Source organism: Povalibacter sp., from assembly GCF_036735925.1.
Lineage (GTDB): Bacteria > Pseudomonadota > Gammaproteobacteria > Steroidobacterales > Steroidobacteraceae > Steroidobacter.
In genome coordinates, this window is the sequence record NZ_DAINNK010000023.1 from 10,676 (window position 1) to 54,097 (window position 43,422).

Below are 43,422 nucleotides of genomic sequence, written 5' to 3' on the forward strand. Positions count from 1 at the left end.
CCCTGCTGATGATCCAGCAGGTACGCCACACGTCGCAGGATCGCGATATCCACGTGCGGCTTCTCGATGAAATCGACTGCACCTTCGCGCATCGCCGTCACCGCGGCGCGCACATCGGATTCTTCACCGAGCAGGATGATGGGCGGCGTCGTGCCGTTGGCGCGCAGCACGCGCAACAGATCGAGACCCGACATGCCGGGCAATGCGACTTCGGTAATCAGACAGCCCAGCGCGCCGTTGCGACCGGCGAGATAGCTCTCGGCGCTGTCGAAATCACGGATCTCGGCATCGAGCGGGCTGAGCAGCGAGCAAAGCGTTCGGCGGTCCCTTGCGTCGGCTTCGATTACTGCAACGATGGGGCGTGTGACCACGGAGGCTCTGAAACAAAAAAAGCGGCCACGGCCACTATCCAAGAGACATCCGAGCCGCAGGGAGGATTGGGGGCGGTGGAATCGCTTGAGGGCCGTGGTCGCATGGGCGCTATGTTTCTGCTTGCGACCCCTCGCGAGAAATTCGCACTTGTACTTAAAAAGAATATGCAAAGCGCGTCATGCAACGCACGCACCGCAAGTGCAATGCCGCAAGAGTAAGTGATGCGATGAAACGGCGTTGATGGAATGAGGTAGGCGAGTCGTGCGTGTGCTCGCAACGCATCAATCAATAGAGAAGAAAACGAGAGGCCGCAAAGACCGCATAAAAGAAATCATGGTTCGAAAAAATCGCTTTCTTTTTTGCGGTCTTTTGCGGCAATTCTCTCGCTCCTTACGCCTGCCCGACTTCGAGCACCATGCGCACGAGGTGTGCGAGCGACGATGCCTGCATCTTCTCCATCACGCGTGCACGATGGATTTCCACCGTGCGCTGGCTCAGCTTCAGATCGCCGGCGATGACCTTGTTCGCCTTGCCGTGCACGACCAGATCGAGCACTTCGCGTTCGCGCGGCGTCAGCGTCTCGAGTCGATGGCGGATGTCGTTGCGCTCGCCGAGCGCGGCACGATTGTTGCCGTCCTTCTCCAGCGCCTGGTTGATGCGATCGATCAGGTCCTGATCGCGAAACGGCTTCTGGATGAAGTCGACGGCGCCCGCCTGCATTGCTTCGACCGCCATCGGCACGTCGCCGTGACCAGTGATGAAAATGATCGGCAGGATCGAATGGCGTTCGTTGAGTTTCTGCTGCAGTTCCAGGCCCGACATGCCTGGCATGCGGATGTCAAGCACCAGGCAGCCGGGACGATCTTCGCTGTAGGCCTCCAGGAATTCCTGTCCCGAGCCGAAGGTCTCGACCGCCTGGCCGACCGAGCGCAGCAGCAGTTTCAGTGCATCGCGCACTGCTGAGTCGTCATCGACCACGAAAATGGTCGGACGTGCGTTATTTGAATTTGGCCTCATCGCTCAACTCCCTGCTGGCGCCGGCGCTGCCGGCAACGTGAAAAAGAAACGTGCTCCGCCGCCCGGATTGGCGCTGCACCACAGCTTGCCGCCGTGGGCACGCACGATCGAACGGCTGATGGACAGCCCCAGCCCGGTGCCGCCGGGCTTGGTGGTGAAGAAAGGATTGAACAGCTCTGCGCTCGCCGCGGCCACGACGCCCGCCCCCCGATCGGCGACCATGAATTCGACATCGCCTTCGGCATCGATCTGCGTACGCAGCAGGATCTCGCGCTGCGGCTCGGCGATCTCCTGCATGGCATCGATGCTGTTGCGTACCAGGTTGAGAATGACCTGCTGGATCTGCACGGCATCGGCCTTCACGAACGGCGGATCGCTGCACGGCTCCAGTCGCAGGCGCACGCCGTGATGATGGGCGTCGGTCTGCGCCAGCATCATCACGTCCTCGATCAGGCGATTGGCCTCGATCGGCTCGCGGCGCACCTCGCGATTCTTGACGAAGCTGCGCAGGCGGCGAATGACTTCACCCGCGCGCAGCGCCTGCGTACTGATCTGATCCAGCGCATAGTTGATCTCGCTCATCTCCACATCGCCCGTCGCCATCAGACGCTGACACGCCTGCGCGAAGGTCGCGATGGCGGTCAGCGGCTGGTTCACTTCGTGCGCGATGCCCGCGGCCATTTCGCCCATGGTCGAGATGCGGCCGAAGTGGGCGATGCGATCCTGCATCTGGCGCGCTTCGTCTTCGGCGCGGCGGCGATCGGTGATGTCGTGCAGCGTGCCGACCTGCCGCAATGCACGCCCTTCGGGTCCGAACGTCGTCTGTGCGATGTGATGGACGTAGCGCAGCGACCCGTCGGGATGAATGATGCGGTACTCGATGTCGGCCGTGCGCGCACCGGCGGCGAGTTCGGCGCGCATCTGCTGCCAGCGCGTGCGGTCGGCCGCGTGCACCATCGGTTCGAGGTATTCGTACACGCCGATATAGCGCTCGCCGTAGCGACGGCCGAGCACGCGGTACAGATGCGGCGACCAGTAGTCCTCGAAGCGGCCATCGAAGTGCACCACGTAGTTGCCGAGGTTGGCGATCTCCTGCGCGATGGTCAGCTGGGCTTCGCTGCGCCGCAGGGCCTCTTCGGCATTGCGCCGTACCGTGATGTCGCGAATGAAACCGGCAAAGCGCGGCGGGTCGGTGCCCTGCACGCGACCGATGGCGAGTTCCGCCGAGAACTCGCTGCCGTCGCGCCGTTTCGCCAGCAGCTCGCGGCCGATGCCGACGATGCGCGGCTCGCCGGCTTCGATGTATTGCCGCAGATAGTCGTCGTGCTGCGAACGATAGGGTTCGGGCAGCAGGATGTTCACCTTGAGCCCGACGACGTCCTCTTCCTTGTAGCCGAACATGCGTTCGCCCGCATGGTTCAGCAGTTCGATGCGCCCTTCGTGATCGAACAGCACCACCGCGTCGACTGCCGCATCGAGCACGGCCTGGAACTCACGTTCCAGACGCTGGGCCCGCTCCTCCTGCGGCTCGGCGACTCGAAGTAACGTCATGAAAGGATTCTAACCAATGATCGCCGCCACAAGACTAGGGGTCGCGGGCAACCGTGCCCGCACCTGTCGCCTGTTGTCGTTCGGCGCTGTAATCTTCGCCCCACATGGACTCCACGACTGTCCTGTTGATCGACGCTCACCCGGAAGACGAGCAACTCATTCGTGAGGAACTCGCCGAACTGCGTTCCGGCCCGTACCAGCTCGACGTCGCGCGCACCTTCGCCGAGGGCCTTGCCCGCATCCGGCAGGGACATCTCGATGTCATCCTGGTCGACCTGAATCTCCCCGACAGCCTCGGCATCACCACGTTCCTGCGATTGCAGCCGAAGGCGAATACTTATCCCGTCATCGTGCTCGTCGGCCAGGCCGATGAGGACCTGGGCATCGAAGCCGTCGAACGGGGCGCGCTCGACTACCTCATCAAGCAGCAGGTGGTCAGCAATCTGCTCGGCAAGGCGCTGCGCTATGCGACTGAGCGTACCCATACCCTGCTCGCGTTGAAGGCATCGGAAACACGCTATCGCGAGCTGTATGAGAATGTGGTAGCCGGCGTCTTCCAGACGACGCCCGACGGCCACTTCATGGCCGCCAACCCGGCGCTGGTCAGACTGCTCGGCTATGCCGCCGAGGACGAACTGCTCGAACTCAACATCGCCCGCGACCTCTACATGTATGCCGAGGATCGCGACAACTGGATGCGCGCCATGGCGGCGGCCGGCGAGATCCGCAATGCCGAGCTGGTGCTGCGGCGCAAGGACGGCAAGCGCATCGTGGTGCTGGAGAACTCGCGCGCGGTACGCAACGAACAGGGACGCACCATCTATTACGAAGGCACCCTGACCGACATCACCGAGGCGCACGAACTTTCGCGCCAGCTTTCCTACGAGGCCAGCCACGATGCGCTGACCGGCCTGATCAATCGCCGCGAGTTCGAGTCGCGCCTGCAAAGCGCGCTGGACACCGCGCAGTCGAACAACGCCGCGCATGCGCTGTGTTACGTGGATCTCGATCAGTTCAAGGTCATCAACGACAGCTGCGGCCACGTCGCCGGCGACGAACTGCTGCGGCAGCTCGCGCAGACGCTGCAGGAGCGCGTGCGCAGCAACGACACGCTCGCGCGCCTCGGCGGCGACGAATTCGGATTGCTGCTGCACAACTGTTCGCTGGAGGACGCGACCGCCGTTGCCACGGGCCTGCTGCGCGCCGTCGAGCAGCACCAGTTCGTCTGGGGCAACAGCACCTTCTCGGTCGGCGCCAGCATCGGCGTCGTACCGGTGACCGGCGCATTCCGCCGCATCACCCAGCTGCTGCAGGCGGCCGATGCGGCGTGCTACGCGGCGAAGGATCAGGGACGCAATCGCATCCATGTCTATCGCGAAGACGACAGCGTCGCGGCGCAGCGCCACGGCGAGATGCAGTGGGTCGCACGCGTGAAGCAGGCGCTGGCGGAAAACCGCTTCTTCCTCGAAGCGCAGGCGATCGTTCCCGTCGCCAGCAACATCGGCGGCGTGCGCAACTACGAGCTGCTGCTGCGCATGCGCGACGAATCGGGACGCATCGTGCCGCCGGGCGCGTTCCTGCCATCCGTCGAACGCTACAACCTGTCGCAACGACTGGATCGCTGGGTCATCACTGCGGCACTGCAGTGGCTGGCATCGAACCGCCAGCGCGCCGAACGCGTCGCACGGTTGTTCGTGAACCTGTCGGGCGATTCGCTCGGCGATCCGCAACTGCTCGAATTCATCCGCGGCCTGTTGCGCGAATCGCATGTATCGCCGCACAAGATCGGCTTCGAGATCACCGAGACGGCGGCCATCGGCAATCTCTCGCGCGCCAACCAGCTCATCTCGGGACTGCGCGCACTCGGCTGCGCCTTCAGTCTCGACGACTTCGGCAGCGGCGTTTCATCGTTCGCCTATCTCAAGGCATTGAGCGTCGACTTCCTCAAGATCGACGGCCTGTTCGTCGGCAACATCATCACCGACCCGGTCGATCTGGAGATGGTGCGCTCCATCACCGACATCGGCCACGCGATGGGCAAGAAGGTCGTCGCCGAATCCGTGGAGAGCGTGGCCGTGATGGACAAGCTGCGCGACATCGGCGTCGACTATGCGCAGGGTTTCGCGGTGGGGATGCCGGGGGCGTTGGAAGAGATCGGAAAGTAGGAAAGAACGAAGGAGTGACGAAAGTCACGAGGGTCACGAAAGTCACGAGGGTGATGAGCTTCAGAAGTCAGCCGACGCATTGCGCACCTTCGTGACTTCCGTGACCCTCGTGACTTTCGTCACTCCCTCATGAACTCCGCACAGGCGACTCCGCGAGTTCGCCGACGACCGTGGTCCAGCGCCGTACGTACCAGCGCTTGACGAGCCCGTTCTTCACGTAGGGATCTTCGGCGGCGAAGCGTTCGGGCACGGCAGCGGAATCGCAGTTGAAGAACAGCACGCCGCCATCGGCGGGCTCGGCGAGCGCGCCGCCGGCCAGCAGTTCGCCGCGGGTCGCCGATTGCCAGGCGCGGTTCAGGTGCTCGGTGCGGAACTGGGCGCGTCGTTCGAGATAGTCGGGCACGAATTCGTAGAACAGCAGGTAGTGCATCGTTTCTCCTTCAGAGGAGCTGGCGCGCCTGCTCCTGCAGGCTCCGGATGGTCTGGCGGATCTCGTCGCTCGAGGTGCCGCTGGCAAGAATCGCGCGCGAAACGTTCGGCAGTACGCGACCCTTCGCCGCCGGCATGCGTTTCAGCACGTCCTGCATCGTGGCCCCTTGCGCGCCGACACCCGGGGCAAGGATGAAGGCGGACGGCAGGGCCGCAACGGTCTCCGCCGCATCGTCGCAGGTCGCGCCCACGACGGCGCCGATCGGACCGAGTCCTTCGCCCCAGGCGCGATTGCGTTCGGTGATGAGCCGCGACAGGTTGCCGGCGACGGTTTCGCCATTGGGCAGCTTCGCGAGCTGCAGATCGCGACCTTCGGGATTCGATGAGCGCACGACCACGAACACGCCGCCCTCGTTGCGAAGGGCGATCGCCAGAAATTTCTCCAGCGCCGCGAAACCCAGGTAGGCATGCGTGGTGACGGCATCGACGCGCAGCGGCGTCGCTGCCGAGAAATAACCCTCTGCATACGCCTCGGCCGTCGTGTCGATGTCGCCGCGCTTGCCATCGATCAGCACCATCACCTCGCGCGCGCGCGCCAGCTTCGTCAGCTCCTCCAGGGCACGAAAGCCTGCGCTGCCGAAGCGCTCGAAGAACGCCGACTGCGGCTTGATGATCGACAACTCGAACTGCGCCGCTGCGAGCACGCGCTTGCCGAACTCGAATGCGCCTTCGGCGGAATCCGGCAATCCGCAGCTTTTCAGCAGCGATGCGGAGGGATCGATGCCGACACACAGCGGGCTGTGGGCGGCGATGGCGGCTTGCAGGCGTGCGGCGAATGACATGGCGGTTGCGGTAGATGGCGGATGGCGGGCGGTATTGTGAACGGTTTCTGCTGCGGGTACCGGGGTTCCTTTTGCAGACAGATGAGGCCTGTAGGTCAGGCTTTCCCGCGGGATTCCTTCGGTCACAGCCTGACTCCTCAGAAGCCGGCTGAAGCCGGCCCCACAGCCAGGGGCGGGCTCTGGAACCCGCCCGCCCGATACGTCAGGACCAGGGTATCGCGCACGCCGCCCGCGCCTTCCGGCTGGATCGGCGTGGTTTCATGAATCACGCGTGCGTCATCGAGCAGCAGCGTCGTCCAGGGTTCGACCATCGTAAACCGCACGCCGGCGGTTCCCCGCGCTTCGAACACGCGCGTTTCGCCGCCGCGGACCTGGTGTCGCTGCACGAGCGTCACGGCAACGTAGTCCACGCCGTCGCGATGCGCGCCTTCGGGCGTCGGTCGACCGATGCCCTCGGCCGTGTCGATCCGGAACTGATGCGCTTCGATGTACCAGCGATCGACGGGACGGGTTCGCGTGAACGCGGCACCGAGCCCGGCGAGGAATTTCTGCCAGACCGGGTTGTTCACGACCTCCGGTTCGATGGGCTCGAACCAGCGCTCCATGCCGCCGTGCAGGGCGTTGTAGTCGGTTGGCTGCCAATGCGCGCGATGCGGCGCCTGTTCGAGCCGGCCGCTCGACGTCTCGTAGACGAAGCAGCTGTGGCGACGGTAACGATAGCGTCCGCCGTCGCGCAGATACGTGTCGCGCGGCAGGCGTTCCCAGAAGCGGCCGAGTTCGTCCAGGGCACGAGCCGGCGAGTGCAGTTGATGCTCGACCTGCACGGGGGTCAGCAACGCACAACCGAACTCCTGCAATGCCCCGACGGCATCCTCACCGCGCAATAACACGTTGCACTCCACGACGATTCCCGGCGCGAATTCTCGCACGCCGACAACGGATCGTTGCCACACAGTTGCGCGCGAAATCGGTGATCGCCGCATACGCGCCCGGGCATCACTGGCGTTTTTCCCGGAGCCCGACAAATCCTGACGGGGCGATACGCCAGGCTTGCGACCTTCCAATTCGCCGGAGACATCGATGATCCTCTCCAGGAACATTTTCGCTGCGGCCATCGCGCTCGGGAAGTGCTGCGGTAACCTTTTTGTGGGGCCGGCTTCAGCCGGCCTCTTTGTCAGAGTCAGGCTGTGACCGAAGGAAATCCCGCGGGAAAGCCTGACCTACAGCAAGAAAAAGCAGCGGCCCTCCTCGCTTATCTTCGCAACTCGACCATCGCCGGCTCATATCCCTTGCTGCGCAACCAGTCGCGCAGCGCGAATCCCGTTCCGGCCGGCCAGTAGAAACATTCGTCGAACGGCACGTGCCGGTGATCATCGAGTTCTTCGTTGAGCGCGACCGTGCCTGACGCGAGCACGTGGTAGGCGATGATGACCTGGTTCATGCGCTCGAAGGGATAGACGCCGATGAGCGTCGGTTCCGCGGCGGCGTCGAGGTTCAGTTCTTCCTTGACCTCGCGGATCGCGCATTGCGCCGGGCTTTCGCGCTGTTCCAGAAACCCGGTGATCAGGCCGAAGAAGCTCCGGCTCGGCCAGGCACGATTGTGGGCAAGAACGATCCTGCCCTCGTGCTCGACGACGGCGGCCACCACCGGCGTGGGATTGTCGTAATAAATGAACCCGCAGGGGCGCGAACAGACGCGGCGCGGCTCGCGATCGACGGTCGAATCCACCAGCGGCGCCGCGCATTTCGGACAATAGACGAAGGTCATCGGATTGGCAGTGCTCTTTACTTGTCCAGCTCGTCAGCCTTCGCCTCATCGGCCCTGGCTTCGGCTTCCTTGCCCATCTCGTTGTAGATGTCCGCGCGACGGTAGTAGCCGTCCGGATCCTGCGGCGCGAGCGCGATGGCCTTGTTGGCATCCTCGAGCGCCTTGTCCTTCTTCTCGAGCGACAGGTAGACGCGCGCGCGGTTGAGATAGCCCAGCGAATCGTTCGGCGCCAGCTCGACGTATTTGCTCGCGTCCTCGAGCGCGGCGTCGAACTTGCCCGACGAATCGCGCGCCCGGGAGCGCAGCAGGTACAGGTCGGCACGGTTCGGCTCCGCATCGATGGCCTTGCGCAGGATCGACACGGCTTCCTCGGGCTTGCCCTTGGACAACGCGGCCTGCGCCTGCGCCAGCAGTTCGTCGCCGGTCTTGCTGCCCTGCGCGTAAACGCCGATCGGCACCGTGACAGCAAGCATCAGCAAGGAAAGGATTCGTACCGCCATCCTTGACGCGCACTCGATACGCATGGCTGCATCCCCCGAAGACTGGTGTTGTTGAAAGTATGTGGGGCCCGGCGCTCGCCGGAGCTGCGGCGATTATGCGCTCAGGGAACGGGCGGAGGGGAGATGCGCCGCCCATTGACCAGTCACCGGAATCAGCAGCGTCGCGCCCGGCGCTGCGTTTCCAGGTCGCGCTTGCGTTCCTTGAGCCGCTCGCCCTGCCTGGCCGAGTAGCCGGCCCGCATCGTCGAGGCGATCTTGCGCAGTGACTGGTCGATGCGGGCGCAGGCTTCCGCCCGGGTGTCCTTCGCCTCGATGGCTGTCCGCCGCGGCGAGGACGCAGCCCTGGTCGTGACCGGCTGCGCGGGCACGGTGGTCATTACGCTGACCGAATCGAGATCGGGCGAATAGGGTTCGCTGTCCGGTCCGCAGGGCCGGTCCGCAAACACGACACCCGCGGCGGTTTCGCAACGATAGATGGGACGCTCGGCCGCCAGCACCGAACCCGTCAACGAAAAGCCACCGACCACGACGATCCACGCAAGCCTGCACACGATCCTTCTCCTGCGGCTGGTACCGGGCAGATCGTGCGTGTCCCGCCAGTGCGCGGGCAGCGAATTTCTGGTGGATTCCGGGAGAAACTGGCGGCAGCGATTCCTTCGGGACGGGGTCCGTACCTGATCACGCCACCAGGCTTTGCTCGACTCGCGCGATCAGTGCCCGGTCGTCGTGATCCCAGGGATGGAAGCCGGGCCGGTAGAAGCTGAGATAGGGGCGGAATATCTTGCGCACGATGCCGGGCCGGCCCAGCAGGTACTTCGCGACGCGCCACCAGGTGCCGGCCGAATTCATCCCATCCTGGCGGCAGAAGTCGGCCATGTGGCGAAAGTTCGCTTTCCAGAACAGCAGGCTCACGAGGAGCATCACCTTGCAGCGGATGAAATAGCATCGCGCCGCGGACAGGTTCTTGGTGGCCGCCACGTAGGTGTCATAGGCGACGCTCTTGTGTTCGATCTCTTCGATGGCGTGCCATTGCCACAGCTTGAGCACGTCCGGCGGCGCTCCGGGAAGCGGATCGGCATCGGTCAGCAGCGCATGCGCCAGGATCGCCGTGAAATGCTCCAGCGCGACCGTCATGGCCAGCTGGCCGATCGGATGACGGGAGCGCGCGATATCCAGCCGCTTGCGCGTGTGTTCGTCCATGCGTGCGGTGCTGTAGCCCGCCTGCCTGATCAATTTATTGAAGGCGACATGCTCGCGCGTGTGCATGGCCTCCTGCTGGACGAAGGCGTTGATCTGTTCCCCGAGCCCGGACCCGACCTCATCGCGATAACGCCGCACCGACTCGATGAAGAACGTCTCCCCTTGCGGAAACGTCACGGACAGGGCGTTGAACCACGCCGTCGCGACCGGATCGCCGCCGTGCCACCAGCGCGCGGTGTTCGCGTGCTCGCGAACAGGCAGTGCGCGCGAGGTGATTCGAAGATCGGCAGGGGTGGCTGCAGGTGACCCGCTCATGCCGCAGATATAACGGTCTCGTCGAAAGCGTTGTCAATACTCCGGCTGTGGGTCAGGCTTCAGCCTGACTCTGAAAGAGGCCGGCTGAAGCCGGCCCCACAGCAAGGCTCCTACTGCAGCGCAGCGATGCGCTCGGCCTGGTTGCGCAGCAGCCGGCCGAAACCGACGGAATCGTACAGGCGATGCAGCGCGTCGAGATTCGGACGACGCCGGCGCAGGTCGTGCAGCGTCACCTGCAATGGAATGTCGCAGGCGATGCCGGTGAGCTTGCGCGCGAGAAAGACCGAATCGCGGTGATCGCGCAGCTGGCCGCAGACGAAGCCGGCGTTACGCAGCTTGAGTCGCAGCACGCTGTCGAGATTGTCGTAGAGCTGGGACACCGATTCGTAGTGACGGAACAGCATCGACGCCGTCTTGCGGCCGATGCCGGGCACGCCGGGAATGTTGTCGACCGCATCGCCCATCAATGCCAGGAAGCAGGCCATGCGCTCGGGCACGACGCCGAAACGTTCGGCAATGTCGGCGTAGCGATAGCGGCGATCGTCGAGGTAGTCCCAGTACTCGTCGCCGTGGCGTACGAGCTGCGTCAGATCCTTGTCGCGCGAGACGATCACCACGGGCTTGGCACTCGCACGCGCCTGGGTCGCGAGCGTGCCGATGATGTCGTCGGCCTCGTAGTCGCCGCCGCAGAAGCTAGCGATGCCCATGGCGCGGCACACCTGCCGGCACAGCAGGAATTGGCGCTTCAGTTCGAGAGGCGCCGGTTCGCGATTCGCCTTGTAGGGCGGATACAGCAGGCTGCGGAAGGAGTTCGCCGTACGCTCGTCGAAGGCCACGGCGATGTGGCCGGGGCGCACCTGTTCGAGCAGATCGCCGAGGAAGCGCGCGAAGCCGTGCATGGCATTGACGGGATTGCCGTCGAAGTCGACGACGTTGTTCGGCACCGAATGCCAGGCGCGGAAGACGAAGATCGACGCGTCGATCAGGAACAGCGAGTCGCTGGAGGGATAGCGGCCCGGCGACGACAGGGGTGCAACTGAAACCAACGCGACGCTACTCGAAGAAACCTGGCGCGGACGTTACACCATTCCGCACCCGCCGTGACCCGCGATCCGCTACTGCAGGATGCCGTGCTGCTTCAGACGCGCGTGCAGCGGGCTCGAACGCGGGAAGTGCGCGAGCAGGTATTCCATCTGGTCGGCCAGCACGCGCCGGCTCTTCAGGTAGATGTATTCGGCATAGGTCGGCGTGAACGGCACGGCGATGAGCTGCAGGCCCGCCTGCTCCGGCGTCTTCGACGCCTTGAGGTTGTTGCAGCGCCGGCAGGCCGTGACGACATTGGTCCACTTGTCGCGTCCACCCTGACTCAAGGGGCGGACGTGATCGCGAGAGAGCTGGTTCGCCGGAAAACGCTGGCCGCAATACAGGCACAGATGCGCGTCGCGCTTGAACAGGGTCTGGTTGTTCAGCGGCGGGGTGTAGTCCTGGCGCAGGTTGCCGGGGTTATGCGTGTGACCGATCGTCGCGATGATCGAGTTCACTTCGACGGTGGTCTGCAATCCCGTGCGGGCGTTGGTGCCGCCGTACAGCGTGTAGAGCTGCGTGCCGCAGGTGTAGGCCACCTGTTCCGTGTGATACAGCCGTACCGCGTCCCTGTAATCGATCCATTCCAGGGGCATACCTGACACATCTGTGCGCAGGATCTCTTGATTCAAGTTGTACGGGTGTTGCACGACTTAAGAATCAGTACGGCCCGGCCCTACTTTGACCCGGCCTTCAGTAGCGACTCGCGGCCAAAGATACGCGACCAATATGGAAATATTCAACGGGGCAAGTGGTTCTGGAGGAAGGGGAAAGGCGGCAGGTGTGGGGTCGGGACAACGGGGTCTTTGGCAACGCCCTCCACCCGTCCCTTCCGCAGACTGGCGGAGGGGCAGTGCGCCGATTGTTGGCGCCGGTCATTCTTCCGTTCCTCCGTCTTCTTCGCTGCCGCTCAGTTCCCGCTCGATCTGCTCGATGCTGGGCAGGCTGGACTGCAATTCCGCCGGCAGCGACTCCACGAGTTGGTATTCCGAAACGCCGAGCGGTTTGTTCACGTCGCGCAGCGCGTATTCGGCGACTACCTTGTTCTTGGCCCGGCACGACACCATGCCGATGGTGGGATTGTCTTGCGTGCGCGACCAGTTGTGCTCGATGGCCTTGGCCGCATACCACTTGCGGGTTTCCGGGCCCGGCAGTTTGCCCAGCAGCGCCAACTGGTGATACCACGGCAATTGTGCAAGCACCTCTTGCACGAATTGTCCGTCCGGCCATGCCTCCGCAAAAGCGCGCATGTACTTGAGGTTGCGCTGGGAAAAACCCTTCATTTCCGGAAAGGCCGTGCGCAGATCCTGCGAAAGTCGTTCGATGACCTTCGCACCCCAGCCCTGCTCGGCCTGTCGCATCAGGATGTCGCGCCCGATCTGCCAGTTTGACGGGCTTCTCGCTCATGGCTTCTTCCTTGAAGCATTCTTCGCCTGCGACTTCGAGGCTCGCGCCTCTCCCTCAGTGTCCGCCCTCCAGCGACTTCACCGCCTGGATCATCTCCACCATCACCTTCTGGGCGTCGCCGTACACCATGTTGGTGTTGTCGGCGAAAAAGAGCTCGTTCTCGACGCCGGAGTAGCCCTTGCCCTGGCCGCGCTTGATGACGTAGACCTGCCTGGCCTGGTCGACGTTGAGGATCGGCATGCCGTAGATCGGCGAGGACTTGTTGGTCCGGGCGGCCGGATTCACGGTGTCGTTGGCGCCGATGACGATGGCGACGTCGGCGTCCTTGAACTCGCCGTTGATGTCTTCCAGGTCGTAGATCATGTCGTAGGGCACGCCGGCTTCGGCCAGCAGCACGTTCATGTGGCCGGGCATGCGACCGGCAACCGGATGAATCGCGAACTTCACTTCGACGCCGGCATCGGTCAGCAGCTTCACGAACTCGTACAGCTTGTGCTGCGCCTGCGCCACCGCGAGGCCATAGCCCGGCGCAATGATCACCTTCGACGCATAGCGCATGTTCACGGCGGCATCGCCGGCTTCGGCAGGCTTCATCGATCCCTTGATCTCGCCCTGCTGTTCGTCGCCCGTCGCGCCGAAGTTGCTGAAGATCACGTTCGAGACGCTGCGGTTCATGGCCTTCGCCATCAAAAGCGTCAGCAGCGTGCCGGCCGAACCGACCACCATGCCGGCGATCATCAGCGCCGGGTTCTGCAGCACATAGCCTTCGAAGCCCACAGCGAGTCCGGTGAAGGCGTTGTAGAGCGAGATCACGACCGGCATGTCGGCGCCGCCGATCGGCATGGTCATGAGCACGCCGAAGACGAGCGCGAGACCGAAGAACACGGCGACGACCTGCGGCGAGGCATGGCCGTGTTCGGCGAAGACGATGAAGAGTCCCAGACCCAGCGTGATCAGGAACAGCGCACCGTTCAGCACCTGCTGGCCCTTGATGCGCCACGTGCCGTTGATCTTGCCGTCGAGCTTGGCCCACGCGATCAGCGAGCCCGACAGCGAGATCGAACCGATCAGCGCGCCGATGATGGTGACGACCAGCGGCACCGTCTGATGCTCGGCGCCCGGACGCAGCAGTTCGACTGCCGCGATCGCCGCCGCCGCACCGCCGCCCATGCCGTTGTACAGCGCGACCATCTGCGGCATCGCCGTCATGGCGACGCGCTTGCCGCTCCACCAGGCCCACAGCGTGCCGACGCCGAGTGCAGTCGCAGCGAGCGCAATGTTGGTCGTCAGGTGCGGCTGCGCAGCTTCATTGATGCCGAACACGTACAGGAAGCTGGCCAGCGTTGCGACCAGCATGCCGACGCCGGCGACGACGATGCCCGACCGCGCCGTCACCGGCGAGGACATGCGCTTCAGCCCGTAGATGAACAGGAACGCCGCAGCGATGTAGCTGGTATCGATGATGAGTTGGGGATTCACTTCTTCGCTTCCTCGCCCGGCTTCTTCTTGTCGCTCGGCTTGAACATTTCCAGCATGCGCTCGGTCACGACGTAGCCGCCGGCGGCGTTGCCCGCGCCGAGCAGCACGCCGAGAAAGCCGATGACCTGCTCCGTCGTCGTCGTTGCGTTCAGCAGCGCATACATCGCGCCGACCACGACGATGCCGTGCACGAAGTTCGATCCCGACATCAGCGGCGTGTGCAGGATCGCCGGCACGCGGCCGATGATCTCGTAGCCGGTGAAGGCTGCGAGCATGAAGATGTAGAGGGCCACGAAGCCCGTGAGTGTCGTCGTCAGGTCCATGTTTTCATCTCGTCAGATCGGAGAATTGCCGCAAAAAGGCGCAAAAGAACTCAAATAGAAAAGCTGTCGATTTCCTGTTTTGCGTGCCTTTGCGCCTTTTTGCGGCCCTTAATCTTCTTCAGCCCTCGACCGCCTTCTTCGCGGCCTCGTTCTTGATCTCGCCCGCGTGCGTCAGCGCGGTCTTCGCCAGCACTTCGTCGTTCCAGTCGAGGTTGATCGCCTTGTCCCTGAGGAACAGCTCGATCAGGTTGAACTGGTTCTTCGCATACAGTTCGCTGGCGTGTTCGCCGAGCATGCTCGGTACGTTGAGCGGGCCGACGATCGTCACCTGGCCGACCTGCACGGTTTCGCCCGGCTTCGTGTACTCACAGTTGCCGCCGCCTTCGGCGGCGAGATCGACGATCACGGCGCCGGCCTTCATGCCATCGACCTGCGCCTTGCTGATCAGCTTGGGCGAAGGGCGGCCGGGGATCGACGCGGTGGTGATGATGACGTCGGCCTGCTGGATGTGCTTGGTGACGACGGCGGCGACCTTGTCCTTCTCTTCCTGCGTCAGCTCGCGCGCGTAACCGCCGGCACCGCGTGCATCGACGCCGGTATCGACGAACTTGGCGCCGAGCGATTCGGCCTGTTCCTTCGTCTCCGGACGCACGTCATAGCCTTCGGTCATGGCGCCGAGACGACGCGCGGTCGCCAGTGCCTGCAGGCCGGCAACGCCGAGCCCCATCACCAGCGCACGCTGCGGACGGATCGAACCCACCGCGGTGGTCATCATCGGCAGCATGCGCGCGATGTTGGTCGCACCGAGCAGCACCGCGTAGTAGCCGGCGAGCGCGGCCTGACTCGACAGTGCATCCATCGCCTGCGCGCGCGTGATACGCGGCACGAGTTCCATCGCGAAGCAGGTGATCCTGCGATCGCGCAGCAGCTTGGTCAGTTCGACTTCCTTGTGCGCATAGACGAAAGCAATGAGGATCGCGCCTTCTTTCATGGCGCGAACGATCTCGATGTCCGGCGGCTGCACGGCCAGCACGATGTCGGCTTCGCTCACCAGCTTGCGCGGATCCGGCTCGAACCCGACGTTCCTGAACGCCGCGTCCGCGAGCTTCACGGCCTCGCCCGCACCGCTCTGGATGCCGATCTGCGCACCCAGCTTGATGAGTTTCTCGGCAACGGCCGGGACCATTGCGACCCGTCGCTCGTTGGCGCGGGTTTCTTTCAGCACGGCAATCTTCACGGACATGAACGCTCCGGACGCAATCGGATAGCGGGCCGCAGTCTGCGCGGCACGCTGCGGACAGCGATGAATTTACAGCTTGACGACAGTACCGCGCAGAGCCACGCCGCCAATGATGGCGCCGGCGCCGCACTCATATTCGGTTTCGCTCGAGAACTGGTTCTTTTTGTAATAGCTCTCGATGTTGATGACGGCATTGCCGCCTTCGGCCAGGGCGCGTTCCTTCAGGGAAATCATCGCCGACAGGAATGCCCATTCGCAGCCTTCCTTGTCCGACTTGTTGGCGAAGTTGGTCTTCTTGTTGGACGTATAGGTGCCCAACTTCTGCACGACGGCGGGCGTTGCCTGCGAGCCGAAGAAGAACTTCACGTCGGTACCCAGCTTGTCCCTGGCGTCGACGGTTTCCAGCGCATCCTTGAGGGGCAGCTTCAGTCGCGTGTCGCGGGCCTGCGCGACGCTGAACACGAGAATGGCGGCCAATGCCGCCGTCGTCATCGTTCGAATCTTCATGGCTCCCTCAAGCTCCTCACTTGCCCGTTGAACGCCGCGGCGCCCGCCGGGGGGCGCGCAGTGTATACCAGCTGTTTCCGGGCGGCAGCGCCCGTCACTGCCTTCCCTCCCTGTGGGGCCGGCTTCAGCCGGCCTGAAAACAGTCAGGCTGAAGCCTGACCTACAGAAAGACGCCAGGCCGGTCCCGCAGGAACCAGGCCGCGGGAAATTTCTCGACGATGAGCCCCATCGGCGCGCCGCTGGCATGGATCAGGTAGCTGCGCGACAGCAATGGCCCGTCGCAATCGAACAGCGCCGCGAGTCCGGCATCGTCCTCGCGATGGAAATCGACGATCTCGCGATGGGTTTCGAGCCTCGCCGCCTTCCACAGCTGGCCCATCGGCGTATCGGTCTGCAGCATGGCTGCCTGCATTCCCCGCGGCAGTCGCGACGGCACCAGGAACGAATGCGCGTACATCCAGGGCCGCGTTCCGCGCAGAAGAATCTTGCGGCTGAGCACCGGTTCCGTCGCCGGCACGGCCAGCAGCGGCGGACCGCCTGCGACCAGGGCATGTTCGAGCTTTTGGACGCTGATCTTTTCGCCGGTGAAGAGTTCGAGCAGTTGCGTGACCGTGCCGTCCGTCGTCAACAGGATCTTCTGCAGCAGGCTCAGCGACGAGTCTTCTGCAATGGTCTTCTCCGGCATCGGCTGCATGATGAGGCGTCGTTGGGTGATCGCGATGGCGGGGCACCCTCGCGCGGGCCGCAGTGTAGCACCGGCGAACGGCCCGACCGCCGGCCCCCGATCGAGGGCGCCGATTCCCGCAACTGTGGATCAGGTCACTTTTCCAGGTGAGGGAGACGCATCAAGTCCGCGTCGACGGGGCCGTTGCAGACAGGACAGGTACACGGCCGAGGTCATCGACTCGGGGGGATACAACCGTGAAGCAGTCACCGGCGCGGAAAATCGCGCTCGACAAAAACGAGATCGTCAGCGGCAAGCCGCTGCCTTTTTCCGTGTTCGATCCGAACCGCAACCTGCTGCTCGCCGCGAAGGGCCAGATCGTCACGGACTGGATGCGCGAAGCCCTGCTGCGCAATGGCCTGATGGCGCTGGTCGACGAACACGACAGTGCCTCGCAGGCGGCCGACACGGCCGCAGACACCGCCCCCGCGCCGCTGCATCAGTTGTGGACGCAGTACTCGCGCATGCCCGCGGGATCGCGCTGGGGATTTCGTATTTCGCGCGACGAGCGCAGCGAGAGCTACGCGTGCCGCGTCATCGGCATCGGCGAGCGCCGCAGCCTCATCATGACGGCGCCGATCCGCGACGACCGCCACTACGTCGCCATCGACAAGGGGCAGACCTGGCTGTTCCGCACGTTCTACGCCACTGCCGCCGTGCGCTTCAGCGGCATCGTCGAGAAAGTGCTGTTCGATCCCTATCCCTATTTTCATGTCGACGTGCCCGCCCAGGTGGAGATGCGCCACATCCGCAAGGGACAACGCGTCGCCGTGTGTCTGGCGGCGACGTTGCAACTGGACGCACCGAGCGAAGCGGTCATCGTCGATCTGAGCAGCACGGGCCTGCGCATCGGTGTCGATGCGTCGGTCGCGCTGGGCGAGTCACAACGATTGCGGTTGACCTTCAGGATCACCGTGCTCGACAAGTCGCACGAACTGACGGTCGACGCCACCGTCGTCCGCGCGCTGGGCGCGGCCGATCCGCAGCATCCACAGGTTCATTTCCATGGTCTGGTGCTTGAACCGCAGAGCGACTTCGACCGCGTGCTGTTGCACGCCTTCGTGCAGGGATGCGTGGCGCAGGAACTCGACGGACTGTCGAAGCTGCTGGCGGGATAGCGGGAATCCCTTCTTCCTGTGGGGCCGGCTTTAGCCGGCCTGAAAACAGTCAGGCTGAAGCCTGACCTACAGCAAGAAGAACTCTCAGCCCTTCCAGCGCCGGAAGATCAACGACGTGTTCACCCCGCCGAAGGCGAAGTTGTTCTTCATCGCGTATTCGACATCGAGGTGACGGCCGCCGTTCATCACGTAGTCGAGTTCGCCGCAGCGTTCGTCGACGTTCTTCAGGTTCAGGGTCGGCATGAACCAGCCGCCGCGCATCATCTGGATCGTGAACCAGCTTTCGATCGCGCCGCAGGCGCCGAGCGTGTGGCCGAGATGGCCCTTCACCGAACTCACCGGCGTGCGGCTGCCGAACAGGCGCTGCATCGCATGCGTCTCGGCGATGTCGCCCTGCTCGGTCGCGGTGGCGTGTGCATTCACATAGCCGATGGCGTCAGGCGACAGGCCTGCATCCTGCAGCGACAGGCGCATCGCGACTTCCATGGTGTTCGTGTTCGGATGCGTCGGATGATCGCCGTCGGAGTTGCTGCCGAAGCCGACGATTTCTGCATAGATCGTCGCGCCGCGCGCCTTCGCGTGTTCGAGTTCTTCCAGCACCAGCGTGCAGGCGCCTTCGCCGATGACGAGTCCGTCGCGGTCGCGATCGAACGGGCTCGGTGTTTCGCTCGGCGTGTCGTTGCGCGTGCTGGTGGCGTAGAGCGTGTCGAACACCGCGGCCTCGCTGGCGCAGAGTTCTTCGGCGCCGCCGGCGACCATGAGCGTCGAGCGATTGAAGCGGATCGCCTCGTAGGCGTAGCCGATGCTCTGGCTGCCGGACGTGCAGGCGCTGCAGGCGGGAATGACGCGGCCCTTGATGCCGAAGTACACACCGATGTTCGCGGCGGCCGTGTGCGGCATCAGTCGCAGGTAGGTCGTGGCGTTGATGCCGCTGACATCGCCGGTTTCGATCATGGAGCCGAATTCGCGGATGGCATCGGTGCTGCCGGTGCATGAACCGTAGGCGACGCCCATCGCGCCGCTGCCGATGACCGGATCGCCGATCAGGCCGGCATCCTCCAACGCCATTTCCGTTGCGCGCGTCGCCAGCAATGCGACTCGTCCCATCGTGCGCGTGACCTTGCGCGTGTATTGCGGCGGCAGCTGGAACGGCGGCACCGGGCCGCCCAGGCGCGTGTTGAGATCGGTGTAGCGATCCCATTCATGCATGCGCGCGACGCCGCTGACGTTGGCGCGCAATGCCTTCTCGATCGTCGGCCAGTCGTGACCGAGCGCGGTGATGCCGCCGAAGCCCGTGACGACGACCCGTTTCACTGATCCGCTCATCGAATTGTTCAGGGAATTGTTCAAGCCATTCCGCCGTTGACGCCGATGACCTGGCGCGTGACGTACGCCGCCTCGTCCGACATCAGAAAATTGACCACTGCCGCGACTTCACCAGGTTCTCCGACCCGTCCCAGCGGCACTGCCTTGAGCACTTCCTCCACGGGTGCGTCGTTCATCATGTCGGTCCGGATGAGTCCGGGGGCGACGCAGTTGACCGTGATCCTGCGGCTCGCCAGTTCGACCGCCAGTGCCTTGGTGGCGCCGATGATACCCGCCTTGGAAGCGCTGTAATTCACCTGTCCGCGGTTGCCCATCACGCCCGACACGGACGACAGCGTCACGATCCGCCCCGGCGCCCGCCGCCGGATCATGGGCATGATCGCGGGGTGCAGCACATTGTAGAAACCGTCCAGATTGGTTCTCAGCACGGCGTCCCAGTCTTCGTCGCTGAGCGCGGGAAAAGCGCCATCGCGCGCGAGGCCGGCGTTGCAGACGATGCCGTAGTAGGCGCCGTGAGCGTCCATGTCGGCGGTGATCGCTGCAGCGCATGCGGCACGATCGGCGATGTCGAACTGCAGCACGCGCGGCCGCAGTCCACCGCTGGCCGTGATCGCAGCGCACACTTCCCCGGCTGCTGCGATGTTGCCGCGGCAATGCACAACGACCTGGAAACCGCTCGCGGCCAGGCGCTCGGCGATGGCGCGACCAATGCCGCGGCTGGAGCCGGTGACGAGAATGCTGCGTGTCGTGTCTGTAGTCATGGATTTCTTCTGACTGTGGAGCCGGCTTTAGCCGGCTTCTTCAGGAGTCAGGCTAAAGCCTGACCTACAGGAAGAGCGCTTCATATCCGCTCGCCACGCACGACGGCCAGCACATCCTTGGGACGATATGCCTTCACGTCGCCGCGGGCGAGCAGACGATCGCCGTCGTGGATGCTGCACTGAAAAGCGACGAGGTCGTTCTCGTCGCGTAGCAGCAGGTCGGCGCGGATGTGCAGCGTGATGCCGAGCGCGAACCATTCCAACTGTGATTGGTAGCGGCGCGAACCCAGCAGCAGGCCGATGCTCGGCTTGAGTCCGGCGCGTACTTCGTCGATGCCTGAATAGGCGCACACCGTCTGCGCCATGTATTCGAGGCCGACCCAGGCGGGTACGCCGTTGATGGCATCGCAGAACATCGTGTCGTTGCTGATGGTCACGGCACAGGTCACGTGTTCGGGACCGTGATCCAGCAGTTCGTCGAGCAGCAGCATCCGGCCTGCGTGCGGCAGGATGCTGGCAATGGTGAGCGCGGGTGCGGAAGACATCGGTTACAGCGCCTTGCTGTCGATCTGCAGCGAGTAGCCGTACTCGAAGTTCACGAGCCAGCTGCGTCCCGCCCAGGGATCCTGATCGGCGTAGTGCGCTTCCGCAACCAGAAGATCGCCGCGACGCAGGCGACGTGTGCCTGTGGCGGGTTCGCTGACTTGCCAGCCGGCGTCCTGCAGCGGTTTCTGCAGGCTCGCGAGCGGCCAGAACACGAGCTGCAGATCGGCGAGCAGACGTTCCGGCGTCAGTTGCTCCGGTGTCGGCAGGCCCTTCTCGGCCTGCACCGTCGTGCCGTCGTAACGCAGGGTGAACAGTCGCACGCCCATCGCGCTCAAGCCGACGACCGTCATCGTGCCGTCCTTCACGGTGACGACGCAGTTGATCGTCATCTCGCGCGCGCCGATCGCTCCGCGCACGATCTGATTCACTGCGCGTTCGCTGCCGAGCGTTGCCGGCGACACCAGCGGTCGCGACGGCGCAGGCGCGGTCGGCGTGCTGGCGCAGGCCGTGAGCAGCAATGCCGCGAGGATGACGACGACTGCCTTCATCGTCCTGCCCGAATCGTCTCCGCCAGCGCACGCAGCCGGCGACTGGATTGCGGTCCGGTGTACGGGTTCTGCGGATCCCAGGCATAGCCCGCCAGCACCGAACAGATCATGCGGCGGATGCCCGGATCCTTGTGCTCGGCGAAAATCACGTCCTGCAGCGCGCCGCCGTACCAGCCGGTGACGAAGGTGCGGAAGGTTTCCACGCCATACGACAGCGGCTCGGCGAACTGTGTCTGCCAGTCGGTCGTTTCGCCGCGCAACTGGCGGTCGAGCAGGCCGCTGGCGAGCTTGGCCGACTGCATCGCCAGTGTGACGCCCGAGGAAAACACCGGATCGAGAAATTCCGCCGCGTTGCCCAGCAGCGCGAAGCCCGGGCCGTGCATGCGGCTGACCTTGGCGGAATAGCCGGAGAGTTCGGCCGCCGGACGCGTCACCACCGCGTCCTTGAGCAGCGCCGCCAGCATCGGCTCGTCGGCGACGAGCTGCCACATGCGCTCATCGAGCGTGCCCTTGAACTGCGCGTGATGCTCCGGCGTGGCGACGATGCCCATCGACGCCGTGCCGTCGGAGAACGGAATCAGCCACGACCAGACATCCTTGTCGGTCGGATGCACACCGACGCGGATTTTCTGGCGGTCGAAGGCGCCGGCAGGAATGTTGTCCTTCACGTGCACGAACAGCGCGGCGCGCTGCACCAGGTCCGAGGGTCGATCCAGATCGAGCAAACGCGGCAAGGTGCGGCCGAAGCCGCTGGCATCCAGCACGAAGCGTGGCCGATGCGTGACGACCTCATCGCCGGCCGCACTCGTGACCACCGGCCGCTCGCCCGACACATCGATGGCGGTGATCGCGGTTTCGTAGCGGACCTGCGCGCCGAAACGCACGGCTTCGCCGGCCAGCACCTGATCGAAGCGCGCACGCTGCACCTGGAAGGCGAACGCATGACCGGTCGACGCCTTGTCGGCGAAGTTGAACTCGGAGTAGCGCTGGCCGTGCGCGAAGGCCGCGCCGTTCTTGAACTGGAAGCCGGCTTCGATCACCGCATCCAGCATGCCGGCTTCATCCAGCAGTTGCGTGGTGTTGCCCAGCAGGCTCTCGCCGATGGAGAAGCGCGGAAAGCGCTGCTTCTCCAGCACCAGCACTTCATAACCCTTCTGCGCCAGCAGCGCCGCCGCCATCGAGCCCGCCGGACCCGCACCGATGATCAATACGTCAGTCATGGAATCGCTTTCTCTTCTCGCGCCGCGCGCGATGTGAACCGGGTAAGACAACTGAGCAACACGAACGACCACGACAGCGTGATCGCACACAACAACGTGAGACCGATGGTGCGGATGAACGGCGTCGCGCTCAGACCCAGCAGACCGAAGGCGATCAGCGTCGTGCACGCGGAAAGCGTGACGCTGAGAATCGCCGTCGGGCGATGGTCGCGGCCGTGGCGCAGGAAAATTCCGTAGTCGATGCCGAGCCCGAGCACCAGCCACAGCGCCAGCAGCGTGAACAGATTGAAGGGCACGCCCAGCCAGCCGAACAGGCCGAGCGTCGTCAGCGTCGCGGCGACCGAGGGCAGCAGCATGCGCGGCGCATCGCGCCAGCCGAAGCGGATCAGCAGCACCGCGCCCGCGACTGCATAGATCACGGCCAGCAGCAGCGTCATGGTGTGGCGATAGCGGCTGAGAATGCCGCTGGTTTCGGCGACGCGGTCGATCAGGCGCACACCCGGCAGTTCGAGCGCTGCAAGCGCCGGCACGTCATTGATGCCGCCCAATGTGACGATGCTGGCGTAGCGCGCACCCACCTGCCCCAGCCACAGATGCCGCAGGCCCTGCGAGGCAGAACTGTTCAGCCATTCCTCGACACCCAGCGGTGTCGTCGCCGCGTCGAACTCGGTGCGGCGCCGCTCCATCGCTGCGGCGGAGAAACCGAAGGCATTCATCACCTGATCGAACAGTGCACCGGGCGCATAGACCTGCTGCGCCAGCAGTTCGCGATTGCGCTGCTGTCGCGCCTGCGACGACAGGCTGTTGCTCACCGACTGATAGGACGCGATGGTGCGATCGGCGACGAACCGATCCAGTACCTGCGACAGTCGTTCCTCGGCTTCCAGCACCGCCTGCGCCGAGTCGCCCGACACCAGGAAGAAGCGTGTCTCGATGCCGCTGCCCAGCAGCTCGCGCACGCGCTGCTCATCACGCACCAGTTCAGCCGGCGACTGCTGCAGCGCCTTCACGTCGTCCTGCACCTGCAGTCGCGCGATGCCGAAAGCCACGCCGATGGCGAGCACGGCCAGCACCGCGAACTTCGGCGTGGTCCAGCGCCAGCGCTGCAGGAAGCGATCGAGCGCGCCGCCCAGACGCGTACCGAGTCGCGGCAGGCGTTTGCGCTTCGTCTGCGCCAGCACCGGATACAGACACAGCACGCTACCGCAGCCGACGACGAGCCCGACCATGCAGAACACGGCGATCTGCTTGAGGCCCGGAAACGGCACGATGGCCAGCACGACGTAGCCGATCAATGTCGTCGTCAATCCCAGCAGGATCGCCGGCCCGACATGCTGCGCGGCCTCGACCGGCGTCCAGCGCGCCGGATCGCGGAAGCGGTCGGCGAAGAAATGAATCGAATAGTCGATGACGCTGCCGATCAGGCTCGACCCGAACACCAGCGCCAGCAGGTGCACTTCGCCGAACACGAAATGCACGACCGTGAACGCCGCGACGACGGCCAGCGACAACGTCAGCACGCCGAGCAGCAGCGGCCGCATCGCGCCGAACACCAGCAGCAGCAACAGCACCACGGCGATCGATTCGATCGTGCCGAAGGTCGATATCTCGTGTTCCGCGCGCTTGGCGGCGGCGGCGGCGTGCTGGATGGCGCCGGAACTGACGATCTCGACCGGCGCCTGCACGGCGCGGCTGGCGGTCAGTTTCGCCTGCGCGATGGCCGGCATGACCTGCTCCTGCACCGACGAGGCGAAGGGACTGCCTTCGTTCTCCGTCAGCACCAGCACATAGCTGCGGCCTTCGTGCTCGACGACCAGCGTCGAACCTTCGAGCCGCGCCTTGCCCGATACCGGCGTCTGCGCGCGCAGGAAATTGTTGGTGAATCCCAGCGGATCCTGCGCGAGGCTCAGCGGCTGCATGAGGCCGGTGGGCGTGTAGGCCGCACGCAATGCACGCTTCAGCAACGAATCGGTATTGCCGTCGGTCAGCACCTGTCGATCCTGCGGCGACAGCAGGAAGGCGCGATGCGCCAGATAGACGGCGGCGCGCTGCTGCAGGTCCGCATCGAGTTCGAGCTGCACGCTCTCGAAGGCGCCCGATGCCTGCAGTTCGCGCGCGAAACCGGCGGCGGCCACTTTCGCATCGGCCAGCCTGTCGCTGCCGATCAGGAAAATCTGCTTGCGTGCGAGTTCGGCGGAGAACGCCTGCAGCGCCGCGTCCAGGTCGCGGTCCTGCTGCGTCTGCGGCAGCAGCGCCAGGATGTCGGTTTCGACCTTGAGATGCGGCAGCACACGCCAGGCGAACACGCCGAGCAACGCGAGCATGAGCGCGCTCCACGCGATGAAGCGCGTGCGGATCGACGCAGGCAACGCAATGCTCATGGCTTCGCCGGCGCGAACAGCGCGCGCACGTCGGCGCCTGCTGCTGCCTCGGAGTATTCGATGGCCGACAGATCGATGACGGTGCGGTCGCCGTGCGCATCGGTCAGCACCACCTGTTCGACATCGCCCGACCCGGTGACGGTCGCCTGCCGGAAGACGCTGGCGATGGCGCTGGAACGCGGCTTGAGGCCGATGATCCAGCGCTCTCCCTGGCTGAGACCATAAAGATCGAAGTTGCGGCTGAGGCTGGTCACGTCGAGCGTGAACAGGGCGAGGAAGATGTTGGCGATCACGCGCACGGCCGGCTGTTCGTCGGCGGACAACTGCAGCGTCTGCGCGCCTTCATCGCGCTGCACGATACCGCTGTTGGTCAGCACGACGACCGAATCGAACGGCTGCTGCGTGTGCCAGTACACGCCCAGATCGCGCGCGAAAATGAACTCGCCGCTGGCCACCAGCGGCTGCGGAATCTCGCTCAGGTGCTTGCTGTGCGTGAAGCGCCCCTTCAGCACCTGCGCTTTGGCGAGCTGCACCGCGGGACGCGCCAGCGTCGAACGCAGCAGTGCCTCGCCCGTTGCCGGGTGCGCGAACGGATCGACCGCCGCGTGCGTGCAGACGCCGCACAGCAACAGGAGCAGCGGCGCGAGTCGCAGCCTCATGAGAATCCTCCTCATCGCTCGATCCCGAGACGTTCGAACAGGATAGCCGGCGATACGAAACACATTTCGCCGTTCTTCATGTCGACCGCCACCTGCGACGTCGTGCCGCGGGTGAGTCGCTGCCCGCTCGCCTGGTCGCTGACCAGGTAGTCGATCAGCAGGCGGTTCTCCCATTCGCGCAGTGTCGCTTTGACGATGACACGCTGACCGAAACGGACCGGCTTGATGTAGCGGATACGCATGTCGATCACCGGCCACATGAAGCCGGATTCGCGCATGGCGTCGTAACCGTAATTGAAGCTGTCGAGCAACGCGCAGCGCGCGATCTCGAAATACTTGGCGTAGTGCCCGTGCCAGGCGACGCCGATCGAATCGATGTCGTGGAACGGCACGGTGATGTCGACTTCCGCTTCGAACTGCCTCATGCGGCGACCTTCTGCATACGCTGCCTGACGCGACGGCCGAGCAGCAGCGGCAACCGCAGCAACATGCCGGCGAACAGGCGCGCGTGCATGAGGCTGATGTAGACGTTGTCCTTGAGCAGTTTGAAGTGCGACACGCCGTCGGCGGGATAGGTGACGCGCGTCGGCATGCTGAGGATCGCAACGCCGCTCCAGCTCAGACGCACCAGGATCTCGGTATCGAAATCCATGCGCCGGCCGAGGCGATGCCGGCGCCAGATCGCACAGGTCGGCGCGAGCGGATACACGCGCAGCCCGCACATGGAATCGCGGATCTCGAACGACAGCGTGTTGATCCACACCCACACGTGCGTGAGGTAGCGGCCGTACAGGCGCGAGCGCGGCACGGACTCGTCATACACCGCGTGCCCGCTGACCAGCGCTTGCGGATGTCGCTGCGCCTGCTCCAGCAATCGCGGCACGTCGGCGGCGTCGTGCTGTCCATCCGCATCGATCTGCAGGGCATGCGTGAAACCGGCAGCCAGCGCGGCATCGCAACCCGCCATGACGGCGCCGCCCTTGCCCCGATTCGCCGGCAGGCGCTGCACCGAGACCCAGTCTTCGCGCGCCGCGATCTGCGCCAGCACGCCTTGCGATGCTTCATCCGACCCGTCGTCGACGATGCGGCACGGCAGGTCGAGCGGCTTCAAGGCATCCACGACCTGCGCGATGGCGCCGGGGTGGTTGTAGAAGGGAATGACGATGCAGATCTTCATGCGCTACTGGAACAGCGCACGACCGCCCGAACACGGCTGACCACCGCATCGGTATTCGAACGACAGTTCGCGCGCCGCCGCATCGAACGCCAGTTGCAGCGCCACCGTCGCGCCCGGCTGAATCACGCGCATGAACTTCACTCCCGCCAGCGCACGGAACTGCGCATCGAACGGCACGTGCTGGCGCGCCAGCTCCACCGCCCAGCCGATCTGCACGACACCGGGCAGCAGCGGCACGCCGGGAAAGTGTCCGGCGAAATAACCGAGGTCTGCGGGAACGACGAACTGCAGGTTCAGCCCGTCAGGACGGCGTTCGAACGAGTCGATCTCGGGCAGCAGGATGACGGGCTCGGGCGCTCGCACGACTTGCGCATCAGGCTGCCGGATTGGTCATCAACGCTTCGATCGCATCGACGACGTCGCCGACCGTCCGCACGTGCTTGAACGTCTGCGGCTGGATCTTGCGGCCGGTCAGCTCCTTGAGCTTCAGGATCAGGTCGACGGCATCGATGCTGTCGATGTCCAGGTCCGTGTAGAGATTCGCCTCGGGCACGATCTGCCCGGGCCTGAGTTCGAACAGTTCGACCAGTACGTCACGCAGGTACGTGAGGATTTCTTCGCGCGATTTGGGGGTCACTGACATGTCATCAATTCCGTACTGGCAACGGCACTCGGCCGCTGCATGTCTTGACTATCCTGCGCGCCGTAATAGGCGAGCAGCCACTGGGTCAGCCGGCGCGCCGAGCGCGCAGGCGCTTCGTCGCCGTGTCGGAAGTCGCGCGAGGCGACCGGACTGCCTGCGACCACGTGCATGTGGAAACGCCGCGCCGGCACGCGATACCAGGGATTCCCTTTGAACAGGGTCGGCGGATCGCAGGTGATGGTCACCGGCAGGATCTCGACGTCGGCGGCGAGCGCAATGTGCGCTGCACCACGCTGCATGCGCAACGGCCGTCCGGGCACGGTGCGCGTCCCCTCCGGGAACACCAGCAGCGAGTGTCCGCGCTTGAGCGTCGTCGCACATCCCTCGATCAGTTCTTCCCCGTCCGAGTTCGGAATGTAGCCGGCCCATGATACCGGCCAGCGCAGGAAGGGATTGCGCCAGAGGCCACGTTTTACGATGCAATCGACCGACGGCATCAGGGATACCAGCAGGACGACGTCGATCAGTGTCGGATGATTCGCGACGACCAGCCGTCCCGGTTCGCGCAGGCGCTCGGCTCCCTCGACGGTGTACGTGAGGATGCCCAGCACGCGCATGATTTCCATGTAGAGCCGGAACGTGCCCTGCATGCCGCGCTGGATGCGGCGACGCGCGACGGCCGTGTCCCACGCCGACAGGCGCAGCAGCGGAAACATGGTCAGGCTGATGAACAGCGCGCCGAGCCCGAACAGCACGAACACAAACCCGGTGGCGAACACCCGCCACGCGTGATCGAGCTTGCCGCCCTTTCCCGACATCGACCCCGACATCGATCCGTACCTCTGTCCGCCACTTCGATCGTTGTTTGGCGATCGTTGTTTCGTTGTGTAATCCGCGACGATGAAATCGCGCGATGAGACGGCGGAGTATAGACTGTCGCGCCGCAAAACAGCCTTGGAGACGGAAGCAATAATGTCCGGTCAGACGGCGGAAGAATCGCTCATGGCGCAGCGCCTGGTGCAGGCGCTCGGCCTCGAACACATCGCGCCGGAAGCGATCGCGCCGACCGCGCCGCTGTTCGGCGGCGGCGCGGGCAGTGTCGGGCTCGATTCGATCGATGCCCTGGAAATCGCCCTGATGATCCAGCAGCAGTACGGCGTGGAGCTGCGCTCCGACGATGCTGCCGTGAAATCGGCCTTTGCGTCGCTGCGGTCGCTGACCGGGCACGTCCTGCAACGCCGGACCTGAGAGCGGCGGCGTGAGCAGCGCGCCGCGCACCGCGACCGACCCCGCTACGGACTAGTGCGCGATGTTCTGGCTCGCCCTCGGCTATCCGCTGCTCGCCCATCTCGCCGTGATGCTGCACGACCGGCGGCTCGAATGGCTGGCGCTGGTGTGGCTGCTCGGCATCTCGATCGGCGGCGCACTGATCCATCGCCGGCCGTGGGCCTGGATCGTGCTCATCGCGGGCAGCGCCCTGCTCTACTGGCTCGTCGTCGCAGGCAATGGCCTGTATGCGCTGTACATCCCGCCCGCGGCGATTCCTGCTGCCCTGTTCGCGCTGTTTGCAGGTTCGCTGCGCGCGGGCCAGACGCCGCTCGTCACGCGCATCGCGCGCGCGATGCATGAGGGTCCGCTGCCCGAGGACCTCGTGATCTACACGCGGCATGTCACACAACTGTGGTGCGGCGTCTGCGCGGCACTGTTCGTCTCGGCCGTGCTGCTCGCGCTGTTCGCCGCACCGCCGCTGTGGTCGTTGATGACGAATGTCATTCATTACCTGCTGCTCGGCGCAGTGTTCGTCCTGGAGTATGCGTATCGGCGCATCCGCTTCCGGCATCACGAGCACGACGGCCTGTTCCGGTATCTGCGGCGGCTCGCGCGCACCCGCATCAGGATCTGAGGACGATGCAGGTGCTGCCCTTGCTGGCGACCGATGCGCTCGATGCCCGCATCGCGTACTACGGCGATGCGCCGGTCAGCGCCGGACAGTTCGTCGCTCACGCGCAGCATCTGGCGCAGGCGCTGCCGCAAGCTACGCATGCGATCAATCTCGCCGAGAATCGTTATCACTTCCTGCTGGGCTGCGTCGCCGCGTGGCTGCGCGGGCAAATCATCTTGCTCCCCTCCAGTCAGGCGACGGGCGTGATCGCCGAACTGCAGCGCGACTATCCCGATCATCACGTCATCGACGATGCGAGCGTTGCGCGTCACCTGTCCTCGCGGGAGTCGGCGGCGCCCACGCCCGACTGGCAGCTGCCGGCGGATCGCATCGTCGCCATCGCGTTCACGTCCGGCACGACTGGCCGACCGCAGGCGCATCCGAAAACCTGGGGCAGCCTGTTCCACAACTCGCGGCTCGCGACAGAAGACGTGCTGGGCGGACCGGGATCGAGCGTCGTCGCCACGGTGCCGCCGCAACACATGTATGGCCTGGAGGCGTCTCTGATCGGCGCGCTCAGCGCCGGCTGCTGTCTCTGTGATCGCCGGCCGTTCTTTCCCGCCGACGTGCGCGATGCGCTGCGGCGCATGCCGGCGCCGCGCACACTGGTGACGACGCCGGCGCATCTCAAAGTACTGGCGGAATCGAGCATCGAACTGCCGCCGCTGCATCGCGTGGTCTCGGCCACTGCGCCGCTGACTGTCAAACTCGCACGCCGCATCGAGGCCCGCTGGCAGACGGAAGTGGTCGAGATCTACGGCTGCACCGAAGCCGGCGTGATGGCGCATCGCCGCACCACCGCGACGGAACGCTGGCGCACGCTGCGCGACGGGACGATCGTGCAGGTGAACGGCAACGCCGAATATCGCGCGCCGCAACTGCCGACGGCCACGCCGTTGCAGGACGTGATCGAGCCGCTCGGCGACAGCGAGTTCGTCCTGCGCGGGCGCGCGGGCGACATGATCAAGGTGGCCGGCAAGCGCACGTCATTGCAGGAACTGACGCGTCAGGTGCTGGCCGTGCCCGGCGTCGTCGATGCCGCGGTGTTCGTTCGCGAATCCGAAGAACGTCCCGTCGCGCTCGTCGTCGCGCCCGGGCGCCAGGCCAGCGACATCCTCGATGCGTTGCGACGGCAGATGGAACCGGTCTTCGTGCCGCGACCGCTGCTGATCGTCGAGCGCCTGCCGCGCAACGACGTAGGCAAGCTGCCGCGCGAAGCGCTGCTGCAGTTGCTGAGGCAGGTTCGACCATGAACGACACCCTGATCGGCGAGATCGTCGTGCCGGCGGATCATCCGTCGCTCGCCGGCCATTTTCCCGGCAACCCGATCGTTCCCGGCGTCGTGCTGCTCGATGCCGTGCTGGCCGCGATCCGGACGCAGCGGCCCTGCATGCTGCTCTCGATGCCAACCGTGAAATTCCTGCAGCCCGTGCTGCCTCAGGAACGCATCGAACTGCGCATCGAGTTCACGCCTGACAACGAGGGCACGCTGCGCGCGCGATTCCAGGGATCGCGCCGGCAGTCGCCCGTCTTCGAAGGCACGTTCGTCTTGTCGTGCGGAGCGGCGGCGTGACGGACACACCGCAGCAGGACTGGCGCAGTCACAAGGAACGCAGCACACCGTCGATGGTGCGGCTGATCGTCTGGCTCGCGACGCATTTGCGCCGCTCGACGGTGCGGCCCGTGCTGTATCCGATCGTCGCGTACTTCCTGCTGACGAGCCCGGCGGCGCGACGCGCCTCGCGGGATTACTTGCAGCGAGCGCTGAACCGCGAGCCGCGCTGGCGCGATCACTGGCGGCATTTCTTCGCCTTCGCGAGCTGCACGCTCGATCGCATCTTCCTGCTCTCGAAGCGCTACCAGGAACTCGACGTCGCGGTCGAACGTCCCGAAGCGGTCCGCGCTGCCGTCGCGCGCGGCCAGGGCTGCCTGCTGTTCGTCGCGCACTTCGGCAGCGCCGAATCGCTGCGGCTGATCGCGGTCGATCAACGTCGGCTGCCGCTGTCGATCCTGCTCGACCGCCAGCATGGCCGCATGCTCATGGCGCTGCTGGAAGGACTGAATCCCGAACTCGCCGGCAGCATCATCGATGCATCGCAACGCGGACCGCAGCTCGTACTGAACCTGAAGGAGGCACTGCAGGCAGGACGCATGGTCGGCATCATGGCGGACCGCGCGCTCGCCACCGAACGTGCCGTCGCCGTCGACTTCCTGGGCGGTCGCGCACGCCTGCCGGTCGGACCATGGCAGCTCGCCCATGCGCTGCAGGTGCCTGTGGTGCTGGGTTTCGGCTGCCATCACGGCGGCAATCGCTATACCGCGCATTTCGAACTGTTCAGCGAGTCGCTGCGACTGCCGCGCGAGAATCGGGACGCAGCCATTGCCGACTGCGCCCAGCGCTATGCGCAGCGGCTCGAACATTACGTTCGCATCGCTCCGTACAATTGGTTCAACTTCTACGATTACTGGATTGCATGAAGCCGCTTCCGATCAGCGCCTACACCGTCAGCTCCGCGCTCGGCGCGGGACACGCGGCGCACGCGCGCGCGCTGCAGGCCGGCACCAGCGGTCTGCGCAAGCTGACGTTCGACACCAACACGCTCGACTGCTGGCTGGGCGAAGTGCGCGACTTCGACGTGGCGCTGACCGGATCGCTCGCGCACTGGGACTGTCGCAACCACCGGCTTGCCGAGTTTGCGCTGAACCAGGACGGCTTCCTCGATGCCGTCGCAGCCTGCGTACGTCGCCACGGTGCAGCGCGCATCGGCGTGTTCATCGGTACCAGCACCTCCGGCGTGCATCACACCGAACTCGCCTATCGCGCGCGCGATCCGCAATCGAACGCGCTGCCGGACTGGTTCGTGCATCGCCCTACCCAGAACATTTTCTCGGTCGCGGATTTCGTTGCGCAGCGTCTGGGCCTGGGCGGCCCGTCGTTCGCCATTTCCACCGCCTGTTCGTCGAGCGCGAAAGTCTTCGCCGCGGCACGGCGCGCGATTGCCGCTGGCGCGTGCGATGCCGCGGTGGTCGGCGGCGTCGACAGCCTGTGCCTGACGACGCTCTATGGTTTCAACTCGCTGCAGCTCGTGTCGCCGGACATCTGTCGTCCGGCGGACAGCGCACGCAATGGCATTTCCATCGGCGAAGCCGGCGGTTTCGCATTGCTCGATCCGCACGCCGACGGCGGTTTGCGGTTGCTCGGCTACGGCGAAACCAGCGATGCGTATCACATGTCCTCGCCCGACCCGGAAGGCAGCGGCGCCGCAGCCTCCATGCGCGCGGCTCTCGCGAGTGCGAATCTCGAACCCGCGCAGATCGACTACATCAACCTGCATGGCACCGGCACGGTGGCGAACGATCAGGCCGAAAGCCGCGCGGTCTGCAGCGTATTCGGTACCGCCACGCCCTGCAGTTCGACCAAGGGCTGGACCGGGCACACGCTCGGCGCGGCCGGTATCGTCGAAAGCGTCATCAGCCTGCTGACGATCGAAAACGATCTGCTGCCGCGCAGCCTGAACACGCGCAGCAAGGATCCAGCGATCGAGGCGAACATCCTGCTTGCGAACCGCAGCACGCCTGTCTTGCGTGTGCTGAGCAATTCCTTTGGCTTCGGCGGCAGCAACTGCAGTCTGCTGTTCGGGAAAGCCGCATGAAGCCGGCCACCAAACCGATATTCATCGAAGCGGTCGGACTCGCAGCACCCGGACTGCCGTCATGGCAGCAGGCGCGCGCCGCACTGCGCGGCGAACAGCCCTGCGAGAACACACCGCTGCCACCGCACACACCGGCCCTGCTGCCGGCCAATGAGCGACGCCGCGCGACGCCGGCCATCCGGCTGGCATTTCAGGCCGCTGAAGATGCGATGCAGGGAACCTCGATACCGGCTGCGAACCTCGCGACCGTGTTCGCCTCCTCCGATGCCGATCTCGGCATCATCCATCGCATCAGTCTCGCGCTGACGGCGAGTCCGCGATTCATTTCGCCGACCGACTTCCACAATTCCGTCCACAACGCCGCGGCCGGCTACTGGAGCATCGCCGTCGGTTCGCGCGCGGCCTCGACGACGATCAGTGCCTACGACGGCTCGTTCGCCGCCGGACTGCTCGAAGCGAGCCTGCTGGTTGAGGTCGATGCCTGCGATGTGCTGCTGGTGGCGTTCGATCTGCCGGCGCCGGAACCGCTGCACGCGAAGCGACCGATCGCGCATCCGGTTGCCGTCGCGCTGGTGCTCACGCAGCAGGCGACGGCGAAGACGCTCGCGGCGCTTTCCTGCGCAACGACGATGGAGCCGGAAACATTGCTGCCCGACGCGGCGCTGGAATCCTTGCGTTCGGGCAATCCTGCAGCGCGCGCCTTGCCGTTGCTGCAACGGCTCGCTGCGCGCGACTTTGGTCGCGTGATCCTGCCGAACGCCAACAGCCGCAATCTCGCCGTCGATCTGCACGCGCCATGAACCGCGAGCAACTGCTGCAGCTCATCCCGCACGCCGGCCGCATGTGCCTGCTGGATCGCGTGATCGCGCATTCCGATCGCGACATCGAATGCACGACCGGCACGCATCGCGATCCCGGCCATGCGCTGCGCCGCGACGGACAACTCGCCGCATTGCACCTGACCGAGTACGCCGCCCAGGCCATGGCCGCCCACGGCGCACTGCTCGCCGGCGGCAACGCACAACCCGGCATGCTCGCCGCGCTGCGCGACATCCGCCTGCACACCGACCGCATCGACACGATCGACGCCGACCTCACCGTTCATGCCGTACGACGACTCGCCCAGCGCGACGGCTCGCTCTACGACTTCAACGTACGCGCCGGTGAACGATTGCTGTGCGAAGGCCGCATCGCCATCGCGTTCGGGGTCCTCCTGTAGGTCAGGCTTCAGCCTGACTTCGAAAAAGGCCGGCTAAAGCCGGCCCCACAGGCGATGAGGAGTTTCACACGGAGTTCACGGAGAGCACGGAGTCAAGAGAAAGAATTTTCCACGGGGGACACGGGGAACACGGGGTCTCAGAGAAGAAAATTTTCTTGTCCCCGTGTTCCCCGTGTCCCCCGTGGAAATTCTCTTCTGCTTCTCCGAACTCCGTGCTCTCCGTGCTCTCCGTGTGAAACTCTTCTCCTACCTCTGCCACGCCCGCAGCATCAGCGGCGTCAGCACGGTGGTGACGAGCCCGACGATCAGCAGCGCCGAGAAGATCTGGCCGTCGACCAGGGCGGCGCGGAAGGCGATGCTGGCGATGACGAGCTCCATCACGCCGCGGGCGTTCATGACGATGCCGACGCCCCAGGCATCGTGTTTCGACATGCCCTGCATCCGGCCGACCAGGTAGCCGCTGAGCATTTTGGACACGACGGCGCCGACGATCAGCGCGCCGATGAACGCCGGCTGGCTCAGCGTCTGCAAATGGAACTGCAGGCCCTGGTAGGCGAGGAAGACCGGACCGAACAGGCTCGCGGTAAGCACGTCGCAGGTGCGCTCCAGGCGGTCGAACGATGAATCGCCGATGAGCTCCGGCGTCACCATCATGGCCGCGAAGAACGCGCCGATGGCGAAATGGAATCCCAGCAGTTCGCTCAGTGCGCCGAGTCCGAGCACGAAGAGCAGCACGAAGGCGAGGTTGCCCGACGAGGCGCCGTTCGAAGTCGATTCCACGGGTGCGGCGCGCCGCTTCATCACCTGCACGCAGGCGAACTGCGCGGCGACGATGGCCAGCACCAGTCCAGCCAGTTTGACGAACGCGATACCGACGGCTTCGGTCGCCGGCCGCGCCGAGCCCGACAGTTCGATGAGTACGCCGAGGATCAGGAACACCAGGATGTCCGACAGCAGCGCGCCCGAGACCGTGACGCTGGCGATGCGCGTGCCGAGCATGTTGAAGCCGCTGAGGATCTGCAGCGCCACCGGCAGCGCGGTGACGGCGATGCACAGCGCGACCACGATGGCCGGAATCGACGGCAGTTCGAAAGCGAAGGCCACTGCGCCGCCGACGCACACCGGCACGGCGAAGCCGGCAAACAGCGAGAGCGCGCCACGGCCGCGCAGCACGTCGGTCACGTGCTGCAGCCGCATTTCGAGGCCGGCGGTCAGCACCACGAAGAAGACGGCGATGTCGGCGACGGCGCCCAGCCCCGGTCCCGGGGCGATCCCGCCCAGCACCGACGGACCGACCAGAATGCCGGCGATCATGTGGCCGGCCAGCGCGGGCAGACCGAAACGACGGGCCAGGGTGCCGAGACCATGGGCGAGGCCCAGCAGCAGGAACAGACTGACGATCAGGGACATGCGGTTCTTGTCGTTATCAGTGGGCGCGGCGCGGGCGCGCGATTGTACGATGCCGCTTCCCGCGTCCCGGAGCCGCCAGAATCATGAACTTGCCCCACCGTCGGCGGACCTGCTTTGCCCACACCATGACGGCTGCGTTAAGGGAGTGTCTACCGGCCTGGTCCTGCACCGCCGCGCAGGAAGCAAGTGACTGTTTGGCCTTGCAAAATGATGCTCGCTGACAATTCGACCCCGGCACATACCTGCCCGCCGGAGGCGCGTCCGGAACGGTTGATCCAATCAATGCACAGAGTTGTCCACAAAGGCCCGCCGTCCTCTTTTTCGCTGGCGGCAGAGGCCTGGAGTGAGGCCTGAGTCCGTGATCCTTGCCGTCGCCATCGATACGCCGCTGCGGCGCGTATTCGACTATCGCGCGCCCGCGGACTGGGCCGGTCAGGTGCGGCCGGGGCATCGGGTCCGGGTGCCGTTCGGCCGGCGGCGCATCGTCGGCGTGGTGGTCGAATGCCGGCAGCACAGCGAGGTTGCCGAAGACAAGCTGCGCTCGGCGCAGGGGCTGATCGACGAACAGCCGACTTTCGATCCCGGCCTGCTGGACCTGCTGCGCTGGTCGGCCGACTACTACCGTCATCCGCTGGGAGAAGTCATTGCGGCGGCCTTGCCGGGGCCGTTGCGCCAGGGCGCGCCGGCGATCGCAGAAACCACGCTGTGGCGACTGACCGCCGCCGGTCGCGATCAGGCGCTGGCGGATCTTCCCGCCCGGGCGAAACAGATGCGCGCGGCCGTTCAGGCATTGCTCGACGCGCCGGAGCTGGCGCCAGACGTACTCGATGCCGCGGGCCTGTCGCGTGAAACGCTGCGCAAGCTGCGTGATCGCGGCTACGCGGAACAGTTCACTCGTACACAGATCGCCGCCGCCGTCGCCGCGGCGGCACGGCGCGATGGTCCCGCACTCAACGACGCACAGGCCGCAGCCGTCGAACGCATCCGCGCTTCGCTCGGCACGTTCGTCACCTGGCTGCTGCACGGCGTCACCGGCAGCGGCAAGACCGAGGTGTATCTCAACGCCATCGCCACCGTGCTGGAACGCGGCGAACAGGCGCTGGTGCTGGTGCCGGAAATCGCACTGACGCCGCAGCTCATCGCACGCTTCCGCGAGCGCTTCGACACCGCACTCGCCATCCTGCATTCGGGCCTGAGCGATGGCGAACGGCTGAGCGCGTGGCGCGATGCACGCAGCGGCGCGGCGCGCATCGTGATCGGCACGCGCTCGGCGATCTTTGTGCCGCTCGCACGACCCGGGCTGATCGTCGTCGATGAGGAACACGACAGCTCGTTCAAGCAGCAGGAAGGCTTTCGCTACTCGGCGCGCGATCTCGCCATCGTGCGCGCGCAACGCCTGCGGATCCCGGTCGTGCTGGGATCGGCCACGCCCTCGCTCGAAAGCCTGAATCGCGCCCGCCAGCAGCCCGGTTCGCTGCTGACGCTGCCGCATCGCGCCGCCGATGCGCGTCCGCCGACACTGGCGCTGATCGATCTGCGACGACACGCTGCCGCGCAGGGCATCGCGACGCCGGCGCTCATGGCGATGCAGCGGCATCTCGATGCCGGCCGCCAGGTGCTGCTGTTCCTGAATCGCCGCGGCTATGCGCCGGTGCTGTTCTGTCCAGCCTGCGGCTGGTCCGCGCACTGCAAACGCTGCGACGCGAACCTGACCGTGCATCGCAATTCGACGGCGCTGCTGTGTCATCACTGCGGCTCGCAGCAGTCCGCCGTCGTCGAATGCCCGAGCTGCTTCGCCGAGGTGAAGCCCGTCGGACAGGGCACCGAACGCATCGAGGAAACGCTCGAACGGATGTTTCCGCAGGTGCCGCTGGCGCGCATCGATCGCGACAGCATGCGGCGCAAGGGCGAACTCGAAGAGACGCTGGCGAAAGTCGATCGCAACGAGATCCGGCTGCTGGTCGGCACCCAGATGCTGACGAAGGGTCATCATTTCCCCAACGTGACGCTGGTGGTCGTGCTGAACGCCGACCAGGGATTGTTCAGCACCGACTTCCGCGCCAGCGAACGCCTCGCCCAGACGATCGTGCAGGTGGCCGGTCGCGCGGGCCGCGCCGCACAGCCGGGCGAAGTGCTGATCCAGACCGAGTATCCGGAACATCCGCTGCTCAACCTGTTGCTGAAGGGCGGCTACGACGCCTTCGCCGCGGGCGCATTGCAGGAGCGCGAGCAAGCCGGCTGGCCGCCGTTTTCGCGCATCGCGCTGCTGCGGGCCGAGGCCACGCATTCGGCCGAGCCCCGGAATTTCCTGCAGGCCGCGCTCGCCGCCGCACGGGAACACGGCATTCGCGGCGTCAAATTCCTCGGCCCGGCGCCCGCCCCGATGGAACGCCGCGCCGGCCGGCATCGCGCGCAGTTGTTGCTGCAGGCGGCGACGCACCAGCCGCTGCAGCGCCTGCTGAGCCGCTGGATTCCGCAGCTCGAAGGCCTGCCGGAAGCGCGCAGGGTGCGGTGGTCGATCGATGTGGATCCGGGGGAGTTGTTCTAGGAAAGGCTACAGGCTACAGGCGACTGGCAACTGGCCAGAAGCGGAACACGCGCATTCGGGACCTCTGGCAGTCGCCTGCAGCCTGTAGCCTGTAGCCGCTGCTAGACTGCGGCCTCATTGAACCGCCCCGAACCCCTTCGTGAAATACCAGATCGAAAAGTTGCTACAGGCCGCGCTTGCGACCCTGCCCGCGGACGTTCTGCCCGCCGACATCCGCCCGACCATCACCATCGAGCGTACGCGCGATGCTGCTCATGGCGATTTCGCCACCAACCTGGCGCTGCAGCTCGCCAAGCCCGCACGCAAGAATCCGCGCCAGCTGGCGCAGGCGCTGCTCGATGCGATTCCCGCCAGCGACTTGATCGCGAAGGCGGAGATCGCCGGGCCGGGGTTCATCAATTTCCATCTGTCGGCGGCGGCGTATCAGCAGGAACTGGCGCGCATCCTCGATTTCGGTCCGGTCTACGGCTACAGCCAGCACGGCAGCGGCACCCGATCGCTGGTCGAGTTCGTCTCCGCGAATCCCACCGGGCCGCTGCACGTCGGTCACGGCCGGCAGGCGGCGCTCGGCGATGCGCTGGTGTCGCTGCTGCAGACGCAGGGCTACGAGGTCAGCCGCGAGTTCTATTACAACGACGCCGGCGTGCAGATCCAGAACCTCGCACTGTCGGTGCAGGCGCGTGCGCGCGGCATCAAGCCGGGCGAAGCGGGCTGGCCGGAAGCTGCCTACAACGGCGACTACATCCAGGACATCGCTGACGAATTCCTCGCGAAGAACAGCGTGCACGCGCTCGATGGCGAACCGGTGAAGGCGAACGGCAAGCCCGACGATCTCGATGCGATCCGCAAGTTCGCCGTCGCCTACCTGCGCCGCGAACAGGACATCGACCTGCAGAAGTTCGGCGTGCACTTCGACATCTATTATCTGGAGTCGAGCCTCTACACCGACGGCAAGGTCGAAGAGACCGTGCAGCGACTGGTCGCCAGCGGCAAGACCTACGAACAGGACGGCGCGCTGTGGCTGCGCACCACCGAGTACGGCGACGACAAGGACCGCGTCATGCGCAAGTCCGACGGCACGTACACCTACTTCGTGCCCGACGTCGCCTATCACATCACCAAGTGGCAGCGCGGTTTCCGCAAGGCCATCAACGTGCAGGGCACCGATCATCACGGCACGATCGCGCGCGTGCGCGCCGGCCTGCAGGCCGCCGATCTCGGCATCCCGCCGGGCTATCCCGACTACGTGCTGCACAAGATGGTCAAGGTGATGCGCGGCGGCGAGGAAGTGAAGATTTCCAAGCGCGCCGGCTCGTACGTCACGGTGCGCGATCTGATCGAGTGGGTCGGCCGCGACGCCGTGCGTTTCTTCCTGGTGTCGCGCAAAGCGGATTCGGAGTTCGTGTTCGACATCGATCTCGCGCGCGCGCAGAGCGAGGAGAATCCCGTGTACTACGTGCAGTACGCGCATGCGCGCGTCTGCAGCGTGTTCCGGCAGGCGCAGGAAAAGGGCTTCATGCATGACCGCGAGATCGGCGACAGTCATGTGGCCCTGCTGGTCGAGCCGCAGGAAAAGGCCCTCATTCGCCGCCTCACGTACTTCCCGGAACTGCTGGAGAACGCCGCGAACGCGCTCGAACCGCACCAGGTCGCGCACTACCTGCGCGATCTCACTGCCGATTTCCACACGTACTACAACGCGCACCAGTTCCTGGTCGACGACATCAACCTGCGCAACGCCCGCCTGAACCTGGTCGCCGCCACGCGCCAGGTGATCGGCAACGGCCTGAAGCTGCTGGGCGTATCGGCGCCGGAGAAGATGTAGTGGCGCGCGACTACAAACACAGCAAGCGCAGCTCGGGCGGAAGCTCCGGCCTGTCCGGCGTCGCCGGCTTCGTGCTCGGTCTCGCCTTCGGCCTGGCGGTCGCCGTCGGCGTGTATCTCTACGATCGCCGGCCCGAAGCGCGAGTCGCAAGAGAAGCGGCGCCGATGACGAATGATGGCGAATCATCGAACGGCAAACCGGCCCCGGCCTCGCAGGAACCGGAAACCCAGTTCGACTTCTACGAAATGCTGCCGAAATTCGAAGTGGTCATTCCCGAGAAGGACGGCACATCGACCGCCAGCGGCGCGACCTCATCGGTGCAGAAACCCGGCGCCTACATCCTGCAGGCCGGCTCCTTCCGCAACATGGCCGACGCCGACCGCGTCCGCGCGCTCATCGCCCTGCAGGGCGTCGAATCGAAAATCCAGAAGGTCACGGTCGACAACGACACCTGGCACCGCGTCCGCATCGGCCCGATCACGAACCTGCAGAAACTCGAAGAGACGCGCAGCAAGCTGCGGCAGTCGCAGATCGAGGCGTTGGTGATTCGGGTGGGGGAATAAAGAGTCTCCTGGCAACCAACCCAATCTACTGAACGCTGCTTGAAACCTTACGTCATCAGCTCCCGTAGCGACTTAACGACCCTGAACTGCACTTCTTCGAAATTCCTGAAGTGACGCCGGCCGCATTCGATCTTGAGCTGTTCGATGGGCCGCAGCAGATCGAGAGATACACCTTCCTTGTCACCCGTATCCTTGGTTTCCGCAACGAAGTAGAGCGTCTTGTCGTTGCGATAGGCGAGTGCCCAGTCCGGGTTGTATGAGCCGACCGGCGTTTCGATCACGAACCACGCCGGCAGTTTGATGTAGAACAGCACGTCGTCGTTGGCTTCGCAGGCTTCCACGAATCTGCGCTCCGGGCCGGAGTCAGCGTCGATCACGATGTGCGAGAACAGTGTCTTGTCCAGTCTGTCGATGGCAATGGCATTGGACTCGAACGCCTCCCTCAGATCCTCGCTTTCGAAGCGATGCATCTCGTATATCTGATCGTCGAGTTTCAGATATTCCACGCCGTCCACCAGCAGCTCCCGTTTGACTGCATTGATGACATCGGTCGCGCCCTCAATGAATGCCTGTGGATTGTTCACGGCATCCCCCAGGCGGCCAGACTCCAATAGTACTCGGGCCACCGTCGATCTGGACAACCCCGTCCTGGTCTGTATCTGCCCCACGAAGTCCGGCATCACATAGCGCGCTTCGACCACTTGCGCGCGAAAGCCGGTTTGGACCCCTGACACGCCTGTCTTGTCTACGGTGAGATCGGCGCGAGCCAGTGCCACCTTGGGTCGCTCAAGCACAGGCATCTGCCGCCCGATGCGATGGGCCGCTCTGGCAATCAGGTCATCGGTGTCGTAGTGCACGCGGTAACGTGTGCGCGTGCGGATATGCCCCCACAGTTTGAGGAACTGCGCGTCGGTCTCGTACCCTTTTCGCAGGCGCACCGTAATTTTCTCGCGCTCGTTCTGCACCATCTCCTTCCTGAAGGAGATTCCTGCTTCTTCCATCTCGGCCTGCAGTTGCTTCGCGAAATCTTCGTAGCTCTCGTTGGCGATGACGGTCAGGCGGTTCAGAGCGCGGTCTCGCACGCGCTGGCCCGCTGCATTCACACACAGGCGCAGCCCGCGCCCGATCTCCTGCCGCTTCCTGATCTCTGAGCTGGTCTCCGCCAGCGTGCAGATCTGAAAAACATTCGGGTTGTCCCAACCCTCGCGCAAGGCAGAGTGACTGAAGATGAAGCGCAGAGGTTCGGCGGCCTCCAGCAGGCGTTCCTTGTCTCGCATGATGAGTTCGAACGTGCTGGCTTCTGCCTCCGCGTTGGATTTTCCTTCGCGCGTCTCGAAGGGCGTCACCGTACGCTTGTCAGCGGAGAAGTAGCCGTTGTGCACGAGCGCCGCTTCGAATTCGATCAGACCGGAAAATTCTGGCCTGGTCCGATACTGCTCGTAGATTTCCTCGAACCATTGCCCGAACTTCCCCAGAGATGTACTGCCATCCTCGTTGTAGACCCGGTAGTTCATCACTCGATCGATGAAGAACACCGATAGAACCTTCACCCCCAGGGACTTCAGGCTGGCCTGCTTCTCGAAGTGCCGGCGAATCGTCGCCTCTATCTGCAATCGCAGAACAGCATCGGTGAGCGCGCCATGCGGCTGGCCCTGCCGCACGGTCACATCATTGGCGAAACGCACGAAGCGCTGTTCGACATCGATTTCGTTCACGATGAAGCCATCGCGATAGATCTCGCGCTGATTGGAGAGTCTGTAAAGGTCGTCGCCATTCCTGACCGTGAGCGTTTTCCTGCCGGGGCTGCCGTTCTGGTTGACCCACAGGCTCAGTCTTGCCGCCACCGAGCGCCTACCTGCCCTGAAGCCTTCCACCTCGACATAGGCTTGATTGGCGTCCCTCAACTCGATTACGGAGTCCACGCTGATCTGCTTCACCAGGCCCAGTTCATAGGCCCGGACCGGATCGAGCTTGTAGATGAGGTTGTATGTCTCGCGATGCGTGGCGGAGTAGCGCAGGCAGCACAGCGGGCTCAGGCGCGCGATGGCCTGTTTTCGCAGATCGGTCTCAAGATTCTGCGGTTCATCAAGAATCACGATGGGATGTGCGGCCTGGATGAACTCGATCGGACGCACGCCCGTTTCGCGCACCTGGTTGATGACATTGCCCCTGCTCTTCCTCGCTGTGGCCGAAACGGCGGCTTCCTGGGAGTCCTTGGCGAAGGCGTCGATATTGATCACCAGTATCTGGATGCAGTTGCTCAGGCTGAAGTTGTGGAGCTGATTGACCCGGCTGGAATCGTAAACGGAGAACTCGACGCGCTCGAAGTCGTAGAGCGTCTGGAAGTGATCGTGAGTGATCTGCAAGTTTTTGAGCACGCCCTCGCGAATCGCCACAGATGGCACAACGATCACGAACTTTTTGAAACCGTAGAGTCGCGACAGCTCGTGTACCGTGCGCAGATAGACGTAGGTCTTGCCTGTGCCCGTCTCCATTTCGACAGTGAAGTTGGGGAAGGCGCCGGCGACCTTGCCATCAGCCAGCTCCATCAGGGAAAGCTCGGCGGACTGAGGCAAACCATTGGCCTTCTGTACCGCTCTGACGTTGTCCAGCCATTGTTCGTCAGTGATGACGCGCTGGTTGGCCAGCCCGGTTTCAGTGAGCCTGAGGCTGGACAAGCCCTCGTCTGCCATCGTCACTTCGAACTGCGAAGCAGAAGGTTGCCCGGCGAACAGATCCACGACCGCACGAATCGCATCGAGCTGATACGGCTCATTGGCATCGAATTTGAGCTTCATGCGTGCCGCCTACACGCAGGTGAACTTCACGCCGGCGTCGCGGCACTGAAGATCGAAATTGGTCTTGAGCGGATCGGCGCCGTGAAATACCGAATCGAGCGCTACGATCTCGCGGGGCTTGAGCGAAAGCAGTTCGACACCCGCCGCTTCAGTGAAGCCCTCC

At 64.7% G+C, this 43,422-nt stretch carries 44 protein-coding genes and 1 pseudogene; 13 read left to right on the plus strand and 32 right to left on the minus strand.

All coding sequences use genetic code 11. The annotated features are described in order from the left end of the window. From V7D81_RS09270 to V7D81_RS09280, 3 genes are all read right to left on the minus strand, one after another. On the minus strand, positions 1 to 371 hold a 371-nt coding region (locus V7D81_RS09270; protein WP_324315966.1), incomplete at its 3' end, for a response regulator. Positions 372 to 762: 391 nt separating this feature from the next. Further along, positions 763 to 1,389, minus strand: a complete 627-nt coding sequence (fixJ, locus tag V7D81_RS09275) for a response regulator FixJ (RefSeq protein ID WP_324315968.1) — start codon at positions 1,387 to 1,389, stop codon at positions 763 to 765. Positions 1,390 to 1,392: 3 nt separating this feature from the next. Beyond that, positions 1,393 to 2,940: a PAS domain-containing sensor histidine kinase gene (locus tag V7D81_RS09280; protein WP_324315969.1), complete on the minus strand. Its 1,548-nt coding sequence runs from the start codon at positions 2,938 to 2,940 to the stop codon at positions 1,393 to 1,395. 104 nt (positions 2,941 to 3,044) lie between these two features. Between V7D81_RS09280 and V7D81_RS09285 the strand changes: the two genes are divergently transcribed. Then, entirely contained in the window at positions 3,045 to 5,105 is a 2,061-nt protein-coding gene (locus V7D81_RS09285; RefSeq protein WP_324315970.1) for an EAL domain-containing protein, read from the plus strand. A gap of 127 nt (positions 5,106 to 5,232) precedes the next feature. On the opposite strand, the gene V7D81_RS09290 is transcribed toward V7D81_RS09285, so the two are convergent. From V7D81_RS09290 to V7D81_RS09360, 15 genes and pseudogenes are all read right to left on the minus strand, one after another. Next, positions 5,233 to 5,535 carry a YciI-like protein gene (locus tag V7D81_RS09290; RefSeq protein ID WP_324315972.1) on the minus strand — a complete coding sequence of 101 codons (303 nt, stop codon included), beginning with the start codon at positions 5,533 to 5,535 and terminating at the stop codon, positions 5,233 to 5,235. A gap of 10 nt (positions 5,536 to 5,545) precedes the next feature. Next, the gene (pyrF, locus tag V7D81_RS09295; RefSeq protein WP_324315974.1) at positions 5,546 to 6,376 is read right to left on the minus strand and encodes an orotidine-5'-phosphate decarboxylase; all 831 of its coding nucleotides are present in this window, start codon (positions 6,374 to 6,376) and stop codon (positions 5,546 to 5,548) included. A gap of 137 nt (positions 6,377 to 6,513) precedes the next feature. Next, positions 6,514 to 7,266 carry a 2OG-Fe dioxygenase family protein gene (locus tag V7D81_RS09300; RefSeq protein WP_324315976.1) on the minus strand — a complete coding sequence of 251 codons (753 nt, stop codon included), beginning with the start codon at positions 7,264 to 7,266 and terminating at the stop codon, positions 6,514 to 6,516. A 362-nt stretch (positions 7,267 to 7,628) separates the two neighbouring features. After that, positions 7,629 to 8,144 (minus strand): NUDIX domain-containing protein, encoded by a 516-nt coding sequence (locus tag V7D81_RS09305; RefSeq protein ID WP_324315977.1) that lies wholly within the window; start codon positions 8,142 to 8,144, stop codon positions 7,629 to 7,631. Positions 8,145 to 8,161: 17 nt separating this feature from the next. Beyond that, positions 8,162 to 8,617 (minus strand): tetratricopeptide repeat protein, encoded by a 456-nt coding sequence (locus V7D81_RS09310; RefSeq protein WP_324316042.1) that lies wholly within the window; start codon positions 8,615 to 8,617, stop codon positions 8,162 to 8,164. Between the two features lie 179 nt (positions 8,618 to 8,796). Then, on the minus strand, positions 8,797 to 9,195 hold the full coding sequence (locus tag V7D81_RS09315) for a hypothetical protein (protein WP_324315979.1): 399 nt from the start codon (positions 9,193 to 9,195) through the stop codon (positions 8,797 to 8,799). 127 nt (positions 9,196 to 9,322) lie between these two features. Beyond that, positions 9,323 to 10,159 (minus strand): metal-dependent hydrolase, encoded by an 837-nt coding sequence (locus tag V7D81_RS09320; RefSeq protein WP_324315981.1) that lies wholly within the window; start codon positions 10,157 to 10,159, stop codon positions 9,323 to 9,325. A gap of 110 nt (positions 10,160 to 10,269) precedes the next feature. Beyond that, positions 10,270 to 11,205, minus strand: coding sequence for a 5'-3' exonuclease (locus V7D81_RS09325; protein ID WP_324315983.1), 936 nt, complete (start codon positions 11,203 to 11,205; stop codon positions 10,270 to 10,272). 69 nt (positions 11,206 to 11,274) lie between these two features. Next, a complete protein-coding gene (locus V7D81_RS09330; protein WP_324315986.1) occupies positions 11,275 to 11,838 on the minus strand; it encodes an HNH endonuclease in 564 nt (187 codons plus the stop codon). A gap of 279 nt (positions 11,839 to 12,117) precedes the next feature. Further along, positions 12,118 to 12,627: pseudogene (locus tag V7D81_RS09335) on the minus strand (PDDEXK nuclease domain-containing protein); the annotation flags it as partial. 76 nt (positions 12,628 to 12,703) lie between these two features. After that, complete coding sequence (locus V7D81_RS09340) at positions 12,704 to 14,128, minus strand: NAD(P)(+) transhydrogenase (Re/Si-specific) subunit beta (protein ID WP_324315988.1); 1,425 nt, start codon at positions 14,126 to 14,128, stop codon at positions 12,704 to 12,706. Continuing rightward, complete coding sequence (locus V7D81_RS09345; protein ID WP_324315989.1) at positions 14,125 to 14,451, minus strand: NAD(P) transhydrogenase subunit alpha; 327 nt, start codon at positions 14,449 to 14,451, stop codon at positions 14,125 to 14,127. The genes V7D81_RS09340 and V7D81_RS09345 overlap by 4 nt, the downstream gene beginning before the upstream one ends. Before the next feature lie 118 nt (positions 14,452 to 14,569). Further along, positions 14,570 to 15,694, minus strand: coding sequence for an NAD(P) transhydrogenase subunit alpha (locus tag V7D81_RS09350; protein ID WP_324315990.1), 1,125 nt, complete (start codon positions 15,692 to 15,694; stop codon positions 14,570 to 14,572). A 66-nt stretch (positions 15,695 to 15,760) separates the two neighbouring features. Beyond that, positions 15,761 to 16,198 (minus strand): hypothetical protein, encoded by a 438-nt coding sequence (locus V7D81_RS09355; protein WP_324315991.1) that lies wholly within the window; start codon positions 16,196 to 16,198, stop codon positions 15,761 to 15,763. Positions 16,199 to 16,358: 160 nt separating this feature from the next. Continuing rightward, complete coding sequence (locus V7D81_RS09360) at positions 16,359 to 16,892, minus strand: chorismate--pyruvate lyase family protein (protein WP_324315993.1); 534 nt, start codon at positions 16,890 to 16,892, stop codon at positions 16,359 to 16,361. Positions 16,893 to 17,119: 227 nt separating this feature from the next. Between V7D81_RS09360 and V7D81_RS09365 the strand changes: the two genes are divergently transcribed. Beyond that, positions 17,120 to 18,040, plus strand: coding sequence for a flagellar brake protein (locus V7D81_RS09365; RefSeq protein WP_324315994.1), 921 nt, complete (start codon positions 17,120 to 17,122; stop codon positions 18,038 to 18,040). A gap of 84 nt (positions 18,041 to 18,124) precedes the next feature. On the opposite strand, the gene V7D81_RS09370 is transcribed toward V7D81_RS09365, so the two are convergent. The 12 genes from V7D81_RS09370 to V7D81_RS09425 form a co-directional block, all read right to left on the minus strand. Further along, positions 18,125 to 19,366, minus strand: a complete 1,242-nt coding sequence (locus tag V7D81_RS09370; RefSeq protein ID WP_349257640.1) for a beta-ketoacyl-ACP synthase — start codon at positions 19,364 to 19,366, stop codon at positions 18,125 to 18,127. A gap of 20 nt (positions 19,367 to 19,386) precedes the next feature. Further along, positions 19,387 to 20,127, minus strand: coding sequence for a 3-ketoacyl-ACP reductase FabG2 (locus V7D81_RS09375; RefSeq protein WP_324315996.1), 741 nt, complete (start codon positions 20,125 to 20,127; stop codon positions 19,387 to 19,389). Between the two features lie 80 nt (positions 20,128 to 20,207). Further along, on the minus strand, positions 20,208 to 20,672 hold the full coding sequence (locus V7D81_RS09380; protein ID WP_324315998.1) for an ApeP family dehydratase: 465 nt from the start codon (positions 20,670 to 20,672) through the stop codon (positions 20,208 to 20,210). Between the two features lie 3 nt (positions 20,673 to 20,675). Continuing rightward, positions 20,676 to 21,221 carry a DUF3261 domain-containing protein gene (locus V7D81_RS09385; protein ID WP_324316000.1) on the minus strand — a complete coding sequence of 182 codons (546 nt, stop codon included), beginning with the start codon at positions 21,219 to 21,221 and terminating at the stop codon, positions 20,676 to 20,678. After that, positions 21,218 to 22,441 (minus strand): NAD(P)/FAD-dependent oxidoreductase, encoded by a 1,224-nt coding sequence (locus V7D81_RS09390; RefSeq protein ID WP_324316002.1) that lies wholly within the window; start codon positions 22,439 to 22,441, stop codon positions 21,218 to 21,220. The genes V7D81_RS09385 and V7D81_RS09390 overlap by 4 nt, the downstream gene beginning before the upstream one ends. Continuing rightward, positions 22,438 to 24,822 (minus strand): MMPL family transporter, encoded by a 2,385-nt coding sequence (locus tag V7D81_RS09395; RefSeq protein ID WP_324316004.1) that lies wholly within the window; start codon positions 24,820 to 24,822, stop codon positions 22,438 to 22,440. The genes V7D81_RS09390 and V7D81_RS09395 overlap by 4 nt, the downstream gene beginning before the upstream one ends. Then, a complete protein-coding gene (locus tag V7D81_RS09400; protein ID WP_324316006.1) occupies positions 24,819 to 25,481 on the minus strand; it encodes an outer membrane lipoprotein carrier protein LolA in 663 nt (220 codons plus the stop codon). Before V7D81_RS09400 ends, V7D81_RS09395 begins: the two co-directional genes overlap by 4 nt. An 11-nt stretch (positions 25,482 to 25,492) precedes the next feature. Continuing rightward, a complete protein-coding gene (locus V7D81_RS09405) occupies positions 25,493 to 25,906 on the minus strand; it encodes an acyl-CoA thioesterase (protein ID WP_324316008.1) in 414 nt (137 codons plus the stop codon). Further along, a complete protein-coding gene (locus V7D81_RS09410; protein WP_324316009.1) occupies positions 25,903 to 26,658 on the minus strand; it encodes a glycosyltransferase family 2 protein in 756 nt (251 codons plus the stop codon). The genes V7D81_RS09405 and V7D81_RS09410 overlap by 4 nt, the downstream gene beginning before the upstream one ends. Positions 26,659 to 26,661: 3 nt before the next feature. Continuing rightward, positions 26,662 to 27,021, minus strand: coding sequence for an ApeI family dehydratase (locus V7D81_RS09415; protein WP_324316011.1), 360 nt, complete (start codon positions 27,019 to 27,021; stop codon positions 26,662 to 26,664). A 10-nt stretch (positions 27,022 to 27,031) separates the two neighbouring features. Then, the gene (locus V7D81_RS09420; protein WP_324316013.1) at positions 27,032 to 27,301 is read right to left on the minus strand and encodes an acyl carrier protein; all 270 of its coding nucleotides are present in this window, start codon (positions 27,299 to 27,301) and stop codon (positions 27,032 to 27,034) included. Beyond that, positions 27,292 to 28,131: a lysophospholipid acyltransferase family protein gene (locus tag V7D81_RS09425; RefSeq protein WP_324316015.1), complete on the minus strand. Its 840-nt coding sequence runs from the start codon at positions 28,129 to 28,131 to the stop codon at positions 27,292 to 27,294. Before V7D81_RS09425 ends, V7D81_RS09420 begins: the two co-directional genes overlap by 10 nt. Positions 28,132 to 28,273: 142 nt before the next feature. On the opposite strand from V7D81_RS09425, the gene V7D81_RS09430 reads away from it, so the two are divergent. The 8 genes from V7D81_RS09430 to V7D81_RS09465 all read left to right on the plus strand — a co-directional run bounded on the left by V7D81_RS09430 (position 28,274) and on the right by V7D81_RS09465 (position 34,115). Beyond that, positions 28,274 to 28,549: a phosphopantetheine-binding protein gene (locus V7D81_RS09430; protein WP_324316017.1), complete on the plus strand. Its 276-nt coding sequence runs from the start codon at positions 28,274 to 28,276 to the stop codon at positions 28,547 to 28,549. A 61-nt stretch (positions 28,550 to 28,610) separates the two neighbouring features. Further along, positions 28,611 to 29,204, plus strand: a complete 594-nt coding sequence (locus V7D81_RS09435) for a hypothetical protein (RefSeq protein ID WP_324316018.1) — start codon at positions 28,611 to 28,613, stop codon at positions 29,202 to 29,204. 5 nt (positions 29,205 to 29,209) lie between these two features. After that, positions 29,210 to 30,496, plus strand: coding sequence for an AMP-binding protein (locus V7D81_RS09440; RefSeq protein ID WP_324316020.1), 1,287 nt, complete (start codon positions 29,210 to 29,212; stop codon positions 30,494 to 30,496). Further along, positions 30,493 to 30,816: a 3-hydroxyacyl-ACP dehydratase FabZ family protein gene (locus tag V7D81_RS09445; protein WP_324316022.1), complete on the plus strand. Its 324-nt coding sequence runs from the start codon at positions 30,493 to 30,495 to the stop codon at positions 30,814 to 30,816. The genes V7D81_RS09440 and V7D81_RS09445 overlap by 4 nt, the downstream gene beginning before the upstream one ends. After that, a complete protein-coding gene (locus tag V7D81_RS09450; protein ID WP_324316023.1) occupies positions 30,813 to 31,721 on the plus strand; it encodes an LpxL/LpxP family acyltransferase in 909 nt (302 codons plus the stop codon). Before V7D81_RS09445 ends, V7D81_RS09450 begins: the two co-directional genes overlap by 4 nt. Beyond that, positions 31,718 to 32,896: a beta-ketoacyl-ACP synthase gene (locus V7D81_RS09455; RefSeq protein WP_324316024.1), complete on the plus strand. Its 1,179-nt coding sequence runs from the start codon at positions 31,718 to 31,720 to the stop codon at positions 32,894 to 32,896. The genes V7D81_RS09450 and V7D81_RS09455 overlap by 4 nt, the downstream gene beginning before the upstream one ends. Further along, positions 32,893 to 33,696: a beta-ketoacyl synthase chain length factor gene (locus V7D81_RS09460; protein ID WP_324316026.1), complete on the plus strand. Its 804-nt coding sequence runs from the start codon at positions 32,893 to 32,895 to the stop codon at positions 33,694 to 33,696. The genes V7D81_RS09455 and V7D81_RS09460 overlap by 4 nt, the downstream gene beginning before the upstream one ends. Beyond that, entirely contained in the window at positions 33,693 to 34,115 is a 423-nt protein-coding gene (locus V7D81_RS09465) for a hypothetical protein (RefSeq protein WP_324316028.1), read from the plus strand. The genes V7D81_RS09460 and V7D81_RS09465 overlap by 4 nt, the downstream gene beginning before the upstream one ends. Before the next feature lie 246 nt (positions 34,116 to 34,361). On the opposite strand, the gene V7D81_RS09470 is transcribed toward V7D81_RS09465, so the two are convergent. Next, positions 34,362 to 35,525, minus strand: a complete 1,164-nt coding sequence (locus V7D81_RS09470; protein WP_324316029.1) for a cation:proton antiporter — start codon at positions 35,523 to 35,525, stop codon at positions 34,362 to 34,364. A gap of 358 nt (positions 35,526 to 35,883) precedes the next feature. Between V7D81_RS09470 and V7D81_RS09475 the strand changes: the two genes are divergently transcribed. The 3 genes from V7D81_RS09475 to V7D81_RS09485 all read left to right on the plus strand — a co-directional run bounded on the left by V7D81_RS09475 (position 35,884) and on the right by V7D81_RS09485 (position 40,461). Next, positions 35,884 to 38,073, plus strand: coding sequence for a primosomal protein N' (locus V7D81_RS09475; RefSeq protein ID WP_324316031.1), 2,190 nt, complete (start codon positions 35,884 to 35,886; stop codon positions 38,071 to 38,073). A gap of 139 nt (positions 38,074 to 38,212) precedes the next feature. Then, complete coding sequence (gene argS / locus V7D81_RS09480) at positions 38,213 to 39,898, plus strand: arginine--tRNA ligase (protein ID WP_324316033.1); 1,686 nt, start codon at positions 38,213 to 38,215, stop codon at positions 39,896 to 39,898. Further along, on the plus strand, positions 39,898 to 40,461 hold the full coding sequence (locus V7D81_RS09485; RefSeq protein ID WP_324316035.1) for an SPOR domain-containing protein: 564 nt from the start codon (positions 39,898 to 39,900) through the stop codon (positions 40,459 to 40,461). Before argS ends, V7D81_RS09485 begins: the two co-directional genes overlap by 1 nt. A 47-nt stretch (positions 40,462 to 40,508) precedes the next feature. Here V7D81_RS09485 and V7D81_RS09490 read toward each other — a convergent pair whose 3' ends face one another. Then, entirely contained in the window at positions 40,509 to 43,259 is a 2,751-nt protein-coding gene (locus V7D81_RS09490; RefSeq protein WP_324316037.1) for a restriction endonuclease, read from the minus strand. Positions 43,260 to 43,422: the final 163 nt, after the last annotated feature.

Coding starts and splice junctions, on each gene's coding strand:
- fixJ (WP_324315968.1), bottom strand. CDS start 1,389: ATGAGGCCAAATTCAAATAACGCACGTCCGACCATTTTCGTGGTCGAT.
- V7D81_RS09280 (WP_324315969.1), bottom strand. CDS start 2,940: ATGACGTTACTTCGAGTCGCCGAGCCGCAGGAGGAGCGGGCCCAGCGT.
- V7D81_RS09285 (WP_324315970.1), top strand. CDS start 3,045: ATGGACTCCACGACTGTCCTGTTGATCGACGCTCACCCGGAAGACGAG.
- V7D81_RS09290 (WP_324315972.1), bottom strand. CDS start 5,535: ATGCACTACCTGCTGTTCTACGAATTCGTGCCCGACTATCTCGAACGA.
- pyrF (WP_324315974.1), bottom strand. CDS start 6,376: ATGTCATTCGCCGCACGCCTGCAAGCCGCCATCGCCGCCCACAGCCCG.
- V7D81_RS09305 (WP_324315977.1), bottom strand. CDS start 8,144: ATGACCTTCGTCTATTGTCCGAAATGCGCGGCGCCGCTGGTGGATTCG.
- V7D81_RS09310 (WP_324316042.1), bottom strand. CDS start 8,617: ATGCTTGCTGTCACGGTGCCGATCGGCGTTTACGCGCAGGGCAGCAAG.
- V7D81_RS09320 (WP_324315981.1), bottom strand. CDS start 10,159: ATGAGCGGGTCACCTGCAGCCACCCCTGCCGATCTTCGAATCACCTCG.
- V7D81_RS09330 (WP_324315986.1), bottom strand. CDS start 11,838: ATGCCCCTGGAATGGATCGATTACAGGGACGCGGTACGGCTGTATCAC.
- V7D81_RS09345 (WP_324315989.1), bottom strand. CDS start 14,451: ATGGACCTGACGACGACACTCACGGGCTTCGTGGCCCTCTACATCTTC.
- V7D81_RS09350 (WP_324315990.1), bottom strand. CDS start 15,694: ATGTCCGTGAAGATTGCCGTGCTGAAAGAAACCCGCGCCAACGAGCGA.
- V7D81_RS09355 (WP_324315991.1), bottom strand. CDS start 16,198: ATGAAGATTCGAACGATGACGACGGCGGCATTGGCCGCCATTCTCGTG.
- V7D81_RS09360 (WP_324315993.1), bottom strand. CDS start 16,892: ATGCAGCCGATGCCGGAGAAGACCATTGCAGAAGACTCGTCGCTGAGC.
- V7D81_RS09370 (WP_349257640.1), bottom strand. CDS start 19,366: ATGAGCGGATCAGTGAAACGGGTCGTCGTCACGGGCTTCGGCGGCATC.
- V7D81_RS09375 (WP_324315996.1), bottom strand. CDS start 20,127: ATGACTACAGACACGACACGCAGCATTCTCGTCACCGGCTCCAGCCGC.
- V7D81_RS09380 (WP_324315998.1), bottom strand. CDS start 20,672: ATGTCTTCCGCACCCGCGCTCACCATTGCCAGCATCCTGCCGCACGCA.
- V7D81_RS09385 (WP_324316000.1), bottom strand. CDS start 21,221: ATGAAGGCAGTCGTCGTCATCCTCGCGGCATTGCTGCTCACGGCCTGC.
- V7D81_RS09390 (WP_324316002.1), bottom strand. CDS start 22,441: ATGACTGACGTATTGATCATCGGTGCGGGTCCGGCGGGCTCGATGGCG.
- V7D81_RS09395 (WP_324316004.1), bottom strand. CDS start 24,822: ATGAGCATTGCGTTGCCTGCGTCGATCCGCACGCGCTTCATCGCGTGG.
- V7D81_RS09400 (WP_324316006.1), bottom strand. CDS start 25,481: ATGAGGCTGCGACTCGCGCCGCTGCTCCTGTTGCTGTGCGGCGTCTGC.
- V7D81_RS09405 (WP_324316008.1), bottom strand. CDS start 25,906: ATGAGGCAGTTCGAAGCGGAAGTCGACATCACCGTGCCGTTCCACGAC.
- V7D81_RS09410 (WP_324316009.1), bottom strand. CDS start 26,658: ATGAAGATCTGCATCGTCATTCCCTTCTACAACCACCCCGGCGCCATC.
- V7D81_RS09420 (WP_324316013.1), bottom strand. CDS start 27,301: ATGTCAGTGACCCCCAAATCGCGCGAAGAAATCCTCACGTACCTGCGT.
- V7D81_RS09425 (WP_324316015.1), bottom strand. CDS start 28,131: ATGTCGGGGTCGATGTCGGGAAAGGGCGGCAAGCTCGATCACGCGTGG.
- V7D81_RS09430 (WP_324316017.1), top strand. CDS start 28,274: ATGTCCGGTCAGACGGCGGAAGAATCGCTCATGGCGCAGCGCCTGGTG.
- V7D81_RS09435 (WP_324316018.1), top strand. CDS start 28,611: ATGTTCTGGCTCGCCCTCGGCTATCCGCTGCTCGCCCATCTCGCCGTG.
- V7D81_RS09440 (WP_324316020.1), top strand. CDS start 29,210: ATGCAGGTGCTGCCCTTGCTGGCGACCGATGCGCTCGATGCCCGCATC.
- V7D81_RS09445 (WP_324316022.1), top strand. CDS start 30,493: ATGAACGACACCCTGATCGGCGAGATCGTCGTGCCGGCGGATCATCCG.
- V7D81_RS09455 (WP_324316024.1), top strand. CDS start 31,718: ATGAAGCCGCTTCCGATCAGCGCCTACACCGTCAGCTCCGCGCTCGGC.
- V7D81_RS09460 (WP_324316026.1), top strand. CDS start 32,893: ATGAAGCCGGCCACCAAACCGATATTCATCGAAGCGGTCGGACTCGCA.
- V7D81_RS09465 (WP_324316028.1), top strand. CDS start 33,693: ATGAACCGCGAGCAACTGCTGCAGCTCATCCCGCACGCCGGCCGCATG.
- V7D81_RS09470 (WP_324316029.1), bottom strand. CDS start 35,525: ATGTCCCTGATCGTCAGTCTGTTCCTGCTGCTGGGCCTCGCCCATGGT.
- V7D81_RS09490 (WP_324316037.1), bottom strand. CDS start 43,259: ATGAAGCTCAAATTCGATGCCAATGAGCCGTATCAGCTCGATGCGATT.